General features: G+C 63.5%; 56 protein-coding genes (1 of these 56 cut by a window edge). 23 read left to right on the plus strand and 33 right to left on the minus strand.

Translation table 11 applies throughout. The annotated features are described in order from the left end of the window. Positions 1–144: 144 nt before the first annotated feature. The 6 genes from NCR35_RS16445 to NCR35_RS16470 all read right to left on the minus strand — a co-directional run bounded on the left by NCR35_RS16445 (position 145) and on the right by NCR35_RS16470 (position 4,437). On the minus strand, positions 145–327 hold the full coding sequence (locus NCR35_RS16445) for a hypothetical protein (RefSeq protein ID WP_250535189.1): 183 nt from the start codon (positions 325–327) through the stop codon (positions 145–147). Between the two features lie 68 nt (positions 328–395). Next, positions 396–1,784 carry an FAD-binding oxidoreductase gene (locus tag NCR35_RS16450; protein WP_250535190.1) on the minus strand — a complete coding sequence of 463 codons (1,389 nt, stop codon included), beginning with the start codon at positions 1,782–1,784 and terminating at the stop codon, positions 396–398. Positions 1,785–1,899: 115 nt separating this feature from the next. Beyond that, complete coding sequence (locus tag NCR35_RS16455; protein ID WP_250535191.1) at positions 1,900–2,802, minus strand: anti-sigma factor family protein; 903 nt, start codon at positions 2,800–2,802, stop codon at positions 1,900–1,902. After that, positions 2,799–3,317 carry a sigma-70 family RNA polymerase sigma factor gene (locus NCR35_RS16460; protein ID WP_206469523.1) on the minus strand — a complete coding sequence of 173 codons (519 nt, stop codon included), beginning with the start codon at positions 3,315–3,317 and terminating at the stop codon, positions 2,799–2,801. Before NCR35_RS16460 ends, NCR35_RS16455 begins: the two co-directional genes overlap by 4 nt. A gap of 28 nt (positions 3,318–3,345) precedes the next feature. Continuing rightward, positions 3,346–4,041, minus strand: coding sequence for an anti-sigma factor family protein (locus NCR35_RS16465; RefSeq protein ID WP_250535192.1), 696 nt, complete (start codon positions 4,039–4,041; stop codon positions 3,346–3,348). 84 nt (positions 4,042–4,125) lie between these two features. Continuing rightward, positions 4,126–4,437 carry a DUF4148 domain-containing protein gene (locus NCR35_RS16470; RefSeq protein ID WP_250535193.1) on the minus strand — a complete coding sequence of 104 codons (312 nt, stop codon included), beginning with the start codon at positions 4,435–4,437 and terminating at the stop codon, positions 4,126–4,128. A gap of 179 nt (positions 4,438–4,616) precedes the next feature. Between NCR35_RS16470 and NCR35_RS16475 the strand changes: the two genes are divergently transcribed. Beyond that, positions 4,617–5,672, plus strand: a complete 1,056-nt coding sequence (locus NCR35_RS16475) for a catalase family peroxidase (RefSeq protein WP_250535457.1) — start codon at positions 4,617–4,619, stop codon at positions 5,670–5,672. Then, positions 5,659–6,201 carry a cytochrome b gene (locus NCR35_RS16480; protein ID WP_244849222.1) on the plus strand — a complete coding sequence of 181 codons (543 nt, stop codon included), beginning with the start codon at positions 5,659–5,661 and terminating at the stop codon, positions 6,199–6,201. Before NCR35_RS16475 ends, NCR35_RS16480 begins: the two co-directional genes overlap by 14 nt. A gap of 13 nt (positions 6,202–6,214) precedes the next feature. Here NCR35_RS16480 and NCR35_RS16485 read toward each other — a convergent pair whose 3' ends face one another. The 5 genes from NCR35_RS16485 to xylA form a co-directional block, all read right to left on the minus strand. Beyond that, positions 6,215–7,420, minus strand: coding sequence for a 3-deoxy-D-arabino-heptulosonate 7-phosphate synthase (locus NCR35_RS16485; protein ID WP_350029208.1), 1,206 nt, complete (start codon positions 7,418–7,420; stop codon positions 6,215–6,217). A gap of 265 nt (positions 7,421–7,685) precedes the next feature. Further along, positions 7,686–8,888 carry a sugar ABC transporter permease gene (locus NCR35_RS16490; protein ID WP_250535195.1) on the minus strand — a complete coding sequence of 401 codons (1,203 nt, stop codon included), beginning with the start codon at positions 8,886–8,888 and terminating at the stop codon, positions 7,686–7,688. Continuing rightward, a complete protein-coding gene (gene xylG / locus NCR35_RS16495; protein ID WP_250535196.1) occupies positions 8,885–10,456 on the minus strand; it encodes a D-xylose ABC transporter ATP-binding protein in 1,572 nt (523 codons plus the stop codon). Before xylG ends, NCR35_RS16490 begins: the two co-directional genes overlap by 4 nt. A gap of 62 nt (positions 10,457–10,518) precedes the next feature. Then, a complete protein-coding gene (xylF, locus tag NCR35_RS16500) occupies positions 10,519–11,547 on the minus strand; it encodes a D-xylose ABC transporter substrate-binding protein (protein WP_250535197.1) in 1,029 nt (342 codons plus the stop codon). Between the two features lie 184 nt (positions 11,548–11,731). After that, complete coding sequence (xylA, locus tag NCR35_RS16505) at positions 11,732–13,048, minus strand: xylose isomerase (protein WP_250535198.1); 1,317 nt, start codon at positions 13,046–13,048, stop codon at positions 11,732–11,734. A 244-nt stretch (positions 13,049–13,292) separates the two neighbouring features. Between xylA and NCR35_RS16510 the strand changes: the two genes are divergently transcribed. Next, a complete protein-coding gene (locus tag NCR35_RS16510; protein ID WP_250535199.1) occupies positions 13,293–14,480 on the plus strand; it encodes a XylR family transcriptional regulator in 1,188 nt (395 codons plus the stop codon). 21 nt (positions 14,481–14,501) lie between these two features. Next, on the plus strand, positions 14,502–15,596 hold the full coding sequence (locus NCR35_RS16515; RefSeq protein WP_250535200.1) for an aldose epimerase family protein: 1,095 nt from the start codon (positions 14,502–14,504) through the stop codon (positions 15,594–15,596). Between the two features lie 6 nt (positions 15,597–15,602). On the opposite strand, the gene NCR35_RS16520 is transcribed toward NCR35_RS16515, so the two are convergent. The 4 genes from NCR35_RS16520 to NCR35_RS16535 all read right to left on the minus strand — a co-directional run bounded on the left by NCR35_RS16520 (position 15,603) and on the right by NCR35_RS16535 (position 20,123). Continuing rightward, positions 15,603–17,405 carry an alpha/beta hydrolase gene (locus NCR35_RS16520; RefSeq protein ID WP_250535201.1) on the minus strand — a complete coding sequence of 601 codons (1,803 nt, stop codon included), beginning with the start codon at positions 17,403–17,405 and terminating at the stop codon, positions 15,603–15,605. 193 nt (positions 17,406–17,598) lie between these two features. Next, positions 17,599–18,066, minus strand: a complete 468-nt coding sequence (locus tag NCR35_RS16525; protein ID WP_250535202.1) for a hypothetical protein — start codon at positions 18,064–18,066, stop codon at positions 17,599–17,601. Positions 18,067–18,808: 742 nt separating this feature from the next. Beyond that, entirely contained in the window at positions 18,809–19,138 is a 330-nt protein-coding gene (locus NCR35_RS16530) for a DUF4148 domain-containing protein (RefSeq protein ID WP_250535203.1), read from the minus strand. 91 nt (positions 19,139–19,229) lie between these two features. Continuing rightward, the gene (locus NCR35_RS16535) at positions 19,230–20,123 is read right to left on the minus strand and encodes a ketopantoate reductase family protein (RefSeq protein WP_250535204.1); all 894 of its coding nucleotides are present in this window, start codon (positions 20,121–20,123) and stop codon (positions 19,230–19,232) included. A 264-nt stretch (positions 20,124–20,387) separates the two neighbouring features. On the opposite strand from NCR35_RS16535, the gene NCR35_RS16540 reads away from it, so the two are divergent. Beyond that, a complete protein-coding gene (locus NCR35_RS16540) occupies positions 20,388–21,257 on the plus strand; it encodes a FadR/GntR family transcriptional regulator (RefSeq protein WP_250535205.1) in 870 nt (289 codons plus the stop codon). Positions 21,258–21,369: 112 nt separating this feature from the next. After that, positions 21,370–21,843: a ferritin-like domain-containing protein gene (locus tag NCR35_RS16545; protein WP_244849209.1), complete on the plus strand. Its 474-nt coding sequence runs from the start codon at positions 21,370–21,372 to the stop codon at positions 21,841–21,843. A gap of 51 nt (positions 21,844–21,894) precedes the next feature. Here NCR35_RS16545 and NCR35_RS16550 read toward each other — a convergent pair whose 3' ends face one another. Continuing rightward, a complete protein-coding gene (locus tag NCR35_RS16550) occupies positions 21,895–22,551 on the minus strand; it encodes a peroxiredoxin (RefSeq protein WP_244849208.1) in 657 nt (218 codons plus the stop codon). Positions 22,552–22,879: 328 nt separating this feature from the next. Here NCR35_RS16550 and NCR35_RS16555 point away from each other — a divergent pair, with 328 nt between their 5' ends. Continuing rightward, entirely contained in the window at positions 22,880–24,388 is a 1,509-nt protein-coding gene (locus NCR35_RS16555) for an amino acid permease (RefSeq protein WP_250535206.1), read from the plus strand. On the opposite strand, the gene NCR35_RS16560 is transcribed toward NCR35_RS16555, so the two are convergent. From NCR35_RS16560 to NCR35_RS16570, 3 genes are all read right to left on the minus strand, one after another. Further along, on the minus strand, positions 24,385–26,415 hold the full coding sequence (locus NCR35_RS16560; RefSeq protein ID WP_250535207.1) for an acyl CoA:acetate/3-ketoacid CoA transferase: 2,031 nt from the start codon (positions 26,413–26,415) through the stop codon (positions 24,385–24,387). The genes NCR35_RS16555 and NCR35_RS16560 overlap by 4 nt on opposite strands. Before the next feature lie 87 nt (positions 26,416–26,502). Further along, entirely contained in the window at positions 26,503–27,222 is a 720-nt protein-coding gene (locus tag NCR35_RS16565; RefSeq protein ID WP_250535208.1) for an anti-sigma factor, read from the minus strand. Beyond that, complete coding sequence (locus NCR35_RS16570; protein WP_250535209.1) at positions 27,212–27,847, minus strand: RNA polymerase sigma factor; 636 nt, start codon at positions 27,845–27,847, stop codon at positions 27,212–27,214. The genes NCR35_RS16565 and NCR35_RS16570 overlap by 11 nt, the downstream gene beginning before the upstream one ends. A 267-nt stretch (positions 27,848–28,114) precedes the next feature. On the opposite strand from NCR35_RS16570, the gene NCR35_RS16575 reads away from it, so the two are divergent. Further along, entirely contained in the window at positions 28,115–29,014 is a 900-nt protein-coding gene (locus NCR35_RS16575; RefSeq protein ID WP_250535458.1) for a metallophosphoesterase family protein, read from the plus strand. Next, the gene (locus NCR35_RS16580; RefSeq protein WP_250535210.1) at positions 29,011–29,382 is read left to right on the plus strand and encodes a cupredoxin domain-containing protein; all 372 of its coding nucleotides are present in this window, start codon (positions 29,011–29,013) and stop codon (positions 29,380–29,382) included. The genes NCR35_RS16575 and NCR35_RS16580 overlap by 4 nt, the downstream gene beginning before the upstream one ends. Before the next feature lie 27 nt (positions 29,383–29,409). Here the strand turns inward: NCR35_RS16580 and NCR35_RS16585 are convergent, their stop codons facing one another. Continuing rightward, positions 29,410–30,513 carry a 4-hydroxyphenylpyruvate dioxygenase family protein gene (locus tag NCR35_RS16585; protein ID WP_250535211.1) on the minus strand — a complete coding sequence of 368 codons (1,104 nt, stop codon included), beginning with the start codon at positions 30,511–30,513 and terminating at the stop codon, positions 29,410–29,412. 311 nt (positions 30,514–30,824) lie between these two features. Between NCR35_RS16585 and NCR35_RS16590 the strand changes: the two genes are divergently transcribed. Further along, entirely contained in the window at positions 30,825–31,229 is a 405-nt protein-coding gene (locus NCR35_RS16590) for a formylglycine-generating enzyme family protein (RefSeq protein ID WP_250535459.1), read from the plus strand. A 6-nt stretch (positions 31,230–31,235) separates the two neighbouring features. Here NCR35_RS16590 and NCR35_RS16595 read toward each other — a convergent pair whose 3' ends face one another. Next, positions 31,236–33,113 (minus strand): DUF3857 domain-containing transglutaminase family protein, encoded by a 1,878-nt coding sequence (locus NCR35_RS16595; RefSeq protein ID WP_250535212.1) that lies wholly within the window; start codon positions 33,111–33,113, stop codon positions 31,236–31,238. Positions 33,114–33,264: 151 nt separating this feature from the next. Between NCR35_RS16595 and NCR35_RS16600 the strand changes: the two genes are divergently transcribed. The 3 genes from NCR35_RS16600 to NCR35_RS16610 are packed head-to-tail and all read left to right on the plus strand — an operon-like array spanning position 33,265 to position 36,633. Then, a complete protein-coding gene (locus NCR35_RS16600) occupies positions 33,265–34,410 on the plus strand; it encodes an HPP family protein (RefSeq protein WP_250535213.1) in 1,146 nt (381 codons plus the stop codon). Between the two features lie 7 nt (positions 34,411–34,417). After that, positions 34,418–34,828: a MarR family winged helix-turn-helix transcriptional regulator gene (locus NCR35_RS16605; RefSeq protein WP_250535214.1), complete on the plus strand. Its 411-nt coding sequence runs from the start codon at positions 34,418–34,420 to the stop codon at positions 34,826–34,828. A 29-nt stretch (positions 34,829–34,857) separates the two neighbouring features. After that, positions 34,858–36,633 (plus strand): chloride channel protein, encoded by a 1,776-nt coding sequence (locus NCR35_RS16610; RefSeq protein WP_250535215.1) that lies wholly within the window; start codon positions 34,858–34,860, stop codon positions 36,631–36,633. On the opposite strand, the gene NCR35_RS16615 is transcribed toward NCR35_RS16610, so the two are convergent. Then, complete coding sequence (locus NCR35_RS16615) at positions 36,612–37,877, minus strand: glycosyltransferase family 9 protein (RefSeq protein WP_250535216.1); 1,266 nt, start codon at positions 37,875–37,877, stop codon at positions 36,612–36,614. The genes NCR35_RS16610 and NCR35_RS16615 overlap by 22 nt on opposite strands. 204 nt (positions 37,878–38,081) lie before the next feature. Between NCR35_RS16615 and NCR35_RS16620 the strand changes: the two genes are divergently transcribed. The 7 genes from NCR35_RS16620 (at position 38,082) to acuI (ending at position 42,603) form a co-directional block, all read left to right on the plus strand. Next, entirely contained in the window at positions 38,082–38,651 is a 570-nt protein-coding gene (locus NCR35_RS16620) for a hypothetical protein (RefSeq protein WP_250535217.1), read from the plus strand. Positions 38,652–38,896: 245 nt separating this feature from the next. Then, on the plus strand, positions 38,897–39,256 hold the full coding sequence (locus tag NCR35_RS16625) for a winged helix-turn-helix domain-containing protein (protein WP_175941611.1): 360 nt from the start codon (positions 38,897–38,899) through the stop codon (positions 39,254–39,256). 65 nt (positions 39,257–39,321) lie between these two features. Further along, positions 39,322–40,266 carry an aldo/keto reductase gene (locus tag NCR35_RS16630; RefSeq protein WP_250535218.1) on the plus strand — a complete coding sequence of 315 codons (945 nt, stop codon included), beginning with the start codon at positions 39,322–39,324 and terminating at the stop codon, positions 40,264–40,266. Positions 40,267–40,290: 24 nt separating this feature from the next. Then, positions 40,291–40,713, plus strand: coding sequence for a DUF1810 domain-containing protein (locus NCR35_RS16635; protein ID WP_250535219.1), 423 nt, complete (start codon positions 40,291–40,293; stop codon positions 40,711–40,713). Between the two features lie 58 nt (positions 40,714–40,771). Next, the gene (locus tag NCR35_RS16640) at positions 40,772–40,987 is read left to right on the plus strand and encodes a hypervirulence associated TUDOR domain-containing protein (RefSeq protein ID WP_159833678.1); all 216 of its coding nucleotides are present in this window, start codon (positions 40,772–40,774) and stop codon (positions 40,985–40,987) included. A gap of 116 nt (positions 40,988–41,103) precedes the next feature. Continuing rightward, the gene (locus tag NCR35_RS16645; protein WP_250535220.1) at positions 41,104–41,553 is read left to right on the plus strand and encodes a PRC-barrel domain-containing protein; all 450 of its coding nucleotides are present in this window, start codon (positions 41,104–41,106) and stop codon (positions 41,551–41,553) included. Positions 41,554–41,619: 66 nt separating this feature from the next. Beyond that, the gene (acuI, locus tag NCR35_RS16650) at positions 41,620–42,603 is read left to right on the plus strand and encodes an acrylyl-CoA reductase (NADPH) (RefSeq protein ID WP_250535221.1); all 984 of its coding nucleotides are present in this window, start codon (positions 41,620–41,622) and stop codon (positions 42,601–42,603) included. 314 nt (positions 42,604–42,917) lie between these two features. Here the strand turns inward: acuI and NCR35_RS16655 are convergent, their stop codons facing one another. Further along, complete coding sequence (locus NCR35_RS16655) at positions 42,918–44,597, minus strand: methyl-accepting chemotaxis protein (protein ID WP_250535222.1); 1,680 nt, start codon at positions 44,595–44,597, stop codon at positions 42,918–42,920. 200 nt (positions 44,598–44,797) lie between these two features. Between NCR35_RS16655 and NCR35_RS16660 the strand changes: the two genes are divergently transcribed. Then, positions 44,798–46,063, plus strand: a complete 1,266-nt coding sequence (locus NCR35_RS16660; protein ID WP_250535223.1) for an aminotransferase class V-fold PLP-dependent enzyme — start codon at positions 44,798–44,800, stop codon at positions 46,061–46,063. Between the two features lie 182 nt (positions 46,064–46,245). Here the strand turns inward: NCR35_RS16660 and NCR35_RS16665 are convergent, their stop codons facing one another. Further along, the gene (locus tag NCR35_RS16665; RefSeq protein ID WP_350029212.1) at positions 46,246–47,172 is read right to left on the minus strand and encodes an NAD-dependent protein deacetylase; all 927 of its coding nucleotides are present in this window, start codon (positions 47,170–47,172) and stop codon (positions 46,246–46,248) included. Positions 47,173–47,274: 102 nt separating this feature from the next. Between NCR35_RS16665 and NCR35_RS16670 the strand changes: the two genes are divergently transcribed. Further along, entirely contained in the window at positions 47,275–48,285 is a 1,011-nt protein-coding gene (locus NCR35_RS16670; protein ID WP_250535225.1) for a zinc-binding alcohol dehydrogenase family protein, read from the plus strand. Between the two features lie 550 nt (positions 48,286–48,835). On the opposite strand, the gene NCR35_RS16675 is transcribed toward NCR35_RS16670, so the two are convergent. The 3 genes from NCR35_RS16675 to NCR35_RS16685 form a co-directional block, all read right to left on the minus strand. Continuing rightward, positions 48,836–49,237 carry a GFA family protein gene (locus tag NCR35_RS16675; RefSeq protein ID WP_250535226.1) on the minus strand — a complete coding sequence of 134 codons (402 nt, stop codon included), beginning with the start codon at positions 49,235–49,237 and terminating at the stop codon, positions 48,836–48,838. 65 nt (positions 49,238–49,302) lie between these two features. Further along, a complete protein-coding gene (locus NCR35_RS16680) occupies positions 49,303–49,881 on the minus strand; it encodes a hypothetical protein (protein WP_250535227.1) in 579 nt (192 codons plus the stop codon). A 184-nt stretch (positions 49,882–50,065) separates the two neighbouring features. Further along, positions 50,066–50,695 carry an OmpW/AlkL family protein gene (locus tag NCR35_RS16685; protein WP_250535228.1) on the minus strand — a complete coding sequence of 210 codons (630 nt, stop codon included), beginning with the start codon at positions 50,693–50,695 and terminating at the stop codon, positions 50,066–50,068. Between the two features lie 183 nt (positions 50,696–50,878). Here NCR35_RS16685 and NCR35_RS16690 point away from each other — a divergent pair, with 183 nt between their 5' ends. Then, positions 50,879–51,223, plus strand: a complete 345-nt coding sequence (locus tag NCR35_RS16690; protein WP_250535229.1) for a hypothetical protein — start codon at positions 50,879–50,881, stop codon at positions 51,221–51,223. 24 nt (positions 51,224–51,247) lie between these two features. On the opposite strand, the gene NCR35_RS16695 is transcribed toward NCR35_RS16690, so the two are convergent. The 6 genes from NCR35_RS16695 to NCR35_RS16720 form a co-directional block, all read right to left on the minus strand. Then, positions 51,248–51,754 carry a hypothetical protein gene (locus NCR35_RS16695; protein WP_250535230.1) on the minus strand — a complete coding sequence of 169 codons (507 nt, stop codon included), beginning with the start codon at positions 51,752–51,754 and terminating at the stop codon, positions 51,248–51,250. 113 nt (positions 51,755–51,867) lie between these two features. Next, positions 51,868–52,578, minus strand: a complete 711-nt coding sequence (locus NCR35_RS16700) for an extensin-like domain-containing protein (RefSeq protein ID WP_250535231.1) — start codon at positions 52,576–52,578, stop codon at positions 51,868–51,870. A 30-nt stretch (positions 52,579–52,608) separates the two neighbouring features. After that, on the minus strand, positions 52,609–53,670 hold the full coding sequence (locus NCR35_RS16705; protein ID WP_250535232.1) for an NAD(P)/FAD-dependent oxidoreductase: 1,062 nt from the start codon (positions 53,668–53,670) through the stop codon (positions 52,609–52,611). Between the two features lie 122 nt (positions 53,671–53,792). Next, entirely contained in the window at positions 53,793–54,596 is an 804-nt protein-coding gene (locus NCR35_RS16710; RefSeq protein ID WP_250535233.1) for a c-type cytochrome, read from the minus strand. Continuing rightward, on the minus strand, positions 54,593–56,218 hold the full coding sequence (locus NCR35_RS16715) for a b(o/a)3-type cytochrome-c oxidase subunit 1 (protein WP_250535234.1): 1,626 nt from the start codon (positions 56,216–56,218) through the stop codon (positions 54,593–54,595). The genes NCR35_RS16710 and NCR35_RS16715 overlap by 4 nt, the downstream gene beginning before the upstream one ends. Continuing rightward, positions 56,208–56,287, minus strand: the 3' portion of a protein-coding gene (locus tag NCR35_RS16720) for a cupredoxin domain-containing protein (RefSeq protein ID WP_244850173.1). 487 nt of this gene lie beyond the right edge of the window; the window shows 80 of its 567 coding nt (coding positions 488–567); the start codon falls outside the window, past its right edge — the gene reads right to left on this strand; the stop codon is at positions 56,208–56,210. Before NCR35_RS16720 ends, NCR35_RS16715 begins: the two co-directional genes overlap by 11 nt.

A 56,287-nucleotide genomic window follows, 5' to 3' on the forward strand; every position in this document is an offset into this window, starting at 1 on the left:
AGTCATGGTCAGGATCGCATGCGCGGCCCAGTTCGGCCGCTATTGTCGAGATGATAGTTGACATAACATAAATTAGCGACGTTTTACTAAGCGCCCAAAACAGACTTAGCCGCTTCCCGAAGCATGTTCTGCCAAACGGCCCGCTCATTCCGCTGGCGGCATCGGCTCCGATGCGCCGAGCGGACTTTCTTGCGCCGGCGACGCGCCCGGTCCCGCCGGATTCACATCCGGCGGCGTGCCGAGCGCCGGGCTCGGCTTGCGCTCGGGCGGCGCGACCGGTTCGTTGGACGGATCCGCAGCGGGCGACGTATTGGCATCGGAAGACATGACTTTCTCCGGCTTCGTAAAGGATGAAGCCAACACGCGCATTCGTCGTTCCCGCCGCAGACGAACGCCTATACGACCTTGCCCGGATTCAAAAGCCCGAGCGGATCGAGCGCGCTCTTGATCGCGCGCATCGCGTCGATGTCCGTCTCGCGACGGCTTTGCGAAAGGAACGCTCGCTTCTTGACGCCGATGCCGTGCTCCGCCGATATCGACCCGTTCAACTCGCGCGTGACGTCATAGATGACGCGGTCGATATCGTCATGGTCGTGCTTGCCCATGCCCGGCACGTCCACGACGATATGAATGTTCCCGTCGCCCAGATGCCCGTAAATCATGACGAGCGATTGCGGCCAGTGCTCGCGCAGACGCGCCTCGCAGCGCGCGGCGGCCTCGCCGACTTGCGCGATCGAAAAGCTCACGTCATAGGCAGCGTGGTTCGGTATGAAGCGCTGATACTCGCCGGGCGCATCGCGGATCGCCCAGAACGCGAGTGCATGCGCTTCCGACGACGCAATCGCCGCGTCCGTCACGATGCCTTCTTCCAGCATCGCGCCGAGAAATTCTTCGAACGCTTCGCCGTGGCGCGCCGGATCGGTCCCGACGCTTTCGAGCAAGACATAGAACGGATGCGCTGAACCGAGCGGCGCGCGCAACTGCGGCAAGTTTGCGAGCACCGCGTCGTGATAGCCGGCCCACATGACTTCGAATGCCGACACGCCCGACGCCAGCCTCGCCTGCGAACGCGCGAGCAGCGTGGTCACCGCGTTGAAGTCCGGCAAGCCGCACCATGCAGTTGCCGTTGCAGTGGGCTTCGGTCGCAGACGCAGCACGACGCGCGTGATGACCGCAAGCGTGCCTTCGCTTCCGATCAGCAGATGCCTCAAGTCGTAGCCGCTGTTGTTCTTGATCATCTTGTTGAGATCGCCGACGATGGCACCGCTTGCCAGCACCGCCTCCAGACCGAGCACCTGATCACGCATCATGCCGTACTTGATGACGCGATTGCCGCCCGCGTTCGTCGCGAGATTGCCGCCTATCGAACAACTGCCGCGTGCGCCGAGATCGAGCGGAAAGTAGAAGCCCGCCGCGCTCGCCGCTTCCTGCACGGTCTGCAACGCGGTGCCGGCTTCGACCGTCATCGTGCCGGACACTTCGTCGATCTCGACGATGCGATTCATGCGATGCAGGCTCAGCGCCACTTCGCCGCCGCGCGCATTCGCGCCGCCGACGAGTCCCGTCAATCCGCCTTGCGTGACCACGGGCTGCCGGAAGCGCGAGCAAATGGAAAGCGCCTGTGCCACTTCTTCCGTCGTGCGCGGGCGAATAAGCGCGAGCGGAATCTCGCCCGGCAGTCCGCTCCAGTCCACGACGCGCCGGTCGCCGAATTCATCCGGAAGCGCGACCACTTCCGCGCCGAGCGTCTCGCGCAATGCGCGTATTGCTTCTGTTGCCGTCATGTGCTGCGTGTCTCCGTGTGCGTTGCGGCGCGCTTGATCGAATGCGCGCCTTCGTCACCATATACCGCACCGGGCCGCGACGGCAAGCGCACGAGCGTACGCGCCTTGCATGCGGTCATCGCGCAGCCGCGCCCTGCCCGTTCCTCGCGGTCAATTGTTCGTACACGTCATGCGAAACGGCCAGCAATTGCGGACGCGCGATCGCACCGGACACCGCATAGCCGAAATCGCCATCGACCCAATAGAACACATTGACGGAGCCATCCTGATAGAGCTTGAACGCAGTCACGTCCGTGCTCACCTTGCGATGCGACACGTTGAGCGTGATGCGCTCGCCCTGGGCGTCGTGATACATGAACTGCGCAATCGGGCCTTCGTCGCCGGGCAAGAGCCGTCCGCCCATCAGATTGAACCCCACGCGCGTGAGCACGGGCGCATGCACGTCGGTGCCGAGCCGGTTCGACAGCCACTTGACGAGCTCCTCTTCCTGATCCGCGCCGACCTCGACCGGGCGCGTCACCATCGGCGCATACGTGACATAAGCAATCGCGGATTGCCGCGCGAAGGACTCGTCCTTCGTCAGGCTTGCATGACGAAGCGACGGATTGTCATTGCCGGACGCGAGCATGTCGCGCGCAGGCGGACTCATCATGCCGGCCACGCCGATGCCGATGCCGAGCACGAGCGCCGCCGCCATGCCCGCATACTTCGGCCAGTTCGCCGCAGGACCGCGGCCGGCGTTCACCTTTGCGGCCCGCGTGGCGGTCGCATCCTGCGCATCGGGCGCATCCACCGTGTCCAGCACATGCGTCAAACGCTCCGGCAACGGTTCTTGCAATACGCGATCGAAGCGATCGTGAAGCATGCCGTTTAACGCGAAGTAATCGCTGACGCGGCTTGCGAGCGCAGGATCGGTCTCCAGCAGCCGATCGATCTCTTCGCGCCGTTGTTCGCCGAGCACGCCATCGACATAGCCTTGGATATCCTCTTCGCTGATGGAAGTCGTTTGTTTGTTCATCGCACCACCTTCAGTTGCACGCCTTCCTGCTTGCCCGCCATGAGCGCGCGTAACCTTTCGCGTCCACGCGATAGCCGCGACATCACGGTGCCGAGCGGAATCTCCAGCGCGAGTGCCACTTCCGCATACGACATCTCTTCGAGCCCGACCAGCAGCACCACCTGACGCTGTTCGACCGGCAGCCGTTGCAGCGCGTAATCGAGGTCTCGCATTTCGAGCGATTGCGTGTCGCGGCTTGCCACCGCGAACTGGCTTTCGTCGAGCGGATCGTCGTCGACCGAAACATGAACCGCGCGTGCATCCGCGCGTCGCGTCTGATTCGCGAAGACGTTATGCATGATCGTGAAGAGCCATGCGCGCAGATCGGTGCCCGACTGAAACTTGTCCGTGTGCCTGAGCGCGCGTTCCAGCGTGTCCTGCACGAGATCGTCGGCGAGTTCCTGATTGCGGATCAACGCGCGCGCATAACGACGCAAGCGCGGCAGATGATCCATGAGTTGTTCGCGCACGCTCATCGGCGCACCTCGCGGGGCAATCTTGCGTTCATCGTTCATTCCATTGCATGTTCTGACGAGCCATCGACACTTCGGCGGCACGCATGAGCCCCGGCGTACCGGCGCGAGCTCCGACCACCGTGCGAACGCCCGATGTCGTTATCCATTCGATAAGACGCGCTGTTCCGATTCTATGCGCGTGCCACGTTGGGCGCATGAACGACGGCGGCGCACACGTCGAGAGCAGCACGAGCGGCTGATTGCTGGCGTTACGGTAAGCGAACACCTTCACGGTCGAGAATGCCCCGAGCGTGACGGTCGTCGCATCGACGGCGTGAAATCCCGCCGATGAGAGATCGGGCGCGTCCGCGATGCTCGCGGCGCGAACAGGCACCGTCGCCTGAATCGCCAGGGCGGATACGGCTGCGCGTTCCAGTGCTGCGTCCGGTACGCGCACCGTGGCCCAGATTGCGCCGATCACGAGCAAAAGACAGCCGGCAATGGCTGCGCACAGCCGCAACCGCGCGCCGGTCCGCCGATGACTCGCTTCTCGCGCGCTGCGGTCGTCGCGGAACATCTCGCGCAACTGCGCATTGAGCCGATCATAGAACACGACTCTGCGCGCTTCCTCGGGCCGGCGAGCGAGATAGGCATGCAGCGACGCGGCCCGTTCCGACGCGAGCAGGCCGTCGGCGAAGGCCTGGACGTCGGCTTCGGAAAGGCGGGTGTCGGAATGCGGGTCCACGTTCGTTGCGCTGAGTCGTCTTTATATGGCTAACAACGTTGCGAGGCGTTTATTCCCGCAAGCGTCGACTTTTTTTTGCGGCGATCACGAGCCCGCATAGATATGGCAGAAGCTGTAAGGACCCACGCAGTCGGACGGGCTCATCGACGCGCTCCCCGCGCCCGACGCGGTCTTCATGCCGCCATAAGCGCCGCTCTCCGGCGTCTTCATGCGCGCTGTCTGATTCTGATAGATGGGGCTAACGTCCGGATACGATGCATCGGTCACGAGACGCGAGCCGTTCTGCTCGGCCTGCACGAGTTGCGCGCGCACTTCGTCGCGCGTGAGACCTTGAGCGAATGCGCCGGTCGAGACGACGAGTGCGGCGGAAACGGCGAATACTTTGGCGATGTTCATGTTCGACTCCTTGAGAAGAATTCATTGGGCTTGCATGAAGGCAAACCGTCCACGGAGCCGATCTATTCCAGAAATTTAAATCGACGCGTTGATGGAATAACCGTGCAAGCACGCGTGTTCGCGTCACTGATCCATCGAACAGCGAGCGAAACACCATGAAACAGGCACCCTTCTCACTGATGAGACTCTTGCGGAGTCCAAGGCGACATGCACGCGAACTCGCGAAGCTGGCGGTGATCGGCGGCAGCGTGCTCGCAATCGGCACCGCGTTCGCCTACGTGGCGGGCATCGGCGACACGCACAGGCTGACGTCGACGAAGATCGTCGACACGTTCGAAAGCGTGAGCGGCGTGCATGCGGGATACCGGCGCAATCATGCGAAAGGCGTATGCGTCGAAGGCTGGTTCGACGGCAACGGCAACGCGTCATCGCTCTCCCGTGCCGAAGTGTTCACGCGAGAGCGCACGCCGGTGACAGGCAGGTTCGCGATACCCGGCCCGAATCCGTTCGTCAGCGATTCAGGCAGCCCCGTGCGCAGCCTCGCCCTCGAATTCCGGCTGCGTGATGGCGAACAGTGGCGCACAGCGATGAACAGCACTCCCGTGTTCATCGTGAACAGCGCGCAGGGATTTTATGAGCAACTGGTCGCATCGCGTCCCGATCCGAAGACCGGCAAGCCCGATCCCGCGAAGCTCGCCGCCTTCTTTGCAGCGCATCCTGAAACAAGGCCCTTTCGCGATTGGGTCAAGGCGCACGCGCCGTCATCGAGCTACGCTAATGCCGCGTATTACGGCATCAACGCGTTCCGAGCGACCGACGCTTCGGGCGTTACGCATGCCGTGCGCTGGTCCCTCGTGCCCGAAGCCGACTACGAGGCCGTATCGCAACATGACGCCGCGCGTCACGACTTCCTCGACGAAGAATTGAGAGGACGCCTCGCTCATGGCCCGCAACGGTGGCACCTGATCTTGACCGTCGCGCAACCGGGCGACGTCACGAACGACGCGACCCAAGCATGGCCTGAAGACCGCAAGCATATCGACGCGGGCACGCTCGTGATTACCCGCGAGAGCCCGCAAGCCGACGGCGCTTGCCGCGACATCAACTTCGACCCGACCGTGCTGCCCGCTGGGCTCATGGTCTCGGACGACCCTTTGCTCGCGGCGCGTTCGTCCGCGTATTCCGTTTCGTTCAACCGCAGAACGCATGAGGAGGCGCATCATGAAGCGCACTGACGCGAACCACTTCAGTCCGGCCGCGCGCTGGATTCACTGGCTCATGGCGGTCCTCGTGATCGGCATGCTGTTCATCGGCGTCGGCATGGTCGCGACGCTTTCGTCGTGGCATCAGACCTTGATCGCCATACATCGCCCTCTCGGCATCGTGATTCTCGTGCTCACGGCGCTGCGTCTCGCCGTACGCTTGACGCACCGCACGCCCGCCCTTCCCGACGATATGCCGCGTTGGCAGCAACGCATCGCGCATGGCTCGCACTGGCTCTTCTATGCGTTGCTCTTCGCCATGCCGCTCGTCGGATGGTCGATGCTATCGGCAGGCGGATTTCCGATCGTCATGCTGGGCGGCGTGCATCTGCCGCCGATCGCACCGGTGAACGTGCGTCTTTATGCGTTGCTGAGAAGCGCGCACACGTATCTCGCGCTGCTGCTGTTCGCGACCTTCGTCATGCACTTCGCCGCAGCGCTGTTTCATGGGCTGATTCGTCGCGACGGCGTGCTTTCGAGCATGGCGCGCAGCGGCCGATGACGGACATGCGCGTTCAAACATTGGGCGAGACCTGATCGATTGCAATCAACAAGTCTTCCGTATGGACCATGAGTTCGCGCACTCGTCGCAGCATCGGGTATTGATGCAGCACGCCGCGCCAGCGAGGCGACTCGAGCAGATCTTTCCACACGGGTTCGAGCGTTCGGACATCGGCTGGTCGATGATCTTGCAGCATGCAGGCGAAATCGAGGCTCGCTGGCGCCGACAGCAGCTGCATGCGGCTGCCCGCGCCGAGCACGCGCTGCGCCGTGTCGGCAGGCGCATCGCAGCAGTAAAGAACGGTGCTTTGCAGGCTGGCCTCGTCGGTCGTCAAGCGGTGTAGCGACGAGCCGCGCAGACGCACGGCGCCTTGAGCCGTTTCGAATGCGTACGAGACGTTTTCGTCTGCATGCGCCAGGAGTTCGATACCACGAAGCAGCCGGGAGAGATCGGTCGTCGCCGCATCGACAGAGGCCTTCGATTCGACGAGGAGACAGACATTCCATTCCGGCGCTTCATCGGCATTGTTGGCCCGTTCGAGCAGCACCGCATCCCACTCGCTTTTCGCGCGGTCGGCGCGACCCGGAATGGACGCGGGAACGTGCATGGAGGTCACGACGCGATACGCCGCGCGATCGCCCGCTTCGTCTCCAAGACGGTTTGCAATAGCTTGCAACGCGTGACTGGCGCGCCCTTCGGCCGCTGCGCCGCGCTTCTGCGAAGCGTTACCTTCGGCGGCGGCTTGCGCGCTGCCGGAGCGCGGACCATGCCGGTCCCATAGCGACAGATACGCCTGCACACGCTCATCCCGAAGCAGCGTTTCAAGACGTTGCAGCCGAAGCAAGGAAGGATTCTCGATCAGCCGCGTCAGGGCATCGCGAGACTGGGGTTCGTCGGCGATTTCGGCAATGGCCAGCAAGCGTTGCGCGATATCGGCAAGGCCGAATATATATGGCGACGACGCGCAAGCGTGCAATTGCGCGAAGGCCTCGCGCTGCGCATCCGACGACGCGCGCTGTTTGCCAGGATGAGCGATGGCGTTGACACTGGCGCGAATGGATCGACGATCCTGCTTCGCCTGCGCCGACAGCGACACGTATTCGCGCACTTCCGCCACGCGGTGCCGGAGCAACGTGGCCTTGAAAACAGGGTCGCCGGATTCGTCGTGCAAGGCTTCTTCGATCAGGCGTGCAAGCCCTTCGAGAAAAGCCTGCTTCATCTCTATGGTCGGCGCTTCACCGTGCGAGACCGCGCAGCGTGCCTCTTCGATAACGATTGCAAGCGCCGTGGCGGGCGACGGTATCGATGATCCATTGGACACAGCAGAGAGCGCAGGCAAACGGTATCGGCGCGCCACGACGCGCAATATTTCTCGAAGCAGGAGCGGAGCAGACATGAAGGCACGAGGGACGAAGCGTAGCCTCGTACTTTACCTCGTCGATGCGCGGGCGGCCGCCTGCCGCCCGGCACCTCGCTGCTTGCGCTTATCGACGCGCAGTTCCCGACACGACATCGATCCACACGGCGAGCACGAGGATCGCGCCTTTGACGATCATCTGCCAGTACGAATCGACATCCAGCATCGACATGCCGTTGTCGAGGCTAGCCATCACGAGCGCGCCGATGATCGCGCCATACACGGTGCCGGAGCCGCCACGCATCGACGTTCCGCCGATGAAGCATGCCGCGATGGCGTCGAGCTCGCCCATCGATCCGGCAGAAGGCGAGCCAGCCGCGAGACGCGCCGTATTGACGAGTCCGCCGAACGCGCACATCAAACCCATGAGCGCGAAGATGGCGAGCTTCACGCGGTCGGTGTTGATGCCGGACAGGCGCGTCGCCTCCAGATTGGAGCCGACCGCATAGATGCGCCGGCCGAACACCGTTTGCGTCGCAATGTAGGTGAAGACGCCGAGCAGCGCGAGCAGCACGAGCACGGGCACCGGAATGCCGCCGTAACGGTTGAGCGTCGCGACGAACGCGAAGAGAATCACGCCCGCCGCGATGATCTTCACGGCGTCCTGCCACGGCGCGACAACCGGCAGGCCATAACGCTGACGGCTGCGTCGCTGACGCAAGGTCAACACTGCGAGCAGAGCGAAGAGCGCGATGGCGAGCGTATCGCCGGCCACGCGCGGCAAGTAACCTTGCCCGATGAACACGAGTGAATCCGACACCGGCGCAATGGTCGAACCGCCGGTTATACCCAGCAGAACGCCGCGATAGGCCAGCATGCCGCCGAGTCCCACGATGAACGAGGGCACTCTTCGATACGTGGACCACCAGCCGTTGAAAAGACCAATGGCAACGCCGAGCACCATCACCACCGGCAAGGTGATCGCAATGGGCCAGTGATACGTGACATCGAGAATCGCGGCCACGCCGCCGAGCAGCCCGAGCAGGGAGCCCACGGACAAATCGATTTCGCCGGAGATGATGACGAATACCATGCCGCACGCGAGCATGCCGGTAATCGACATCTGCCGCAAAAGGTTCGAGAGATTGCGCGGCGTGACGAACGCGCCATTGGTCAGAAACGAGAAGAACAGCCAGATGACGGCGACGGCGAGCAGCAGCGCCAACAGTTTATAGCGCGTGAATAGCTGCTTCATGCGCTGGCCGGCGGGCTGCGGCGCGCCCTTCTCGTCCTTGCTGGGCTTCGGCGTAGAAATGAGATCGGGAGTCATGCGAGGCTCGCTGAATCGATTGAGTCGGTTTCCTGCCGCGTTGCGATGGCGGCCGAAAGAATGTCTTCTTGCGTGAGGCCGTCGTTAAGAAAATCGCCTCGTAACTGGCCTTCGCCGATGACGAGCACGCGGTCCGAGACACCGAGCACTTCCGGCAATTCCGACGACACCATGATGATGGATACGCCGCGTTGCGCGAGTTCGAACATCAGCTTGTAGATTTCGTACTTCGCGCCTACGTCGACGCCGCGCGTCGGTTCGTCGAGAATCAGCACATCGGGATTGGTCAACAGCATGCGCGTGAGTACGGCCTTCTGCTGATTGCCGCCGGACAGACTCGCGATGGACAACATCGGATGCGCGGCGCGCACGGAGAGCCGTTTCATCTCGGTGTGGATGGTATCGAGTTCCGCAGCCGTATCGATACGTCCGCCTTTGGCAAAACGCCTGAGCACCGCGAGCGTGATGTTATGCCCGACGCCCAGTTGCGGAACGATGCCATGACGCTTGCGATCTTCGGGCACCATGGCGATGCCCGCGGCGATCGCGTCGCCGGGCGTGCGAATGGCAACGGGCTTGCCTTTCACGATGACCTGCGCAGCACACTGCCCCGCATATGCGCCGAACACGGCCTGCATGAGTTCGGTGCGCCCCGCGCCGACGAGCCCCGCGACGCCGAGAATCTCGCCTTTTCTCAGTGCGAACGACACGTCGTCCACACGTTTGCGGTTCGGATTGTTGATGTCGAAGCATGTCACGTGACGCGCTTCGAACACCACCTCGCCGATCGGCTGTCGGTCTTCCTTCGCCGGGCGCGGAAAGAGATTCGTGATCTCGCGCCCGACCATCATCGCGATGACGCGGTCGGTGCTGACGTTACGCATCGGGTGCGTGGCGACGTGCTTGCCGTCGCGAATGACCGTCACGGTGTCGCAGACGGCTTCGACTTCGTCGAGCTTGTGCGAGATATACACGCACGCGACGCCGCGCCGCTTGAGGTCTCGCACGATATCCAGAAGGATTTGCGTTTCAGACGCGGTAAGCGATGAAGAAGGTTCGTCGAGAATGAGCAGTCTCGCCTTCTTGTTAAGCGCCTTGGCAATCTCGATCAATTGCTGGTGGCCGCCGCCGTAGTTCATCACCGGCTGCGCCACGTTGATGCCCTGTATGTTCAGCTCGCCTAGCAGTTCGCTTGCGCGCTGATACATCGCCGGGTAATTCATGCGCCCGCCGGGCAGCGTGATTTCGTTACCCAGGAAGATGTTCTCGGCCACCGACAGTTGCGGCACCAGCATAAGTTCCTGGTGAATGATGATGATGCCCGCATGCTCGGTGTCGCGAATGCCGGCCGCCCGAAGCGGCTTGCCATCCCAGATGATTTCGCCCTGCCACGTTCCATGCGGATAGACGCCCGACAGCACTTTCATGAGCGTCGATTTGCCTGCGCCGTTTTCACCGCAAAGTCCCACGCATTCGCCTTGATTCACGACGAGGTCGATGCCGTCGAGCGCCTTGACGCCGCCGAACGACTTGGCGATGCCGCGCATCTCCAATAGCGCCTGTGCCATGCTTGGTGTCCTGACTGTGCTGAACGAAGCGGGCATCGCCTAAGGCAATGCCCGCAGGACCATTAATTGCCGGCCAGTTGCGCTTGCGAATAGAAGCCGTCCTTGATGACGACATCGACGTTCGACTTGGTCAGCAATGTCGGCTGCAGCAGTACCGTATCGACCTGCTTCTTGCCGTTGTCGTATTTCGCGTTGAACGCGGGCTTGTTGCCCTTGGCGAGATCGACGGCGAGCTTGGCGGCATCGCCTGCAATGAGTTTCAGAGGCTTGTAGACCGTCATGGTCTGCGTGCCGGCCACGAGGCGCTTGACTGCGGCGAGATCGGCGTCCTGCCCCGACACCGGCACCTTGCCCGCGAGCTTCTGCGCGGCGAGCGCCTGAATGGCGCCGCCCGCCGTGCCGTCGTTGGATGCGACGATCGCATCGATCTTGTTGTTGTTCGCGGTCAATGCATCTTCGGTGATTCGCAGCGCCGTGGATGCGCTCCATTCCGGCACCCACTGCTGCCCCACGATCTTGATATCGCCGCGATCGACAGCGGGCTTGAGCACTTTCATCTGCCCTTCTCGCAGCATCTTCGCGTTGTTGTCGGTGGGCGCCCCACCGAGCAGAAAGTAATTGCCCTTCGGTTGCGCGTTATAGACGCCTTGCGCCTGCAATTCGCCGACCTTTTCGTTGTCGAACGAGATATAGGCATCGATGTCGGCGTCGAGCACCAGGCGGTCATACGACACGACCTTGATGCCCGCCTTGTGCGCCTCCGCCACGACGTTGCCGAGCGTCTTCGAATTGAACGGCACGATCACGATGACATCGACGCCACGCGAAATGAGGTTCTCGATCTGCGAAATCTGACGCGCTTCGCTTGCGTCGGCGGACTGCACCGACACTTTCGCGCCGAGCTTCGTCGCAGCCGCTACGAAATAGTCGCGATCGCGCGACCAGCGTTCGACACGCAGATCGTCGATACAAAAGCCGATCTCGGGCTTGTCCTTGCTTGCGTGCGCGAGCGGCGCCGCCAGTGAAAAGCCTGCGCACATGGCGGCGCAGACGAGCGAACTCAATACCGAACGGCGAATGGATGATTTCATGTCTCACTCCTGTTTTGAATGGCCGCGGGCGTAGTCGTGCGAGAGCGCCCGGCGTTACATACAGTGCGCCGCGAATACGTGTTCGCAGGCGTCGCTATGATTGTTTCGACTCGAAGAGTGGCCGCTATTCGCCCGCGCTGCAATTGCGAAATCGACCGCTCGCGCTAATGTTTTTTATCCTCGATCAACCGTAGATCGCGCGATTGACCCAATTCTCAAGGCGCTCCTGCTGACCGCTTACGTGCCGGGGATCGATTCCACGAGAGATGGCATCGTTCGCCAGTGCGTCGAGTGAATAGCCGCCCGCGAACACCTTGCGCCCGAATTCGGATTCCCAACCGGCATAGCGGTCTGCCTTCAGTTCCGCGAGCCGATCGTTCTCTACAAGCCTCGCTGCGCGTTCGCTCGCGATCGCAATGACGTCGATCGCGCCGATGTGGCCATGCAGCAGATCTTCGGCATCGATACTCTGTCGGCGTACCTTCGAATCGAAATTCATGCCGCCTGTCGTGAAGCCGCCGTTGCGCAGAATCTCGTAAAGCGCGAGCGTGAGTTCTTCCACGCTATTCGGAAATTGATCCGTATCCCAGCCGTTTTGCGGATCGCCGCGATTCGCGTCGACACTGCCGAAGATGCCGAGCGCGAAGGCCGTCGCGATCTCGTGGTGAAACGAATGCCCGGCAAGCGTTGCATGGTTGGCTTCGATGTTCACGCGGAACTCGTCTTGCAGGCCGAATTGCGTGAGAAAGCCATGCACGGTGGCGACGTCGTAATCGTATTGATGCTTGGTCGGCTCTTGCGGCTTCGGCTCGATCAACAGTGCGCCCTTGAAGCCGATCTTGTGCTTGTGTTCGGCGACCATCGCAAGGAAGCGCGCAAGCTGCTCGCGCTCGCGTTTGAGGTCCGTGTTCAGAAGGGTCTCGTAGCCCTCGCGGCCGCCCCACAGCACGTAGTTTTCGCCGCCGAGATCGAGCGTGGCTTGCAGCGCCTCGCGCACTTGCGTGGCGGCGAAGGCGAATACGTCGGGGTTCGGGTTCGTGGCTGCGCCCGCTGCATAACGCGGATTCGAGAACAGGTTCGCCGTGCCCCAGAGCAGCTTCACGCCGCTTGCCTCTTGCTTGCTCGCGAGGTAGTCGCGCATGCGCTCGAAGTTGTCGACGTATTCGCGAATGCTCGCGCCTTCCGGTGCGACGTCGGTATCGTGGAACGTATAGAACGGCGTGCCGAGTTTGCCGAAGAATTCGAACGCGGCGTCGGCTTTCATGCGCGCCATTTCCATCGCATCGCCGCCTTTGTGCCACGGCCGATCGAACGTGCCGGCGCCGAACACATCCACGCCCGGCCACACGAACGAATGCCAGTAACATACGGCAAGCCGCAGGTGATCGGCCATGCGCTTGCCGAGGACCATCTTGTCCGCATCGTAATGACGATAAGCGAACGGATTGTCTGAACCCGCACCCTCGAAACGGGCGCTTGGAAGATGTTCGAGCGAAGGCATCGCGTCTCCTGTTTTCGAATGCGCGCGTTTGAATCGCGCTTTAGAGTGACGCCATGCTGCCAGCCGTGCGCCCCGTGCTTCAATTGCGAAATTCGCCAGCGTGATTAGCGATTCTTGGCAATGGCCGGAGTTGAATGACGCATGCCATTAGAATGAAGCGAGAATGAAGCGAGAATGAAGCGGCTGCATAGTCGGCAGTCACGCTTCACATATGGAAAACCCTTAAGTCCGCTAAGAGATTTTCATGAATCGTCCGCATCGCATTGCGTTGCTCTTCAACGCCAACAAGGTGTACGACCGCGAAATCATCACGGGCATCGGCCAATACCTGTTGTCCACGCGCGTCGCGTGGGACCTCTTTCTGGAAGAGGATTTCAGGGCGCGGCTGACGGGCATAGAACGTTTCGATGGCGACGGCATCATCGCGGATTTCGATGACCCTGCCGTCTGCGACGCGCTCGCCGATTGCCCGCTTCCCGTCGTGGCCGTGGGCGGCTCCTATCACGATGCGGCGTGTTACCCGGCATCGTTGCCCTATATCGCTACGGACAACGCCAAGCTCGTATCGCTTGCCTATACGCATCTCATCAGCGCGGGACTGCAACGCTTCGCCCTGTACAGCCTGCCGGAATCCAGCGAGAACCGCTGGGCTCAGGAGCGCGAACACGCGTTCCAGGCGCTCGTCGAGGCCGACGGATTGGACGCGGAGATACATCGCGGTTTGCCGACGAGCGCCCCGGTATGGAGTCAGGCAAGCGCCGAACTCACATCGTGGCTGCAAAGCCTGCCGAAGCCCGTCGGCATCATTGCCGTCACCGATGCGCGTGCGCGGCATCTGCTGCAAGCGTGCCTGATTTCAGGCATTGCGGTGCCCGAGGAAGTCGCGATCATCGGTATCGACAACGATCCGCTCACGCGATCGCTCACGCGCATCGAGCTTTCGTCGGTAATTCAGGGAACCGAGGAAATGGGACGGACGGCGGCCCACCTGCTGCATCAAATGCTCGGCGGGGCGCGCTTTGCAGGGCGGCGAATACTCGTGCCGCCGGTCGGCATCAACGTGCTCGAATCCACGCGGCATCAACCCGTGGCGAGTCCTTACGTAATGCGTGCGCGCCATTACATTCGCCAATACGGATGCCAGGGCATCAAGACCGACCAGGTTGCGGACTACGTCGGTGTATCGCGTTCATCGCTAGAAGATCACTTTCGGCGCGAGCTCGGCTGCACCGTGCATCAGGAAATCCTCAGCCATAAGCTACAGGTGGCCAAGCAATTGCTTGCGAAACAGGACATACCCAGTGCGGAAGTGGCGATACGCTGTGGCTTTACATCGCTTCAATACATGTACGCCGTCTTCAGGCGCGAGCTCGATTGCACTCCGCGCGAATATCAGGAACGGCTTCAGGCCACGTCTTCGCACACTGCCTGACGCTACGAAGGGCATCGACTTATGAATATCGCCGACACCGAGGGCGTCGCCCGAACGAACGCCGACCGAATCTCCGCCGAGCGCTGGGGCAGCCTGCCAGGCGGCGACAGCGTGCGTCTCTTTACGCTGCGCAACGCGCACGGCATGAGAGTCGCGATCAGCGATCTCGGCGCGACGCTCGTCTCATGGCATGCAGCGGATCGCGCGGGCCGCGTGGCCGACGTTCTGCTCGGACACGACACGCCCGAAGCGTATCTCAAGGGTCGCGCGTTTCTGGGCGGCATCATCGGGCGATGGGCCAACCGCATTCGCGATGCGCGCTTCGTGCTGGACGGCGTGACTTATTCGCTCGACCGCAACGAAGGCTCGCAACATCTTCATGGCGGCGCAGCGGGGTTTCATCGAGCGATATGGAACGCACGCGAGAGCGACGGCGCATTGGTGTTCACTCACGAGTCGCCGGAAGGCGACGCCGGCTTTCCGGGCAACGTCGTAACGACGGTGCGCTATGCGCTCGACGACGATGGCACGCTCACGATTCAGTACGATGCCGTCGCGGATGCACCGACGCCCATCAATCTGACGAATCATGCCTATTTCAACTTGTGCGGTGACGGTTCGCCCGGCGCATGCGACATACGCGGTCACGTCATTGCGATAGACGCCGATAGCTTCTTCGATGTAGACGACGCCATGATTCCCGTCGCTCGCGCAAGCGTGGTTGGCAATGCGTTCGACTTTCGCGCGGGCGCGCCGATCGGCGCGCGACTGGAGTGGCCGGATGCTCGTCTTGCGCGCGCCGGCGGCTTCGACCATTGCTATATCCTGCCGGATACGAACGATGGCGGCGTGCGCAAGGTCGCGGTGCTGTACGACCCTGCGAGCGGAAGAGAATTGACCGTATCGACGGACGCGCCCGGCTTGCAGTTCTATACCGGCAACTATCTGCAAGGCGTGCCTGGCCGCGACGGCAAGCCGTATCGCATTCATGCGGGGCTGTGCCTCGAAACCGGTGCGTTCCCGAACCAGATCAATATGCCGGATGCGTCGCGCGTGGTGCTGAGGCCCGGGGAGCGCTACAGTCAGACCACGCGCTATCGCGTCGGCGTGCGATAGAGTCGCTCAGGAGACAGCGGGCGCGCGCACGCCCAATGTCCCCTCTCGTACCGGCGCGTTCGTTTCTTTGATGACGCTTTCGCACAGCGCGATGACTTGCGCCGCGCTCGCCGGATTGAATAGCGAATGATCGATTTCAGGGAACGTCATCACGCGGACGTTCGGGTATCGCGACAGGCGCACACCCAACTTGCCGCAATGCGCAGCCAGCAGATCCAGCCCCGCGTCATAGCTGCCATAGACCAGCAAGGTCTTGACGCCCTTCGCATCGAGCACGCGGGCGATCGCTTGGGGCGTCGTCGCTTGCTCGACAGACGCAACGGTCGAGCTGTCGAGGCGGAACATGTCCGCGAAGCGCGAACGTATGCGCGTCCCTGCATAACTCACGATGAAGCCGAGCACGCGCAGCAGGTCCTTGTCGCCGCGCAGTATCGCTTTCCATTTCCCCAGCTCGAACATCGACGCTGCGTAGCCCGCCATCGAATTGCGTGTCGATTGACGCATCTCGTCCGCCGACTTGTCCTCGGGCTGTTTGAACGTCGGAATGTTGACGGCGATCACACCTGTAATGGCGGGCTCGGACACGGCCGCCTTGAGTGCGTGATAGGCGCCGGAACAAATGCCGAACGAGAAAATCGACGCGTAGCCGCGTTGCGAGAGCCACCGTGCGGCCGCCGCCGTATCGCGTGTCGCGACCGGATGATAGATGCGGCTATAGGGCGTATCGGTCTGACCCAGGCCGGGTGCAGCGGGACTATCGCCCCGGCCACGCGCATCGAAGCGCAAGGAAGCGATGCCACGTCTTGCGAGATCGCGGGCAATGCGCACGGAGAGCCGACTATCACCGACACGCGAACTCGCGGATGTATTGGCAAGCAGAAATGCGGACCCACGCGACACTGGATGGCGCGGCTCGCACATGATGCCGATGAGACCGTCCTCGCCTATTTTCACGGGCCGCTCAATGACTTCGGGCGTTTCGATGCTCAGGTCTTCGGGCCATTCAGACGGCATCGACGGTTCGTTGCAGCGCTCATGGGTTCCGTCGGCAAGCGACTGCACCGCCTGCGCGAACGCTGCATGCGGCATGACCATGAAGGCCGATTCCTGAATGAACCCGGTCAGGTCGTCGAAGGCTTGAACCTGTACGTCGACATCGAGCGAAGCAAGCGCATCGCGCAACGCGTCTTTCGAACCGACACGTCCATGCATCAACAGGACGCGGGGCGCGGGTGCAACGCCCGACTGTTTGACGCTGGCTGCCAGATCGACGGCTTCGATATCACGCCTGAAGTCTTCAGCATACGTTTGGCCCAAAACATTGAGCGGTCCGTCCTGTGGCTGTGCTTCCCGCAACGGCGCAGCGAGCTTCTCTAGCCAGGTCTTGCGCGTCACACTCAGTTCGCGCATGTACGTGCGCCCGCTCACGACCGGCGCGAGAAGCATGAGCTCGTCCACGGGGCGTCGCAGTGCCGCATGCAACGCGAATGCTGCGCCCACTCGGAAGCCGCAGAGCGCCACGTGTTCGACGCCCGTCTGCTCTTTCAGGAAATCGACGGCGGCGCCGATGTCATCGACTGCCGACTGGAACTGACCCGGCGCGGCATCGTCGCCAATGGAATCGCCAGTGCCGATGTAGTCGAAGCGCAAGACCCAAAGGCCGCGGGCCGCGAGCATGTCCGCAAGCAGACGAAGGCCGCTATAGGTCCACACATACTCATGGCCATAGGTATTGCAAAGCACCACGCCCCGCTTACCCGTTCCTGCATGCAGCCACCCCAATCGCCCACCGAATACGACCGGTTTCATTGTTCTGTCCTCGCTCTGGCGACATACACGAATCCCAAGGGATGCCCCCGCTCCCTTTGCTCGCCTTTTGCCGCGGGATTCGTCGTGCGAGATCCGCAGCGTCGGTGTGCTGGTTGTCGCGATTATATTGAGCAAGTCGACTTCGCAATGTCGCCTTCCGACATTTCGGTTCGATTGAGCTATTGATTGGCGGTTACGGCAGCGCCCTGATCATTGTGACGTGGTAGGCGAAGGCATCGCCCGTGTGCTTGTCCTCGCTTCGCGCGGTCATCGCAGGATTGACGGCTTCCTGTGCAGCGAGGCGCGCATGTGCATAGACGCGGTCGCGCTCTCGGGCGACGAGGGCCTTCTTCGAGGCCACCGTCTGACGATGAAATCTCGGGTCGCCCATCATTGCGACGTATTCGCCGCGGCGGTAGCGCAAGTAACGCTGGAAGAACTCGGCTCCCGGCAAGCCACTGTCGAGCGCGAGAAGCACGCCATAGTCGATGTCCTCAACGTCGCCGAGCGTTTTGACTGCGGACTCCAGCGCGGCGTAACGCTGTGTAAGCGGCACGCTCTTGTCGCACAACGCATGGAAACGCTGATACGTCAGCAATTGCCGATGTGAGGCGCAGCGTCGCAATGCTTTTGCCAGTTTCAGACTGAGTTCGGTTTCCACTGTCCCTCCCGCAATATCACGGATCGCAGGCGCATGACTGCGCACCATCCGCTTAAAGCCGATGGTGACTGTAACGGTCCTGCTTTCAACTGTTAAAGCAAAGAGAAATGCCGGTATTCACAGTCATGTCTTACACGACTGTCACGGCGAATAAGTTCGATTCGCTTGATGCGAAATTAGAGCGTAGTCAATGAGTGCGAGATTTCGTTAGCATTGCGTCAATGTCGGCAAGCGGCTGTCAGTGCGCGACAACCAATAACGATAAATCTTGTGCCACCGGACGAAAGCCTTTGTGGGTTCGGCGCGATTCTGTTTACATGCTAGCAAACATATCGCGCGCAACCAAGAACAGATTGCTGTTTTTGCAGCCCGATGCGTTTCATGAAACTGTCAACTGGTAGTTATTCCTTCTCGCGTAACGCGATGAGCTTTGCCCGTTTACCAATAGGCCAGGCGATAGTTGCCGAAGAAGATTATCTTTATTATTCGCGTTGACTAGCTACCGGCCATTGAACAATGGTTGTGCAAAACCGCATCGATTGCACAGTATCGACGCGGGCAGTCTCAATTGTCGTTTAATGCGTAGGGGACTGAAACGGTCATGAGAAGGTGCAAGCGGACTTGAATGACGAGAGTCACCATGGCGGCGACGGACTGCGCGAAGGCGTCTAGTCAACGCCCCGCTCGCGCCTCACCACCGCGCGCCGCAATCCGCCGTGAGTGACCTGATTGTCGATAAAGCTCAGTGCCCGAAATAGACCGGCTTGTTCGCATCGTTCATCGGTCGCAATTCACGCATGCCCGCCGCGGACGTCCCGTTATTGACGCCACCGTATGCGTTGTTTGCGCCTCCCACTGCACCATTCTGGCGGGAGACGCGGCTTTCTGCCTGCTGGACATCGCTGGGGTAGGTCGTGCGATCCGACACCCCGGGGTTATAGCCTGCGGCTTCTACCTGCCGCAGATCCTGCTGCACCTGACTCCGGTCCAAGGCGGAGCCCGTTTGGGCAAAGCAAAGCGCCGGGGCAGCGAGCACAGCGGCAGCAGCGACTGCTTTAACGATCGACTTCATGACAAACCCTCCAGTTGTTAGACGGCGCCAGCATTTCTGCGCCTGCTCCCAACATTCAGCATCGACCGTTCCTGAGCTGCCTGCCGCCTTTTCACTCCGCCTTGGCTTCGACCAGTTTGACCAGCACGTGGAGCATGCGATTAGCCGGCGTCGGCACCCCCAGGGCTTCGCCGCGCCGAACGATCAAACCGTTCAGGTGATCGATCTCGCTGTGCTTGCCGCGCGCAAGGTCCTGTGCCGTGGACGAATATTGGTTCGGCATGGTCTCTGCAATGCGGCGCACTGCGGCATCCACATCGCCGGGGATCGTCACGCCGTCGGCCTTGGCGACGGCAACGCACTCGTCGACGACATCGCGCATTGCACGAGTGACGCCCTCGCCCTGAACCAGTCGACCATAAGGTACCTGTGCAATGGCCGAAAGCGCGTTGTACGCACAGTTGAGAACGAGCTTCGCCCATAAGGCGCCGCGCACGTTGTCCGATATCTCGGTAGGCACGTTCGCGGCGGCGAGCATATGCGCGACGTCTTCGCTCATGGTCGAAGGTTCGATGACCAGTTCGCCGCGCCCATGGTGGCGAATATGCCCGGGACCTGCCATTTCCGCAGCGACATAGACTACGGCCGCCGCGACTTCGTGCGGCAGCAACTGGCGCAAACGCTCGGCGTTCTCCACGCCGTTTTGCAGCGACAAGACCAGCGAGCGTGCATCCAGATAAGGCGCGAGTGCCTGTGCTGCGCTGTCCGTATCAGTCGACTTGACGCAGAACAACACTAACTGCGCGCCCTTTGCCGCGCTCGCGTCTGTGCTGGCCGACACGCGAACGTGCTCATCGAAAGTCTGCGTATCGAGCCTCAAGCCTTCTCGCTGAATTGCTTCGACGTGCCGGGGCCGGGCAATCAGCGCGACCTCGTGTCCTGCGCGAGCGAGCATGCCGCCGTAATAACAGCCCACTGCGCCCGCGCCCATGACGGCAATCTTCATGTTTGGTTTCTCCTGGTCACTGCATCACGCGAAGTCAGTTCGCTTTGCAACGGGAAAATATCACAACACCGCTAAAGGCCTGCGGCGCGGGCTTGAACCCGCAAACGCTTGCGCTCTGCATGTCGTCGGAAGTTTGTGGGACGACGCACGATAGTCAGTCGAATTACCAATGAACCATATTGTTAAATCATGCCGAGGGGCGATACGCTTGCTGCAGCGGATAGACGGCGCGCTTCCAGACCATGACCGACCGCTACGGGGTATGTGCTGCACGCCTTCCCGGCGAAGAGTGCCGGGAAGGCAGGCAATGTAGGGAGACCAACTTACGGCGCGCCGAGGCGCCGCATAGACAGGAAAAGCGGTAGCGGCCCGGGAACGGGCGACGCGCAGCCGGAGCGTGGGGTGTTTTCACGAGAACAAAAAATGAACCATGGATATGAAGCATCGCTCGTCAAGCGCGTGGTGAACCAACTCGTCGCGGGCATTATTAACGGAGAATACAAAGACAACATTCTGCCGCCTCAGATCCTTCTTTCGCAGAAGCATGGTGTCTCGCGCACCATCATGCGCGAGGCATTGAGCGTTCTCATCTCGCGGCGCATGCTGGATGTACGGCCGAAGACTGGCACCCGTATTCGGCCTGCGCACGAGTGGCTGATCATCGATTCCGAAGTGGCCGAGTGGCGCTTGCGCGCCCTGCCCGATCCCGACTGTCTGCGACGTCTGATCGAATTTCGATCGCTCGTCGATCCACCGGCGGCCGCGCTTGCTGCGGCGCGTGCGAACAGGCATCAGCGCATCGGTATCAACGCAGCATTTCAGCGGCTCGTGCATGCGAGTCCCGAGGAAGCCTCCCAGGCGACCACGGAAGAAGCGTTGCTGAACGCTATTCTCGATGCGAGCGGTGACGAGATTCTGCGTCAGATGGGTAGCGTGGTGCGTGTGGCCATGAGGACCTTCAAAGCCACGTTGCGCAGTCACCCTCAGGGGCTTTTGCGCATGCCCGAGTCGGAGATCAGCGATTACGGCAAAGTGGTCCGCGCCATCGACGCCGGCGATGCGGAAAGCGCGCGAGCAATCATGTCGCACATGCTCGAGCGCACTGCTTCGATCTGGATCGAAGAAGCCGTGTAATCGCGTCTGCCTTTTCCAATGCGAGTGCAGGAATCAATGACTACAATGGGTCAACTGATTCGGTCAATGATTCGGTGTGCCAGCCGCTCGGCATTGAGACTCGGAGGCAGAGATGGCAGAACTCGACAAGGAAGAAGTCGTCGCCGTATTGAACCGGATTCTCGAATCCGAACTCGCCGGCGTCGTGCGTTACACGCACTATTCGTTTCTCGTCTTCGGGTTCGGCCGCATACCGATCGTTTCATGGCTGCGCGCGCAGGCGGATGAATCGTTGATGCACGCGCATCAGGCGGGCGAATGGATCACCACGCTCGGCGCGTATCCATCGCTGGAAATAGGCCCGTTGCTCGACAATCATACGTTCGATATCGCGACGATTCTTCGCGAATCGCTGCAAGCAGAGAAAGTCGCGCTGGACCTTTATCGCGATCTGCTGAGACTCGTGGAAGACCGCTCGGTCGCGCTCGAAGAATATGCGCGGCAGATGATTCAGACCGAGGAACTGCACGCAGGCGAAGTGGACAAGATGCTGCGCCGTCCCGGGGAAGTCGACACGTCGCCGGAAAGACGCACGGGGCATGTCTGAGAACGTGCGCTGCGCGGGACACCGCACAGCGCATGAAGGTCCTGCAACCGCTTACTTCGGCTGCGCGACCGTACGCAGATACGGCTTGAGCGTCTTGAAGCCTTCCGGATACTTTTTCTTGGCGTCTTCGTCGGAAACCGAGGTCGGGATGATGACGTCATCGCCCGGCTTCCAGTTCACCGGCGTGGCGACGGTGTGCTTCGCGTTCAGTTGCAGCGCGTCCAGCAACCTCAGCACTTCGTCGAAATTGCGGCCCGCGCTCATTGGATACGTGAAGGTCGCTTTCATCTTCTTGTCCGGACCGATGATGAACACGGCTCGAATCGTGGCGTTGTCGACGGCCGTGCGCGGACCGCCGCCGCTCGCATTCGGGTGAATCATGTCGTAGAGCTTGGCGACAGTCAGGTCCGCATCGCCGATCATCGGGTAATTGACGGCCGTGCCCTGCGTTTCTTCGATGTCTTTCGCCCACTTGGCATGATTGTCGACCGGGTCGATCGACAAGCCGATGACCTTGGTGTTGCGCTTGTCGAACTCGGGTTTCAACTTCGCCATATAGCCGAGTTCGGTGGTGCAGACGGGCGTGAAGTCCTTCGGATGCGAAAAGAGGATCGCCCAACTGTCGCCGATCCACTCGTGAAAGCGAATCGGGCCTTCGGTGGTTTCTGCGGTGAAATCGGGGGCTTCATCGCCAATGCGGATCGACATATTTGATCTCCACGTCAAGGAATAAGCAGGGAACGTTGCACCTTCGCGCAACGAGTCCCGTTGGTCAAAGCGAAACCGACAAGCCGATTATAGTGCCGCTCTGCGCGCGAGCGGACCGACCGCCACCAATCACCCCGCTGCGCATGCGGTTTTCGGCACGACGAATGCTTTACCGTCCGGGCGTTTCCCGATCCATGCGCCCCGGCATGCGCGGCTTCGTTCTCGTATTCCCCGGGGAAATCTGCTATTACGAAACAGCGGCCTCAGGGCGGCGCGCATCTATCGCCCTGCAAGTGCCTTGCCAGAACCGGAGGTGATCGTGGCCGTCATGCAGAGAAAAACCGTCGCTGCACTGCAAAAGGAAGCGTCGGAAACAGAAGAGGTTCTGCAGGAGCAAGGCGGTCACGCGCTGAAACGTTCGCTTACCGCGCTCGATGTCACCATGCTCGGCATCGGCTGCATCATCGGCGCGGGCATCTTCGTGCTGACCGGACACGCCGCGGCTGCGAATGCAGGCCCTGCCATCGTCATATCGTTCGTGCTGGGCGCAATCGTGTGCGCGCTTGCAGGCCTTTGTTATGCGGAAATGGCCTCGACGGTTCCGGTTTCGGGAAGCGCTTACACCTATGCTTACGCGACGATGGGCGAACTGATTGCATGGCTCATCGGCTGGGACTTGATACTCGAATATGCCGTCGGCGCAACGACGGTGGCGATCGGCTGGTCGGGCTATGTCGTCAGCTTTCTGCATTCACTGCATATCGACATTCCTGCGCAACTTTCACAAGCGCCCTTCGCCTATGACCCCGTCAAGGGATGGAGTCACGCCGGCGCTATCCTCAACGTGCCGGCCATGGTCATCGTCGGGCTCATCACCATCCTGCTGGTGATAGGCATTCGTGAATCGGCGCGGGTGAACAGCTTTATCGTGGTTATCAAAGTACTGATCGTGCTCGCGTTCATCGCGGCAGGTATTGCCTACGTCGATACGAGTCACTGGGTCACCGCAAAGAATCCCACGGGCGCATTCATTCCACCCAATACCGGCGAATCCGGCGTGTACGGCATGAGCGGCGTCCTGCGCGGCGCGGCGGTCGTATTCTTCGCTTATATCGGCTTCGATTCGGTGTCGTGCGTCGCGCAGGAAACGCGCAACCCACGCCGTGACATGCCTATCGGGCTGCTCGGTTCGCTCACCATCTGCACGATTCTGTATGTCCTCGTCTCGTACGTGCTGACGGGCATCGTGTCCTACGACAAGCTCAACGTCTCGGACCCGATCGCAGTCGGCGTCGATGCCATCGGCATGCGCTGGCTCTCGCCCATTGTGAAGCTCGGCGCGATCTTCGGCCTGACATCGGTCATTCTCGTCTTGCTGCTGAGCCAGCCGCGTATTTTCTATTCGATGGCGCGAGACGGTTTACTGCCGCCCTTCGCCTCGAAGATTCATGCGCGCTTCCATACGCCGTACATCACGACGATCATCACCGGCCTGATCGTCATGGTCCTTGCCGGGCTGCTTCCGATCGGTCTCGTGGGCGAACTCGTCAGCATCGGCACGCTGTTCGCATTCGCCGTGGTCTGCGTCGGCGTGCTCGTCTTGCGTATCACGCAACCTGAACTGAAGCGGGCGTTCAAAACGCCCGCCGTGTTCATCGTGGCCCCGTTAGGGGCGATCTCGTCCGTCTTCCTCATGTCCGGCTTGCCTGCCGATACATGGATACGCCTCATCATATGGATGGCGATCGGCATCGTCATTTACTTCACATACGGCATACGCCATAGCCGCTTGCGGGTGGAGAAGCAAACGCCTCCGGCTCAAACAGCAAGAAGCTAAGATTGACGAGGCCGCCGCGTGCCGTGTTCGCGCGCTTCCTGCGGGCTTTCATAGATATAAGGCGCGACGCCCCGGCGTTTCAGCGCATCGCCGAGTTTCATGCGCAGGAAGCTGCTCGTCGTATAACGCGTCACGCCGCCATAGAACCGACTGACTAGCCGCGTGACCATCTCCGAATAAGCGTCGAGCATGCTGGGGCGAATCGAGAAGTTATCGTAATTGACGATAGCGTGCGGCTTGACGCTCACGCCCGCAAGTTGCTTCTCGACTTCCAGGCGAATTGCTTCGACGTCGTGCAGGCTCGCCACCTCATAGCCTTCGAAGTTAATGAAGAAGAGATTCTTGTCGGCGTCGTAGCTGAATCGCTCCGAGAGATCGAGGCCTAGCAGAATCTTGCGCAGACCCATCGGCTCGTCCGTGAAGATGCGCGGATCCATCAGGCTCGGAGGCGACTGAATCACGGGCCGGAAGTCCATCTGAGCCACGATATCGCGCTCGACATCGATGCCGGGCGCCACTTCCTTCAGCGCCAATCCCTCGCTCGTCAGTTCGAACACACAGCGTTCGGTAATGTAAAGCACCGTCTGACCGCGCTCCACGGCATAAGGTCCGCTGAACGTGCGGTGCTCGACGGCATCCACGAATTTGCGGCAATTCCCGTCTCGGCGAATGATGAGCTTGCCGTCTTCGATAACGATATCGAGCTTGCCTGCGTTGAACGTTCCGACGAATACAACCTTCTTGGCCGACTGACTGATGTTGATGAACCCGCCCGCGCCGGCGAGCTTGGGTCCGAACTTACTCACGTTGAGATTGCCTTCGCGGTCTGCTTGCGCAAGCCCGAGGAAGGCGATATCCAGCCCGCCGCCATCGTAGAAATCGAACTGATACGGCTGGTCGATAATGGCCTGCGTGTTCGTCGCCGCGCCGAAATTCAGGCCGCCAGCCGGGATGCCGCCGATCACGCCAGGTTCGGTGGTCATCGTGAAGAGGTCGATCACCTGCTCTTCGTTGGCCACGCTCGCAATGCCTTCGGGCATGCCGATGCCGAGATTCACCACGCTATTGGCCATCAGTTCGAATGCGGCGCGACGCGCGATTACCTTGCGTTCGTTGAGCGGCATGGGCGGCAGTGAACCTGCGGCGACCCGCAATTCGCTGGAAAACGCGGCGCTGTATTGCTCGCCGAAAGTCTGCCAGTGATTCTCCGGGCGCGCGACAACGACGCAATCCACCATGACGCCCGGCACTTTCACTTGCCGCGCGTTGAGCGTGTTCGACTCGGCGAGCCGTTCCACTTGCGCGATGACAATGCCGCCAGAGTTGCGCGCGGCCATTGCAATGGAGAGTGCTTCCAGCGTCAGCGCTTCCTTTTCCATCGTGATGTTGCCGTTCAGATCCGCAGTCGTTCCGCGCACGATCGCGACGTCGATGGGAAAGGCTTTGTAATACAGATAGTCGGTGCCGTCTATCTGCATGAGACGCACGATATCCTCGGTCGTGCGGGCATTGAGTTTTCCTCCGCCGTTCCGTGGATCGACGAAAGTGCCTAGACCGACAGTCGATAACTGGCCCGGACGATGCGCTGCGATATCGCGAAAGAGTTGCGAAATCACGCCTTGCGGCAGGTTATACGCTTCGATGCGGTTCTCGATGGCGAGCTTCTGCAAGCCGGGAACGAGTCCCCAGTGGCCGCCGATGACGCGCTTCACGAGCCCTTCATGCGCGAAATGATTGAGGCCTTTCGCACGCCCATCGCCCTGGCCGGCGGCATAGACGATAGTGAGATCCGCGATCGGCTCGTCTGCTTCAGCGTCGCCTGCTGTCTTGCCTTCGAGAAAGCGCGCTTCGAGCGCCATCGCCACTTCTTCCGCGAAGCCGACGCCCACGAAGCCGCTCGTTGCGATCGTGTCGCCCGATCGGATGAGGCGCACGGCCTCGCGCGCCGACACGATCTTGCCCCGCTCGACAAGCCGTGCCGATGACGTAAAGGCGTGGTGACGAGGCGGGGCGCTGCTGTTGTTCATGGCGTCTCCTTGTCCGTTTCGGGCAAGGTAACACCAAATGAGCGCAGCGCGAAATGCGCGTCATCCAGAAGCGCCGTGCTATGTGCATTAGCGAGGCGCGCCGGCCTCGATCGCCTGTATGAACTGATGCAGCACGGCGCCGGACGCATCGGTCACGGCCCAGAACGTCATGCCGTCCTGATTCCAGCGGGCAAGCGCATAGCCGTCGTCCGAGCGCGTGACGACTGCCTTGGCGTCCTTTTGCGGCGCTGCCGATGCTTTTTCGGGGAACACGTACACGTCGATCGGATGCTTCAGATAGCGATAAACGACCACCGCCACCGGGCGGTGCCCGATGTAATCGAGCCGTCCGCCGACCAGCGCATAGCCGGGTCCTGCCGGGTCGATGACCGGCGGCGCATAGTCGATGCGGCCGTTGAACCACGGTTTTACCGTGTGTTTATCGCTGGATAAAACGTCTATTGGACGATCCGACATGAGCGCCCGCACATGGCTCGATACGATCTCTTGCGCGATCGGCGATTCGGACGGCATGCGGGCCGCGGTCTGAATCCAGAGCACGGCGCCCAGCACGACTGCCGATAACGTCGCGCCCGCGAATGCCCCGCCGAAAAAAGGCCACGGCGCGGAAAAAGGCAGCCGCCATGTGTTGCGCGTGCTAGCCGTTGGCGATTGCCGGCGTGTTTCGCGAGCCGCTTCCTCCCGCACGCGCGCCAGCACTTGCGCTCGCAGGTGCGCCGGCGCGTGGTGATAGAGCGAGCCATCGGTCAACCTCGTTTCGAGCGAGGCAGTTTCGTTATTGTCCATTGCCCGATTCCTCGGAATGACCCGGTTCTGGTCTACGCACGAGCCGCACGTTCGGTCTGTCGCCCTGGGCTGCGCGTACTGCTGCCGCCAGCAATTTCCGGCCGCGCGCAAGTCTCGACATCACGGTTCCTATCGGCACGCCCGTAATGGCGGCCACTTCCTTATAACTCATGTCTTCCAGCTCACGCAGCACCAGCACCTCCCGAAAGACCAGCGGCAGTGACTCCAGCGCGCGATGCACCAGTTGCACTTCGTCCTTGCGCACCGCGAGCGTTTCCGGACTCACGCCGGCATCGTCAGACCATCCCGGCAGTGCCTGATCGCCGGCGATGTCCTCGTCATACGGCGTCGCGTCCGCCAACTGCACGCGACGACGCCACTCCGTGAACCATGTATTACGCACGATGGCGAGCAGCCATCCCCGCGCGTTCGATTCATCACCGTCTTCGAAGCCCGAGAAGAAACGGAACGCGCGCAGATAGGCTTCCTGTACGACGTCATCGGCATCGCTCGGGCTGCCCGAGAGCCAGCGCGCAAGGTTATAGGCGGCATCGAGGTGCGGCATGACCGTCGCTTCGAAGCGCGCATGCGGGGACTCGTCTACCTTCGACCTGCTTGGCCACATTGCGCGGATCTCCCTAAGCCACCGAATTCGAACCTATTGATTGCGCCCACACTCGCTGATACCGCTCGTCTCGCCGATTTATTCCTTCGTATTTCGACCGAGGGCAAAAAACTTCTAGGCGGGAATATCGGAGGTGCTGCACCGGTTCGATGGACGCTGGATACGTCATTTCATCAAGGAGCCGCCGTGCAAACCGAACTCACTCCCTTATCTTTTCAGTCCGAACTCGACGATCACGGAAAACGCCGGCGCACGGCGCTCTCGTGCATGGCGTGGGCCGGTGCGGGCGTGCTCTGGACAATGAGCGGCGGCGTGCCCCGCTCGCAACTAATTTCGTCGGTTCATGCGGCTGAAACCACGCGCTCGTTCAGTTTCGTGCAAATCAGCGATAGTCATATCGGATTCAACAAAGATCCGAATACGGAGCCGACAGGCACGCTTCAGGAAGCCATCTGTCATGTTCGCGCGATGCCGCAGCGGCCCGCATTCATGATTCACACAGGCGATATCACGCACCTTTCCAAGCCCGCCCAATTCGACACTGCCACGCAGATCATCAACGATGCCGGCATGCCGGTGCATTACGTGCCCGGCGAGCATGACGTGCTCGTCGAAAACGGCGATCCGTTTTTTGCGGGCTTCGCGGACCAGTATGGCAAAGGCGGCGCGCGTCACTGGTATAGCTTCGATGAAGGCGGTGTCCATTTCATCGGCCTGACGAATGTCCTCGATCTGAAGGGCGGCGGCCTCGGCTTTCTCGGCGACGCACAACTCGCGTGGCTCAAACAGGACTTGCAGGCAAGAACCAGCAGCACGCCGATTGTCGTCTTCGCGCATATTCCGCTTTGGGCGCTCTACCCGCAATGGGGCTGGGGCACCGACGACAGCGCGCAGGCGCTCGCGCTTCTGAAGCGCTTCGGTTCCGTGACTGTGTTGAACGGACACGTCCATCAGGTCGCGCAAAAAGTGGAAGGCGACATGCGATTCTATTCCGCGATGTCGACTGCTTTTCCTCAACCTGCACCCGGTTCGGCAGCCGGTCCGGGACCCATGAAAGTCGACGCCGAACAGTTGCGGTCCATGCTGGGCCTGCGAGCCGTCACGCACATACCGGGACGCGAACAGTTGGCCATCGTCGATACGTCACTCGAAGGAGCACGCGCATGAATGCATCTTTCGCAGGACGTTGCATGCGTCAGCTTGCGGTCGCGATCGTCGTCAAGGGACTTTTCGGCCTGATGCCCTCGGCTTGCGCCGAAGAGCCAGCGCAAAAAGTCGCAGCGGTGGCCGCGCTGACCATCACCATCGACAACTTCGCGTTCAGCCAGCCGACGCTCACGGTCGCGGCGGGAACGAAGGTGACGTGGGTCAATCGCGACGACATTCTGCATACAGTCGTCGATGAAACGAAGTCGTTCAAATCGGACCCGCTCGATAACGGCGACACCTTCTCGCATGTGTTCGATCGGCCGGGCACGTACACGTACTTCTGCTCGTTGCATCCGCATATGACGGGAACCATCGTCGTGCGGTGATCACAAACAAGCCGAAGGCGCGCGCCGTCAGCGTTGCGCCTTTGCTATCGCATCCAGATTGCCTTCGCCGAAGCCATGATGCCCGCGTCTCTCGACGATCTCGAAGAACATGTCGCCGGGCCGGCGTTCGAGAAACGTTTGGAGAAAGAGTTGCGGCGTGCCGTCCGGAAGTATCTCGCCGTCGACGAGGATGCCGCGTGTACGCAGTTGCTCGATATCGAGGCCATGTCCTGGCAAACGCGCGTCGATCTCGTCGTAATAGCGCGGCGGCGGCGTGAGAAAGCGTACTCCGCGTGCGCGCAGCGCATCGACAGAAGCAAAGATGTCCGACGACGCAAGCGCGATATGCTGCACGCCCTCGCCTTCATGGTCCGGCAGATACTGCTGCATGAGGTCCGTGCGATACGTGCCCTCTTCGTACACGGGAATGCGAATGGAACCGCAGGGCGAAACCGTGACAGCCGAATCTTGCGACACGTGCCAGTCCGGATGAACCTCGTGAATCTCTTCGAAATGCAGCACTTCCCTGTAGAAGTCGAGCCACTCCTGAATGCGCCCCGCGCCGACGGTTTGCGTGAAGTGATCCACTTCGAGCAGTCCCGTACCGCCGAGTTCAGTGGGCGCCTGATCGAGCGGCCGAAAGTCGATGTCGTAGATCGAGGCTTCGCCGCTGTTCTTGCCGGGCCAGTGATCGACGAAATAGATATGCGAATCGCCGATACCCTGAATAGCGGGAATGGCCAGTTCGTTAGGGCCGATCTTCTCGCCCTCGAAGTCCCACGCGCCGTAGTCCACCGCGCGTTCATGAGCGATTTGCGCGTTCACCACGCGAATGCCGATGGCCGCAATGCCGACGCCATGTGTCTCTGCGAAACGCGTGGCGAAGGAATCGGGCTCGGCGTTCAGCAGGAAATTCATGCTGGCCTGACGATAGAGCGTCACTGCCTTGCTGACATGCTGCGCTACCGGCACGAAGCCTAGCCGTTCGAACAGCGCGGCAAGGCCCTGCGGGTCCGGGCTCGAAAACTCCACGAATTCCAGCCCCGCAATGCCGAGCGGGTTGTTCCCGGTTTCGGAATCGGGGATCGCGCCGGCGGCCGTGGAAAGGTCAGCGGATTGCGGCTGGGTCATCGACAATACCTCGAAAATGTACGAGTTGGTTCACGGACGCAAAAAGTACCATGACTGCCCCATCGTACGCCACAACGGACGCGGGCGGTCGTGCCAAGCGTAGGTAGCGGCAGCACGTCGCCCGTGTCAAAGCGAGGCATTGCTCGGCGCAAGCTGCGAGCCTCCGTTGCGCAGCCTTGCTTTTGCGGGCTTGAACGAGGCACGCGATGCTTCAGCTAGCCCGATATGTTGTGGCCGGCCCAGCGCTCTGCGGCCCATTTCGTTGGCTGTGCAGCGTCAGTTAGGGCTGCAAGGGCGGCAAGCCGTATCGTCTGCCGAGCGAAGCGGAATGGGAGTTCGCCGCGCGCGGCGGCACGCAAAGCACGTTCTGGTGGGGCGACCAGATGAAAAGAGGCACGGCCGACTGCAAGGACTGCGGCGAGCCGTATCGCGCGGATGCGCCGGTGCCCGTGGGGTCGTTCGCGCCGAACGGGTATGGCCTCTCCGATATGAACGGCAGCGTGTGGGAATGGGTCGCCGACTGCTGGCATAGCTCATACAAGGGCGCGCCCGTCGATGGCCGCGTGTGGGACGAGCCCTCCTGTTCGGTGCGCGTGATTCGCGGCGGTTCGTGGCGCGAAGGCGGCGACTACATGCAATCGGCCACGCGCTTCAAGTACAGCGCGAGCGTTCGTCAATCGCAAAACGGCTTTCGCGTGGCGCGCGACACGCAGTGACCGCTCTCACTGCGCCGATACCTTGACGATGATTTGCGCCTGCGTATCGCGCTCGATCTTGCGAAGCGCCGGCAACGATGCCTCGAAATCTTCCGGCGAACAGACCTGCTTGCCGAAGCGCGCATCCAGCGTGCGCGATACCTGGATCACATTGCTCGCTTCATCGAACACATAGCGCGAGCGATAGCGAAAAAAGCCGCTCGTCAGTTCCAGATCGTCGGGCACTTCGGCGACTCGCATGGTCTTCGGCAGCGCGATCTGCGATACCTCGTCGTATGCGCCGCCCACGCACAAATACGGCTGCGTGCGTGAGCGCTCCGCGAGCCAGTTGCGCGTCTGCGTGGCGATGCCGCCCGACAGGCTCGTGAGCGCGGGCAAGGCGGTCGTGCCGGTCGGCCAGACGACGTCGTCGAGCGTGCCGCGCAGCGTCGTCGCGAACGGGCCGCTGGTGGCATCGACGTCGGTCGTGGTCAACGCGCCCGCGCCGCGCAAGTTCGTGAAACGCAGTCGGTCCGCGGCGATCTGGTCGCGCCGCTGCGCGCTCGCGAGCCGCAGGTTCATGCGCTCGAGCTCGGCGCTCCATCCCGCGTCCTGCACCCAATATGCGAACGTCGCCTCGCCTTGCGGCGCGACATCGATCTGAAGCCGCGCGGTGCGCGACAACTGCTGCGTCGCGGGCGTGCGAGCGAGCGCGCCGCTATCGACGAGCAGCGTCGGCCGGTCCATATCCGCCAGCGGCAAGAAGCCGAACTCGACGCTCGACGCCGTGCTGTCCGCGAACATCGCGAAGTCCGGAAGGTACGTGATGATGTGATTGATCGCGCCCGCGCCGTAGCCCGGCACCGAAGGCAGCGAGTAGACCGAACCGAGGGCGATCAACGCGGGCTCGTTGCGAATGCCTACCGCGTCGAGCAGCGCGCCGTACAGCGCGACGTGGTCCTTGCAGTCGCCGTATCGGTTCGCGAGCACGTCCGTCACGCGATGCGGCACGGCCGGACTCTGCCCGATGAACATCGCCACGTAGCGAATGTTGCGGCGCACCCAGTCGTAGAGCGTCCGGGCTTTCGCGCGGGCGTCGGCGTCGTTGGCGGTCAGCGCCTCTGCAAGCGCCCGTACGGCTGGATCGCTCGCGCTCGCATCGACGGCGGATAAGCGATAGCTCGCCGCGAAGCTCGCGTAGTCGGGAAACGTGGACACCATCAGCCGGTCGCCGTATTGCGCATAGCCCACGGAGCCGCTCTCGATGCGCGCAATCCGCTCGCGACGGTAATCGAACACGTAGCGCGTGCGGCCGTTTGCGGTGACAGGCGCACGCGCGACATAGCCGCGCGTATCGGCGTAGAGCGGCTTCGTCGCGGGAAGATCGAAAACGAGTTGCTGGTCCAGCACCGGCCGCTGTCCCGGCTCGACGTAATAGCCGAACTGGCCGGGAATGACCGGGCTCGCCTGGCTCTTGCGCGAATGCAGGTGCACCGTCGAGCCGACGCCCACAGCCGGAAAGATCACCGCGCGCAGCTTCGCGTCTTGAAACGTGGGCGCGCCCGCCGAGCGCGGCTCCTGAATATCGCGGATCTGATCGGGCGAGACGTCGTGGCGCGCGCCGTTCGCATCGACGGAATACGCCTCCACGATCTCCACTTTCGACACGCTGCGGTCGTACCACACGTAACGCTGCGCGATCTCGTCGACGCCCGCCGCCGTGTTCGCGCGCAGCACGGTGCGGTCGTCCTCGCTGACCGAGCCGTCGTCCGCGACGACGAACTCGTGGACGTCGCTCACGACGGTGGACGGCTCGTCGGCGTCCGGCGCCGGCGCGGCCCAAGCGCCGATCGCGACCAGGCACAAAGCCAATTCGTACGGGATTCGCATAAAGAACCGGCTCATGTTCGGCTCACGAGGAAACGCGCGTACGTCCATCGTACCCGAGCCGGCGTCGCCGCGACAATTTGTATCACGTTGCGATATAATTTCACGCTTCGCCGCGTTCCCGACGCGCGATTCATTGACCCTCTCACAAGAACTCGTCGCTTAAAACGTGTCGCGCACCGTCCTCTTACGCTGGTTACATGGCTTCCTCCCCGCTCCCGTCACGCTCAGATGGACCGAACGGCTGCGCGCGGGCGCGGGCGCGCTCATCGGCATTGCGCTGACGGGCGGCATCGCGCGCCTGCTCGTCGGCGATACCTCGGCGATTCCGTTTCTGATCGCGCCGATGGGCGCTTCCGCCGTGCTGCTCTTCGCCGTGCCCGCGAGTCCGCTCGCCCAACCGTGGTCGATCATCGGCGGTAATCTCGTGTCGGCGATCGTCGGCGTGACGTGCGCCGCGCTGATCCACGATCCCGTCGATGCCGCCGCGCTCGCCATCGCGCTCGCCATCTGCGGGATGTTCGCGCTGCGCTGCGTGCATCCGCCTTCGGGCGCGGTGGCGCTGACCGCGGTGCTCGGCGGCCCGTCGATCCACGCGCTCGGCTACGGCTTCGTGCTCGCGCCGGTGGCCATCCAGTCGGCGGCGCTGCTGTGCTCGGCCATCGTCTATCACGCGCTGACGGGGCACCGTTATCCGCACGTCGCGCAGGCGTCGCCGAAAGCGCCGGACGGCGCGGCCTTCACGCGCGCCGATCTCGAAGCCGTGCTCGCGCGCCGCAGCGAAATGCTCGACGTCGATCCGGACGATCTCGAAGCGCTGCTGCGCGAAACGCAGTTGCAGGCTTACGCGCGCCGCTTCACCGAATTCCGTTGCGCGGACATCATGTCGCGCGGCGTGGTGTCCGTGACGCCCGACACCACGGTCGACGAGGCGCTCGCGCTGCTCGCCCGGCATCGCGTGAAGGCGCTGCCCGTGATCGACATGACGCGGCGCGTGCGCGGCATCGTCACGCGAGCGGACCTCGCGCCCGCGCACCGGTCCGCGCCGCGCGATGCGTTCGCGCGGGCGGTCGAGCGCATCATGCGCGGCCCGTCGCAAGCGCCGGCGCGCGTCGGCTCGCTGATGACCACCGATGTCTGCACGGTCGACTCGCGCACGCCCATTGCGGAACTCGTGCCGATGTTCGCCGACTTCGGGCACCACCACATTCCGGTGATCGACAACAACGAGCGCCTGCTCGGCATGATCACCGAAACCGATCTGATCTCGGGCCTGTATCGCCAGAGCTTCGCGAGCGAGCGCAAGAGCGCCTGAATAAACGATGAAATCCGCACGCACCCTCACCAAGCCGGACTTCGAGCAGCTTTCCGAATTCCGCTATCAGATGCGCCGCTTCGAGCGTTTTTCCGAGCGCGCCGCGCAAGAAGAAGGCATCACGCCGCTGCAATATCTGCTGCTTCTGCATATCAAAGGCTTTCCGGGCCGCGCGTGGGCGACGGTCGGCGAACTGGCCGAGCGATTGCAGTCGCATCATCACGGCGTCGTGGCGCTCGTCACGCGCTGCGAAGCGCTCGGGCTCGTGCGGCGCGAGCAGAGCGCGGAGGATCGGCGGCAAGTGCAAGTGCATCTCGAAGCGCGCGGCGAGCAGGTGCTCGCGCGCCTCGCGGCGCTGCATCGCGCGGAGCTGAAATCGCTCGACGGCGCGTTCCGCGTCCCGCAAATCGATCTTTGAGTCTCGCGGAGTCTTCTGGAGTGACGGGCATGAATCATCATAAGCGCGACTTTTCCGTGAACGACCGGCTGCTGCGCATCTGCGGGCTCGCGGCGGTCATCGGCGGCATCAGCACGCTCGCGGCGGTCGTGCTGCTCGCGCTCATTCATCTCTTCACGAATCTGTTTTTCTTTCAGACGTTCTCCATCGAGGACCGGTCGCCCGCGCTCAATACGCTGGGGCCGTGGGTCATCGTGATCCCGGTGATCGGCGGGCTGATCGTCGGGCTGATGGCGCGCTTCGGCTCCGAGAAGATTCGCGGCCACGGCATTCCCGAAGCGATCGAAGCGATTCTCTTCGGCAAGAGCCGCATGTCGCCGAAGGTGGCGGTGCTGAAGCCGCTGTCCTCGGGCATCGTGATCGGCAGCGGCGGGCCGTTCGGCGCGGAAGGCCCGATCATCATGACGGGCGGCGCGCTCGGCTCGCTGATCGCGCAGTGCATCGACGTGACGGCCGCCGAGCGCAAGACGCTGCTCGTGGCGGGCGCGGCGGCGGGCATGACCGCCGTGTTCGGCACGCCGGTCGCGGCCGTCCTGCTTGCCGTGGAACTGCTGCTCTTCGAATGGCGGCCGCGCAGTTTTCTGCCCGTGGCGCTCGCATGCGCCGTGGCCGGCTTCGCGCGGGCGTTCGTGTTCGGCACCGGCGCGCTTTTCCCGATGCAGACGCAGCCGCCGCAGATGATCTCGCTGCTGTCGTGCCTCGTCGCGGGGCTGTTGTCGGGCGTGCTCGCGTCGGGATTGTCGGCGGCGCTCTACAAGCTCGAAGATGCGTTCGGCAAGCTCCCGCTGCATTGGATGTGGTGGCCGGCGATCGGCGGCGTCGTGGTCGGCATCGGCGGATATCTGGAGCCGCGCGCGCTGGGCGTCGGCTATGACGTGATCGGCGATCTGCTGCATCAACACCTCGCCATCCAGGTGGCGCTCGCGATTCTGGCCGTGAAGGCGGTGATCTGGGTCGTGGCGCTCGCGTCCGGCACGTCGGGCGGCGTGCTCGCGCCGCTCTTGATGCTCGGCGCGGGCCTCGGCACCGTGCTCGGCGCGGTCCTGCCGGGCCACGACACCGCGCTCTGGCCGCTCATCTGCATGGCCGCGACGCTCGGCGCGACACTCGGCGCGCCGCTCACCGCCATCGTCTTCGCGTTCGGCCTCACGCACGACAGCAATGCGCTCCTGCCGCTGCTGGCGGCCACGCTCGTCGCGCACGGCTTCGCCACCGTGGTGATGCGCCGCTCGATCATGACGGAGAAGATCGCCCGGCGCGGCTATCACATCTATCGCGAATACGGGGTGGATCCGCTTGAGCGTCACCACGTCGACGAAGTGATGACGCTCGACGTGAACACCATCGACGCCGCGACGCCGCTCGCCGACGTCCTCGCGCGGCATTTCGGGCCGCAGCAGGCGCACCGCGCGTATCCGGTGGTGCGCGACGGCGCGCTCGTCGGCATGCTGGATCGCGCGGCATTGGCCGCGCTCGGCGAGGCGTCGCAGGCGGGCGCCGTTACGGTCGGCGACGCGCTCGCGCAGAAGAACGAAGCTGCGCCCGCCGTCGCGCTGCCCGGCGAACCGTGTCGTCTAGCGGCCACGCGCCTCGCCGTGCATGACCTGGAACGCCTGGCGGTCGTGGCGGACAAGCAGTCGATGCGGCTCGTCGGCATCGTCTCGCGCAGCGATCTCGTGAAGCCGGCGCGCGCACATTTCGACGAAGAGCACCGACGCGAACGCTTCCGCGGCTTTCGGCGCGCTCAGGCGTTGCGCAAGCCGTAAGCCTTTTTCGATGGAGCGAAGCGGTTCAGAGCCGCGCGCAGTTCCGCGAGCGGATGCGACCAGTCGCCGAGTTGCGTCTGTCGATAGAGACGCATCGACGGATACCACGGCGTGAAGCGTGCGCAGTCGTACCAGCGGCAATCGCAGGCCTGCGCAAGCAGCACCCACACCGGGCGATTCAGCGCGGCGGCGAGATGCGCCGGACCGCTATCGACCGAAATGATCAGATCGAGCGCCTCGAACGCGCGGGCGGTCGCGCCGAAGGTGTGCAGATACGGCGCCATGTCGACGACGCCGTGCGCCTGCATCAGCGCGCGCTCGGCCTCGCCGGGTTCGCCCACTTGCAGCGAGTAGAAACGGCACGTCGTATCGGCGAGCAGGCTGGCGAGGTCGCCCGGCTGCATCGAACGATACGGCTCGTGGCGCGCACTGCTCGCGCTGCGCCAGATCAGCCCGACTTTCGGGCGCGGGCCGTCCGCGTGCAAGAGCGCGTTCGCCTCGGGCGGCAGGTCCTTGGCAGCATCGAGGCCGATCAGCGCCGACGGATCGGCTTGCGGCGCGTAAGGCGAAGGCTGATAGCGCGCCCACAAATGGAACACGGTGGCGGCGCGGTGGCAGCGTTGCGCTTCCACCGTGCGCGCTTCGACCGTCGGAACCGACAGGCGCACGCCCTCTCTCGGCCGCACGGCGTCGCGCCAGAAGTCGAACATCTCGATGACCACCTCGCGCGCGCCTTCGCGCAACAGAGCATCGACATAGCGCGAGAAGAGCACGAAATCGCCGAAACCGCCTTCCACGAGCAAAAGAATCGACTTGCCGGCGACGGGCTCGTCCATGCCCAGCATCTTCGGCTTGAGCCGCTCGATCCACGGCCTGTCGCCGCAGAACAAGGTGTCGAGGAGCGCTTCCGCGCGCCCGGTGTCGCGATTCGCGCGGTGCAGTTCGTGCGCCTCGTGATAGTTGCCGCGGCTCAACAGAACCATGATCAGCTCTTCGGTAAGCCGGTAACGGAACACGTCCGACATCGGGTAGTGAAGGCCGCGCCTCAGCCACGCTTCCGCTTCGGCGAACAGGCCGAGATAGCTCATGTCGACGCCCATCTGTCCCGCCCACACGCCGCCGGCATCAGGCTGCGACGCGATCTCGCGCAGCATGGCTTGCGCTTCGGGCGCCCGCCCTGCCATGCGCAACGCGCGAACGCTGTCGATGTTGACCGGAAGTTGGGCGTCGGATTGAACGTGCATTTTCTGAAGGAGAGCCAATGACAGCGCACGATGCCAGATCGACTGCTTCTTTCACTGTAATAAAAGGTGCCGACCTGAATGATAGGCACGTTGATGTGAAATTCGATCAATAAAATAACGCTGCTTATTTGCGATTTGCGCGGGTTCAGCCGCGCCGCGAGTCAAAGGCTTCACGCTCGCGCCGCTTTACCGTTACCACGTCTCATGGACTATCTTCGTCAACGCCTTCCGATTATCGCGGGCACGGCCGCGCTCTTTCTCATCACGCTTGTCGCGAATGAATTACTGTTTCCGCATTCCGAGTACGTGCCCGGCGCTAACTGGATTTATCTGCCCGCGGGCATGCGCTTGCTGTGTACGCTGTTGTTCGGGGAAGCCGGCGCAATCGGCATGCTGTGCGCTGCCTGGGTCAGTTGCGTTTTTCTGTATTTCCCGCACGATCCGGTGCGGTCGCTTTTCTACGGGACCATTTCGGCGCTCGCGCCTTATCTCATCTATCTGTTCGCGACCGGCGCGCTCGGATTGCGCACGTCCTTATCGAATCTGACGGCGAAGCGCCTTCTTCTGCTGATCCTGCTGTATTCGATTGCCAGTCCCGCACTGCATCAGATCTGGCTCGCCATGCACGGCGAAGCCGCGGGCGCGGGCAAGCGCTTCGTGGTCATGGTGGTGGGAGATTTGTCCGGCAGTCTGATCGTGATTTATGCAATCAAACTGGCGTTATGGGTGATGGTGACACTCGCGCCGTTGCGGCGGCGGTTGGGCGACTCGTGAACCGGCCGAGGATGACGCCGCCCGGCTTCGATGCCAGGCGGCGCCTATTTCACTGCTTTTCTCATCTCTCTCAGGTTCTCGCGTAGCAATCAGCCATATTCAGCGATTCATTGCCAACTCGATTATTTCGCATCATAGCAGTTGCTTATCAGCTTGATAAGTTTTTTTGTGGCGGAGCGCCGGACGCAGACAAGTATGATTCACTGCACTACGATTTCAAATTCCCTCGGTGCTGGAGCAAGCGCATGACCATGACGAAGAAACCGCTCGTCGACGCTTACTTTCGCTTTCTGAATCTTGCCCAAGCCGTACAGGCGCTGCCGTCCGTGCCGAAGCTCGACGCCGCCGAGGAGCGCCTTCTCGAAGCGCTGACGGCGGCCTGGCATGCGGGCCGCACACTGACGGTCACGGAAACGATGGCGCTGTCGGTCGCCGGCGCGCCCGCCACCGTGCACCGCAAGCTCACGCGCCTCAAACAGCAAGGTCTCGTCACGCTGGATGAAACCGGCGCGGACTTGCGCACGAAATCGGTGGTGCCGACCGCCAAGGCGCTCGCCTACTTCGAAAAGCTCGCCGCGTGTCTGGAGGAAGCGAGAAAGAAGTAGCGCGCGGGTCCACGCCGCGCGGTTTATTCTGTGGCACCTGCACAACGAAAGCGGGAGTCATAGCCATGAAGCCTCGCGACACGCGCCGCCCGCCCGCCCGGCGCGATTTCCTGCGCGCGACTGCGACTGCGGCCGCCGCGCTCGCCCTGCCCGCCGCTCGCGCATTCGCCGCGGACGCGGCCATCGAGCCGATTCACAAGCGCCCGATTCCCTCGACGGGCGAAGCGTTGCCCGTCGTCGGATGCGGCACCTGGCGCACCTTCGATGTCGGCAACGACGCCGCCCGCCGCCGCGAACTCGCCGACGTGCTGCGCGTGCTGTTCGCCGCAGGCGGCTCGGTCATCGATTCGTCGCCGATGTACGGCAGCTCCGAAGCCGTCGCCGGCGCGCTGCTCACCGAACTGCACGCGCGCGACAAGGCGTTCATCGCGACCAAGGTCTGGACCGAGGGCCGCGAGGAAGGCATCGCGCAAATGGAGCAGTCGATGCAGCGCCTTGCCGCGCCCCGCATCGACCTGATGCAGATCCACAATCTCCTCGACTGGCGCACGCAGCTTGCCACCCTGCGCGACTGGAAAGCCGCCGGGCGCGTGCGTTATATCGGCATCACGCACTACACGTCGGGCGCGTTCCCGCAGGTCGAAGCCGTGTTGCGCGCCGAGCGCGTCGACTTCGTGCAGATCAATTACGCCGCCAACGACCGCGACGCCGAAGCGCGCCTGCTGCCGCTCGCGGCAGACCGTGGCGTCGCGGTGATCGTCAATCAGCCGTTCGGCGGCGGGTCGCTGCTGGCCGAACTGCGCGGCAAGCCGCTGCCGCCATTCGCGGCGGAACTGGGCTGCGCGAGCTGGGCACAGCTTCTGCTGAAATTCGTGCTGGGCAATCCGGCGGTCACGTGCGTCATTCCGGGCACGGGCCGCCGCGAGTACATGATCGACAACGTTCACGCGGGCATCGGCGTCTATCCGGATGCGGCGCTGAAACGACGCATCCAGGAAGCCGTCGCGTGACGTTCAACGGGAGAAAGACGATCGATGGGCGATCCGTTCAACCTGCAACGCTTCGTGAGTGCGCAGGAAAGCGTCATCGATGAAGCGCGCGCCGAGCTCTTGGCTGGCCGCAAACGCACGCATTGGATGTGGTTCGTGTTTCCGCAGATCGCCGGGCTCGGGCACAGCCCGATGGCGCAGCGTTACGCGATTCAGTCGCTTGCCGAGGCGCAGGCGTATCTCGCGCATCCGGTGCTGGGCGCGCGGCTCGTCGAGCTGACGCGCATCGTCAATCGCGTCGAGGGGCGCAGCGTCGAGGACATTTTCGGCTATCCGGACCACATGAAATTCCATTCGTCGATGACGCTTTTCGCGCGCGCCGCGCCCGACGAGCCGATCTTCGACGAAACGCTGCGCCGCCATTTCGACGGCCACCCGGACGAAGCGACGCTCATGCGCCTGCGCTGATTTGGGCGACAGGCATGGCCGTTGCAGCTTGCCCATGTCACCTTCAACGGAGCCCGACATGAGCCGATCGCTGAAAGTCCACGACCACGTGAGCTGGAATACGCCGCAGGGCGAAACCACGGGCCGCGTGGTGCGCGTCATTTCCGAGCGCACCACGCTCGACGGTCACACCGTCAACGCGTCCAAAGACGATCCCCACTACGAGGTCGAAAGCGACAAGAGCGGCAAGCGCGCGGTCCACAAAGGCAATGCGCTCAAGCACATATCGCACTGACGGCTAACGGTGGCGACGCGATTCATGCAAAAGCCCCGGTAAACGGTCAAACTGCTACCGCGCTTTCCATTGCGCTTATTCGCAGAACCGTTTGCCAAATCTTTTGAGGAATCGATATGAACTTGAAACTCGTGGCATCGCTCTTCGCTTCGTCGGCCATCGGCCTTGCTTCCACGCTCGTTTCCACCCCTTCGTTCGCGCAGGTCGCGGGCGCGCAGCCGCTCGGCGTGTCCGTCCAGGTCTCCACCGCGATCATCGACGGATGGAGCGTCAAGAAGTCGATTCTGAACAAGCCTGTCGTCAATGACGAAGGCGCGCGCGTCGGCGTGATCCACGACATCATCGTCGCACCTGACCGTTCGGTCTCGTTCGCGATCATCGCGGCCAATCAGTTCCTCGGCGTGTCGCGCCACGACGTGGCGATTCCGATCGAGCAGATCGACGTGAAGAACGGCAAGCTCGTGCTGCCGGGCGCGACCAAGGACGCCATCAAGGCGCTGCCCGAATTCCAGTACTCGAAGGTGAAGGCGACGCCGGCGCCGCGCGCCGAATTCGAACATCACTGACCTGGTGATTGAATGACGCAGCGGCGCGGTGGCCGCTGCATCCCTCCTACGTTCGACGGAACTCCTATGTTCAACGCGCTGCTGCTCGACAAACAGGACGACCGCACGGTTGCGTCCATTGAGTCAATCGACGAGTCGCGTTTGCCGCCGGGCGACGTGCTCGTGCGCATCGAGTATTCGACACTCAATTACAAGGACGCGCTCGCGATCACGGGCAAGGGACCGGTCGTGCGCACCTTTCCGATGGTGCCCGGCATCGACTTCGCGGGCGTCGTCGAGGAGAGCACGCACGCGGATTACAAGCCGGGCGACCTCGTCGTGATGAACGGCTGGGGCGCGGGCGAGACGCACTGGGGCGGCCTCGCGCAGAAGGCGCGCGTGCCGGCCGGGCATCTGATTCCGCTCGCCGCGGGCATCACGACGCGTCAGGCGATGGCCGTGGGCACGGCCGGCTACACGGCGATGCTCTGCGTGCAGGCGCTGGAGCAGCACGGCGTCGCGCCCGGCGACGGCGACGTGCTCGTGACCGGCGCGAACGGCGGCGTCGGCAGCTTCGCGGTCGCGATTCTTGCGAAGCGCGGCTATCGCGTCTTGGCATCGACGGGCCGGCCCGAGGAAGCGGCGCGGCTTCGCGAACTCGGCGCGGCGGATATCGTCGACAGGCAGACGTTGTCCGCGCCGGGCAAGCCGTTGCAGAAAGAGCGGTTCGCGGCGGCGGTGGATTGCGTCGGCAGCCACACGCTCGCCAACGTCTGCGCGAGCTTGCGATACGGCGGCGCGGTCGCCGCGTGCGGGCTCGCGCAGGGCATGGAATTCCCGGCGACGGTCGCGCCGTTCATTCTGCGCGGCGTCGCGCTGCTCGGCGTGGATAGCGTCTACGTGCCGAGGGAGCGGCGCATCGCGGCGTGGAACGCGATTGCTGCGGACGTGCCTGTCGAGACGATGGAGCGCGTCGCGAGCACGATTTCGCTCGCCGATACGCCGGAAAGCGCGGCGAGTTTGCTGCGCGGTGAGGTCAAGGGGCGGGTCATCGTGGATGTGAATGCGTGAGCGCGGCGGGGGTGTCGACGGCGACTTTCGCCGGTTAGTTCCTCCTGACCATCGAGCGTGACTCGCAATCCGTGCTGCCGACGCCCCCCCGCGATCGAAATATCGCTCGCCGACGCGCCGAATGCGCACGAGCGAGCTTCATTCGTCGTTGCAAACGTGGAGCGCGGCGTGGCGTGGACTGCCAACCGCGTCGCGGACCCGCCGACGCGCCTAACGCGCCTGATGTCTGCTTCGCGGCGAGACCGACCGGCGCGCAATCGTCGATGCGAACGCGGAGCGCACCGCACAGCGACTTGCGACGCGTCAATCCGCGTCTAGAACGTGCTCCACCCGCTGCCATCCGCAGCCACGCTCGCCACTTCCTTGCGCACCGGCGCGGGCCGCGTTGCCTTGCGCGCGACGACCGGCGCAGGCGCCGCAACAGCGGAACCGCCCGCCTCCACGCTGAAAAACGCCATCGCCTCGTTCAGCTTGCGCCCCTGCTCCTCGAGCGCATGCGACGCGGCCGCCGCTTCCTCCACGAGCGACGCGTTCTGCTGCGTCACTTCGTCCATTTGCGTGATGGCCTGATTGATCTGCTCGATGCCGCGTCCCTGCTCCCCCGACGCCGCCGCGATTTCCTCCATGATGTCCGTCACGCGCGCGACAGCCTGCGTGACTTCGCTCATCGTCGAGCCGGCTTCCCCCGCGAGCGCCGAGCCGTCGCGCACCTTGTCGACCGACTCCGCGATCAATTCCTTGATCTCCTTCGCCGCCGTCGCCGACCGCTGCGCCAGGCTGCGCACTTCCGTTGCGACCACCGCGAAGCCGCGTCCCTGCTCGCCCGCGCGGGCCGCCTCGACCGCCGCGTTGAGCGCCAGGATATTCGTCTGAAACGCGATGCCCTCGATCATCCCGGTGATCTCCGCGATGCGGGCCGAGCTGTCGCTGATGCCCTGCATCGTCGACACGACGCGGCCGACGACATCATTGCCCTTGCGCGCGACTTCCGACGCATTCGATGCCAGCGAGCTCGCCTGCTGCGCGTTGTCCGCGTTCTGGCGGACCGTGGACGTCAGCTCTTCCATGCTCGCCGCCGTCTCCTGGAGGGAGGCCGCCTGTTCTTCGGTGCGCTGGCTCAGGTCGGTATTGCCCATCGCGAGTTCCTTCGCCGCACTGCCGACTGCCCCGCCGCTTTCGCGCACGAGGCTGACGGTATCGGTCAGGCGTGCGTTCATGTCGGCAAGCGCGCGCAGCAGATCGCCGGTTTCGTCCTTCGTCTCGGCGACGATCCGGCTGCGCAGATCGCCGCGCGCCACGGTCTGCGCGATCCCGACCGCTTCCGCGATTGGCGCGGTAATGGAGCGCGTCACGGCGATGCCCGCGATCACGGCGAACAGCCCGCCGAACACGCACAGCGCGAGCAAAAGGTTGCGCTGCGTCCGATAGTTCGCCTCGAATTCGCGCACCATTTCGTCGCGGCGCACGTTGGTGTAAGTCGCGTAGTCTTCGGTGGCCTTCACGAGGCGCGCGAGCAACGGGCGGCAATCCTCGTCGAGCTTCACGACGGCCTCGTCGTGACGGCCCGCCAGCGCGAGCCCTTCGATGGCGGTCGCGACCGGCCCGTACAGCGCCTCGACGCGCGTCATCTCGCCGACGAGGCTGCGCGCCTTGTCGCTGGCGTCGCTTGCGGAGGCGAGCATGTCCTGCAACTGCTTGAGGCGCGCCTGCACGTCCGCGTGCGCGCGCTCGACGTCGGCTTTCTCCACTTCGACATCAGCGGGCTTCGTGACCAGCACCAGATTGCGCGCTGCGATGGCGCGGCGGTCCACGGCGGCGCGGACCTGCGCGGCCACGTCGGCGCGCGCGTTGATGCCGTGCACGTAATGCGCGAAGCCGTCGGTCGCCGTTGACAGGGCCCGCAGCGACATGCCCGCGACCAGCACGAGCAGCACGGCGAGCAGTCCGAAGCCGGCAATGAGTTTGTTCTTGATGGTGACGTTGCGGAAGTTCACGCTTGGGCTCTCTCAGGTCCGGAAAATCGTTGTATGCATCGCGCTCACGCTCTTGGCTTGCGTCGCGTCGTGCCTCGGCTTTATTACGGCGCGGCGGGCGCTCGTCTGAAGGGCTGGACCGGCGAATCGTCGATGCTCTGTTCATGGAATATCGGCCGCGCGATGGGCGATACTGACGCCTTTTCTCACCCGATCCGCTCATGACCGATCCGCTCGACATCCGTACGCCCGAATTCGACGCCGCCCTGCGCGCGCTGCCGCCCACGCCCGGCTCGTCCGCCGACGTCGCCGCCGACGAGACGTACTGGAACGCCGTGCGCGGGCTCTACCGGCAGACGGATGCGGTCGTCAATCTGGAGAACGGCTACTGGGGCGCGATGGCCGAGCCGGTGAAGTCGGTGTTCCATCATTGGATCGACCGCCTGAATTACGAAACGACGACGCTCGTGCGCCCGCATTGGGGCGCGATCCACGACGGCCTGCGCGAGCGCGTCGCGGCGGCGATGGGCTGCGGCGTGGAGGAAATTGAGCTGACGCGCAACGCGACGGAGGCGCTGCTCGCGCTCATCAGCGGCTATAACCGCCTGTCGCCGGGCGACACGGTGCTTTACAGCGACCTCGACTACCCGTGCGGCAAGGACGCGATGGAATGGCTGCGCGAGCGGCGCGGCGTGACGCCGGTGCGGATCACGATTCCCGAACCGCGCGCGGGCGAAGATTTCCGCCGCGCGGTCATCGAAACCTACGCCGAAGCACTGCGCGCGCATCCGCGAACGCGGCTCGTGCTGCTCTCGCACGTCTGCTTCGCCACCGGCCTCGTGATGCCGGTCGCGGAACTGTCGGCGCTGGCGAAAGAAGCAGGCGCGGACGTGATCGCCGATGCCGCGCATTCATGGGGCGCGCTCGACTTCGACGTGCCGGCGCTCGACGTGCCATTCGCCGCGCTGAATTTGCACAAGTGGATCGGCGCGCCGCTCGGCTGCGGCGCGATCTACATCCGCCGCGGGCACCTGAGCAGCATCGATCCGTATCTCGGCGACCGCACCTGGCCCGCCGACGACATCCGCTCGCGCGTGCATACCGGCTCGCCGAACTTCGCCGCGTGGCTCACCGTGCCGGCCGCGCTGGAGTTGCACGCGCGCATCGGCGCGCACGCGAAGGAAGCGCGTCTGCGAGCGTTGCGCGATTCGTGGGTGAAACCGGCGCGCGCGCTGCCGGGGGTGCGCATCCTGACGCCGGATGATCCGTCGATGGCGGTCGGCATCACCGCTTTCCGGCTCGACGGTCAAAGCGCCCGGACGACGTGCGATGCGCTGCGCGAGCGCTTCGGCATCTTCACCGTGACGCGGCCCGGCCCCGACGCGGGCGACGTCGTGCGCGTGACGCCCGCGCTCTTCTCGCGGATGTCGGATGCGAAGCGGCTCGCCGACGCGCTCGGCGTTTTGTCGCGCGAGGCAAGAAGCTAGGCAAGCTAGGTAGGCGCGGCCTCGCTGATTGTCAGCGCCCCGGACGGAGCACGACGCTTCCACGTTCGCGCGGGTAGCGAAGGTTCGACATCTTCACCGCAACGCGGCCCGCGCTGTTCTAGCAAAGTTCGGCTGCCGAGCGGCAGGCCCAAGCGCTCAGGGTGTTGTCGAATAAGGCAAGCCTAGGCGGGCGCGGCCTCGCTGCCCGCCGATCGCGCGTCGAGCCGCGCGATCAGTTCGCCCAGCGCCTCGGAGCACGGCGCTTCCACCTTCAGCGCGAGCAGCGCATCGGCGCGCGTCTTGCCGATGTTGATCGCCGCGATCGGCTTGCCGCTTTTCGCGGCCCACTCGCAGAAGCGGTAGCCGGAATAGACCATCAGCGACGAGCCGATGACGAGCATCGCGTCCGCGCCGTCGAGCGCGCTCGCCGCGTCCTGCACGGTCTCGCGCGGCACGCCTTCGCCGAAGAAGACCACGTCCGGTTTGAGCAGCCCGCCGCAACGCGTGCAGCCCGGCACGTCGAACGCGCCGAAGTCCAGGTCTTCGATCAGCGCGTCGCCGTCCGGCACGGCGGGCGCCGTGTAGCCCACGAAGTCGGGATTCGCCGCTTCGAGCAGGCGTTGCACGTCGGCCCGCTCGTGCCGCGCGCCGCAGTCCATGCAGCGCACGCGGCCGATGTTCCCGTGCAGTTCGATCACGTCCGGGTTTCCGGCGCGCGTGTGCAGTCCATCGACGTTCTGCGTCACCAGCCGATGCACGCGCGAGCGCGCCGCGAGTGCCCGCACCGCGTGATGCGCCGCGTTGGGCCGCGCGCTCGCCACCACCGGCCAGCCGATCAGACTGCGCGCCCAATAGCGCCGCCGCGCGTAATCGGAGTCGAGAAAGTCTTTGAGGAGAATCGGCGCGCGGCCGGTACGCTGGCCTTCGCGATCGCGATAACAGGGAATGCCGGACTCGGTGCTGATGCCCGCGCCGGAAAGTACGAAGAGCCGCGGATGCCGCTCGACAAAGTCATGAAGTGAAAGCACGTGCTGTCCTTGGTGCGCAAGAAAACGCGCGGTAGTTGCCGGTGCGGTATCTTGAAAATATAAGGCGAAATGCCCACCGATGCACCGGCCTTACCACTTCGTCGATTTCGGAATTGGCTTGACCAAACGGCGGCGCGCCGATAGATTGATGCGCTGCCCCACCTTACTCGAACGAGAGACACGATGCTGACCGTCATCTGCGAAACCCCCGGCACCCTCAAGGCCGAAGAACGCGCGAAGCCGCAGCGCGCCGAGAACGAAGTGCTGCTGCGCGTAAAGCGCGTCGGCGTGTGCGGCACGGACCTGCACATCTTCACCGGGAATCAGCCGTATCTGTCGTATCCGCGCGTGATGGGCCACGAGTTGTCCGGCGTGATCGAGGAAGCCGACGCCGTCAGCGGCCTCAAAGCGGGCGATACCGTCTATGTGATGCCGTATCTGTCGTGCGGCAAGTGCATCGCGTGCCGTCAGGGCAAGACCAACTGCTGCGTGAACATTCAGGTGCTCGGCGTGCATCGCGACGGCGCGTTCACGGAATATCTGAATCTGCCCGCGCAATTCGTCCATAAGGCCGAAGGCGTCACGCTCGATCAGGCGGCGATGGTCGAATTTCTCGCGATCGGCGCGCATGCCGTGCGCCGCGCCGACGTCCAGCCGGGCCAGCGCGTGCTGGTGGTCGGCACCGGACCGATAGGCATGGCGGCGATCACGTTCTCGCGGCTGCGCGGCGCGAACGTCACCGCGCTCGACACGCGCGAAGACCGCCTCGCGTTCTGCAAGCGCGAACTGAAAGTGAACGCCACCGTGCAGATCGGCGAGCGCGACAAGGAGGAGTTGTCGCAACTGACGAACGGCGAGTTCTTCGACGTGGTGTTCGATGCAACCGGCAATTCGCGCGCGATGGAGCGCGGCTTCGAGTTCATCGCGCATGGCGGCAAGTACGTGCTCGTGTCGATCGTGCCGGACCGCATTTCCTTCGCCGATCCCGAGTTTCACAAGCGCGAGGCGACGCTGCTCGCGAGCCGCAATGCGACGCCCGAGGACTTCGAGACGGTGCTCGCCGCGATGCGCCGAGGCGACGTGCCGACGGATGCGCTCAACACGCATCGCATGGCGCTCAACGATGTGCCCGCGCAGTTTTCATCGTTGCTGGACCCGAAGGCGGGCGTCGTGAAGGCGATCGTGGAGTGTTGAGGCGCTGATCTGGCTGACTGCGCACGTAGCGCGGCCGGTCTGCGCGGTTGCGCCCGCGCTGTGCCAGGCGGGCGTCGTCACATCGAACGGGACGCGTTGCTCTGCTGCTAAAAGCAACCGGCCCTACCGGTCGTGCCGCGCCGTTCGTGCTGAGGCGCATGGCGTCGATTTGATTGTGCTGCGGCGCTGCTACTGAGGCAGTTGCCAACGTAACGCGGGCGGCCTTGGCGTTCGTGCCCGCGCATCTTGGTTGCCGCTGAAGCTCAAGGCGGGCGTCGTCACATCGATCTTGAAGTATTGCCCGCTACTGAGGCGGCGCCGTTTGTACCGAAGCGGACAGCGTCAACTCGATCGTGGCCTGCCGAGCTGCTCCTGAGGTCGGCTGCGCACGTAACGCGGCCGGCCTTGGCGTTCGTGCCCGCGCATCTTCGTTGCCGCTGAGTCTCAAGGCGGCCGTCGTCACATCGATCTTGAAGTATTGCCCGCTACTCAGGGCGCGCCGTTTGCGCTGAAACGGACGGCGTCAACTCGCTTGTGGACTGCCTCGCTGCTATTGAGGCCGGCTGCGCACATAACGCGCCCTGCCCTGAGCATCGTGCCACGGCTCGGCGGTATCGCACCAGATCTCATACTCGGGCGGATACAGCCCAATTTCGTCGAAGATGCCGGTCGGCACTTCGATCTCCGGCACGCCATCGAACGCGAGATAGACCGGCGAACCGCACGCCGGACAGTGATGGCGGCGGCCCGTCGCGGAGCTTTCCCACGCGATGGTGTCGCCGAAAACCTCCACCGCGTCGCGCGCGAAGATCGCGTACACGCCGAACGGCGCGCCGTGGATGCGGCGGCACGTCATGCAGTGGCAGAGATTGACCTCTTTCGGCTCCGCGAACACGCGCACCCGAACCGCGCCGCACGCGCAATGTCCTTCGTGAATGAAATGGCGGCTCATGCATCGCTCCCGGCGTTGCCTGCCTCGCCGCAATCTCGCGACGAAGCTTGAGCGCGCTCAGGCGCTCATCGCACGAAGTATCCGCGGTTTTGCATGCACTCGCCGTACGCGCGCCAGTAGCGGACCATCGGCGGCTCGGGCGGCGGAAGCGGCGGCATCTTCATGTCGCCGCTATAGAGCGCATCCGATGCGCCGCTCGCCGTGCCCGGCATCGCCGGAACACCTGCCACGCCTGTGCCTGCGGCGCCGGACGCGGGCTTCGCCGCCGACGCGCCACGCGGCGCCGATGCGCCCGCGACCACTGCCGCCGATGCCCCGGACGCGGCCACGGCGGCCGATGCCCCCGAAGCCGGCGACGCAGCCGATGCCGCGAGCGCGCCCGATGCGGTCGGCGGCAGCGGCGGTTCGACGGCACGCGGCGGGCTTATCGTGCGCGTGTCGGCTGTGCTCTGTTTCGGCGCCGCCTGCGACTCGCGGGCCATGTTGACCTTCGTCGTCTGATTGGCGTACGCATAGCAGGCGGCGTTGTCCACGGCCTGTTGTCCCGCGCTCTGGCTGCGGCCGGGCAAGGTCATCGGCTGCTGCGCGAGTGCGGGGCAAGAGCCGACGAGCAAGGCGATTCCCGCGAGATGTGAAGGTTTCATTGACTGCGTTCCCCGATGCGGTGTTTTTAGTCGTTGCAGTTCGCTCGCCACCGCGTCGCTCGCGCGTATGGCCGCGAGTCTGCGCCGGGCCTGCTGTCAAGGATACCGCGCCCACGCACCGCGCCACGCCAGAAGCACCGGCATCTTCCGCCAAATTCCGCATCGGGCGCGCCCTGCCGCCGCGTCAGAACTTCATGCCGACGCCCACGCCGAGCACCCATGGATCGATCTTCAGCGACCCCAGATCCGCCCCGCCCGCCGACGCGCTCGTGCGCATCCAGATCTTCTTCACGTCCGCGTTGATGAACACGTTCTTCCCGACGTCCACATCCACGCCCGCCTGCAACGCCGGACCGAAGCTGCTGCGCTTGATGGACACGGGCGTATCGCCGGCCTTCAGCTTGTCGTTGTAGAAGTACGTGTAGTTCAGTCCCGCGCCGACGTACGGCCGCACATGGCCTTGATGGTTGAAGTGATATTGCAGCAGGATCGTGGGCGGGAGCACGCCGACGCCGCCCAGTCCGCCGATGTTCGATGTCACCTGATGCCGCGATGTCGCGAGAATCAGCTCGACGCCGATCTCATCGCGGATCATGTAGGTGAAGTCGAGTTCCGGCACGAGCGCGTTGTTCACATCGACGCCGAGCGAGCCGAGCGTTCCGCCCGCCGACACCTGCGGCTGTATGCTGATCGCCCGCAAGCGCACGAGCACGTCGCCCGCGTGAATGCCGGTCATCGTTTCATCACTGGCATATGCCGTCCCTGCAAAGACAGCCGCGCTTGCCAGCAGCATCGCCCGAAGTTTCGTTCTCATTTTTCGCATTCCCGGTTGAAAGCTCGATTGTCCCGGCGAGCGGCGCGCGTCTCTTTGACGGCGAACAACGGATTTCAGCGTGTGCTTATCCCGCGACGCGACACCTTGCGCATCGACAAGGAAAGCGGCCGGGTCCGCTGCTTGCTTTTAACGAAGCAAAGGACAGAACATTGGGAGAACGAGATGAGACCCACTTTTGGGGCAGCCGCTCGGCTGGCGGCGATGCTGGCAGGTGCGACGTTCGCATTCGCGGCGAACGCGCAGAATCCGACGTCGAGGCCGGAGGGACACCCGAGCGGTCAGCAGGACACGCAGCCGAACCAGACGAAACCGAGCCGGCTCGATAAAGACAGCACGCCCGCCTATCGGGAACAGAACGTCACGCCGCCGGCCGTCGCGGCCGAGAACGCGAGCGGCGTGCTGAGAACGCAGCCGGGCAAGACGTCGGCGGGAAAAGCGCCGCCGCCGAAGCGTCCTAACGGCCTTGGCTTCGATACGGACGCGGGCAGCATGGGCAAGAAGCCCTGATCGTTTGCAATACGCGAGCGGCGGTCACGCCGACTTGTTCGGCCACGGCCACGTGAGATAGCGAGACGGCTTTTGCGTCTCGCTGTTTTGCTTCGGCGCGTCCTCGCGGGCCGCATGCGCGGGCGCCGCGCTTTCGGCCGTCTCGGGCAGGCCCTCGCCGAACCACGGCACATCGCCGCGCCTCTCTTCCACATACGCGCGCCATCCGGTCGCATTGTTCTCGAAGAGATCGTGCTTGACGGTGTTCGCGAGCATCGGACGATTCAGCGATTCGTCGAGCAGCGCCTTCGGCCAAAGGAAGAACGCGCCCGATGCGCGCCGGATGAACTCGCGCGGCGTCATGCGCGCGTCGATGAAACCGAGCAGCGTGAAGCCCGCGAGCGCGTCGTTGCCGCGCACCGCGTCGCAAATGCTCGCGTACTCGTCGGCGCATTGGCTCAGGCAAAACACCGTCTCCAGCACATCGCCGAGATGCAACAGCAAGGCGCGTCGTTCGTAGGGTTCCTGTATCGGGGCCGCTTGATTCGTCATGCGCGCTTTCCTTCCGGTAGGAGATGAAATGCGGACGGCGCGCATCGCATGACGCACGCCGCGTTCATTCCGATTCTAGCGAACCTCACGTTGGAATCCGACTCGCGCGTGCATTAGCGGCAGATGCGATACGGGCCCATGTCGACGTGAAAGTGCGTCTTGTGCAGCGCGTTGTAGTCGGGCCCAAGCGTGGTGTCGAACGAACGGCACGCGCCGTCGTGAATGCGGCGCAGAAACGCGGCATCGGGCGACGCGGTGTCCTCCCAGCGCGCGAGCGTGATGCGCCGGCCGTTCGCGAGCACGAAGCCGGTCAGGTCGATGGCGTTGGCGCTCGCATGCTGACTCAGCCCCGCGTCCTTCTGATGATTCACGTTGCGGCACGCGTAGCTGCCGACATGCTCGATGCGCGTCACGCGCTCGCCGAAAATGTCGATGGCGGCGGGCTGAAGATACTGATGCTCGAAGAACGCGAGGCCGAGCGCGAGCGGACAGGTCGCGAGAAACGGCGCGCTGAAGCGCACGTCGTCCGATTGCGTGACGCGCACGACGTTCGTGAGTTCGCAGCCGCCCGGCCCGGACGTGTCCGCCATCGGCCGATACTGAAGGCCCGATTGCGCGAGCGCGGCATCGCACAGTTGCGGGTCGCGGGTCGTGCGCCAGAGCTTGAAATCGGTCAGCGGGCCGCGCGGCGCGCGCACGTCGAGCGGCGCGAACGGATCGTAGCGTTCCGGCACGGCGATGCGTCGCGTGTACACGCCGTACGCGAGCACCAGCGCCGCGACGAACGCAAGCAGCAACAGCCAGCGGATGATTCGCCCGATCACCCTGCTCTCCGCGTTCCGGCGCGCTTGCCGTCAGCCCGCGGGATGCGAGGCGTCCGTTGCACTGGCCTGCACGCGCTCGGCGAGCTTCGCGTCGTAGCTCGAATGGATGTGCGTGCGCTTCTTGTCCGGATACGCGTATGCATAGGCTTTGCGCAACGCGAGCGACGCTTCGTGAAAGCCCGAGAGAATCAGCTTCTGCTTGTTCGGATAGTTCGCGATATCGCCGACCGCGAAAATGCCCGGCCGCGACGATTCGTAGTTCGACGTATCGACTTCGATGCGCCCGCCGCGCACGTCGAGATTCCAGCCGGCAATCGGCCCGAGATCCGCGACCAGTCCATACAGCACGATGAGCTTGTCCGCCGCGATATCCGTCGTGCCTTCGACATGCTTGATGCGCACGCCGCGCAGCGCGCCATCGGGCGCGTCGAGCGAATCGATCATGCCGACGACGAAGTTCATCGCGCCCGCCTCGACCTTCGCCTTCATCGCCGCGACCGAGGCCGCCGCCGCCGAAAAGCCGTTGCGCCGATGCACGAGCGTGAGCTTGCGCGCGACGCCCGAAAGCGCGTTCGCCCAATCCAGCGCGGAATCGCCGCCGCCCGCGATCACGACCTCGCGGTCCTGAAAATCCGCGATGCGCGCGACGCTGTAGAGCACGTCGCGTCCTTCGAGCGCCGCCGCTTCCGGCAATTGCAAACGCTGCGGCACGAACGCGCCGTTGCCCGCCGCGATCAGAATGGCGGCGACATCGAAGGTCATGCCTTGTTCTGTGCGCACCGTCCAGCGTTGATCTTCACGCTGCTCGACGGACTGCACGCGCTGGTCCAGATGAATCGGCACGTCGAACGGGCGAATCTGCGTGAGGAGCCGGTCGACCAGTTCCCGCGCGGTACACGACGGAATCGCGGGGATGTCGTAGATCGGCTTGTCGGGATACAGCTCGATGCATTGGCCGCCGATACGCCCGAGCGCATCCACGATATGACACGAGAGCCCGAGGACGCCCGCCTCGAATGCGGCGAAAAGGCCCACGGGCCCGGCGCCGATGATCAATACATCCGTCTGAATGGTGCTGCCCGATGCGTTCATGTAGTCGTCTTCCGTTGTGCCGGCTGTCCTGCGTTGCCAGCATTCAACGGTCCACGATACAGAAAGCATCCGGGCGCGGCAACGAAGCCCCTGCGCCCAGGGCGGCGATTCCGCGCTGCGGCCTACTGCTTGTTCAACTCGCGCGCGTAGTAGGCGGACGCGGCGTCGATCTCTTCCGGCGTCATGTTGCGCGCGACGTTGCGCATGACTTCGTTGATGTCGTTGGTGCGCGTGCCGTTGGCGAACGCGATCAGTTGCGCCTTCGTGTACGCCGCCGGTAAGCCGTCGATCCACGGACTGCCCGCCTTGTTGTCGATACCGCCGTGACACGCCGCGCACGGCGCGACATTGCGCATCGGCGCGCCGTGGGAGACGATGCCCGGCGCGAGCGAATCGCTGACCTTGCGCTGCGCGGGCGGCCTTGGCAGGCTCGCATAGTAGGCGGCGAGATCGCGCATGTCCTGGTCGCTCAGGTTCACGGCCATCGGCGACATCACGGCATTGGTGCGCGCGCCCGTCTGAAAATCCATCAACTGCTTGTAGATGACCGACGCATACTGCCCCGCGAGGTTGGGCGAATTCGCTTCGCTCATGCCGCGTTCGCCATGACACATCGTGCAGCGCAGGGCGAGCGTCGCGCCGCGCCCGATGGAGTTCGCGCTCGCGTGCGCGAGCATTTGCGGCGTGACTTCGACGGCGGACAGCTTGATTGTCGGCTGGACGGTCGTGTCACCGCTGTACCATGCGCGCGGCACGCCCGCCGCGCTGCAGATGGCGTTCCACACGCCGGTGAACGAGGCATCGCGCTGGGCGGACGGCAGCCACACGAAGCCGATCAGCGCCGATACCGCCGCGATGCCGACCGTACCGATCACGCTCGTCGCGAACCAGCGGTTGCGGAAGGTGAAGAGGCGTTCCTCGCTCATCGCTGCGCTCCGATGGGAACCGCCGGCACGGAGGTATCGGAGCGCGCCACGAGCTGCGCGATCGGATAGCCGTAGTTCACGAGCGTGAGGCCGATCATCAGCGCGAGCCACAGCCCGAAGCTGTTCAGCGCGACCGGAACGGTGCGCGGCTCGTGCACCGCGCGGCTGAAGCGGAATTCTTCGACGCTCACACGCGGCGCGCCGTGCGCCCGTATCAGCACGACGAAGAACAGAATGGCGGACACGACCAGAATGAACCCGCCGATGGTCGAGATCACGACGGAGGCCGCCTGCGCCGCGATTTGCGGATCGCTGTAATCGTAGAAGGCCATGCGCCGCGGCATGCCGAGAATACCGGTGTAGTGCCACGGGAACGTCAGCACGATCATGCCGATGAACCACAGCCACAACTGCCAGCGCATGAGCTTCACGTCACGCAGCGCGCGGCCGGTGAGATGCGGCCACAGGTCATAAGCGATCGCGAAGTACATGATGACGATCGCGCCCGCGAAAATCAGATGGAAGTGGCCCGTGACCCATTGCGTGTTGTGCACGGTCGAATCGAGCTGGTAACTCATGTTGATGAGACCGCCCGCTCCGCCGAAGCCGAGCATCACGAATGAAAACGCGACGGCGAGCATCATCGGGTTGTCCCACGGCAGCGCGCGAATCCAGCCGAGCGCGCCGCGGCCGCCGCGCAGCCGCGCCGCGATCTCCACCGACGCGCAGATGGTGAACACGGTCAGAAGCGTCGGCACGGCAACGAGCGCGGTGAACACCGAATGCATGAACTTGAAGCCCGAGCCCACTTGCGGATCGGCGAACAGATGGTGAATGCCGATCGGCATCGACACCACGAGGAACAGGATGAACGAGATGCGCGCCATCGCGTCGCTATACAGACGCCCGCCGATGGCGCGCGGAATGATCGTGTAATACGCGATGTACGCGGGCATCAGCCAGAAATAGACGATGGCGTGCAGCGTCCACGAGAAGAAGACGCGGGCGAGACCGGCGTCGATGGTGCTCTTCCAGCCGATCGCCACCGGCAGGATCATGAACAGCACTTCGATGGCCGCGCCCACTGCCGTCCAGCCCCACAGATACGCGCCCGCGACGGTCGCGAACATCGGCAGCGGCACGGTCTTGCCGGGGTTGTCGCGCTTCCATGCATGCAGATTCACCGACATCAGCGCGACCCAGATCCACGATCCGACGACCACCAGCACCACGCCGAGATAGTAGAACGCGTTGCCGATCATCGGCGGATAGAAGGTGTAGAGCACGGAGGCGAGGCCCATCGCGACAGGGATCATCGCCATCACGGAGCCGACCGCGACCAGCCAGAAGCCGAGCCACGCCCAGCGCACGCCCACGAGAGCGCGCTTGAGCGCGAGCTCGCTCACCGCGTAGCCGAAGCCCATCGCGATGAGCGTCGGGAACACGTAGCCCATCGCGGAGCCGTGCGCCGTCACGGAGCGATAGTAGATCTCGGGATTTTGCAGCCCGATGAACAGCGGACTGCGCGCGAACATCTGCCATGCGCCGAGCAACAGCGCGACGCCGAAGGCCGCGAACGCAAGCCAGAAGTGCGCGAGGATAAGGCGCTTGCTATTTAACACAGGACAGTCTCCGCGAATTGGCCGGCAGCTTGTCGGCCATCTGCATGAATTCGGCGCGATCGATGACCT

It is taken from the genome of Caballeronia sp. AZ10_KS36 (genome assembly GCF_023631105.1).
In the GTDB taxonomy this organism is placed as follows: Bacteria; Pseudomonadota; Gammaproteobacteria; order Burkholderiales; family Burkholderiaceae; genus Caballeronia.

Coding starts and splice junctions, on each gene's coding strand:
- NCR35_RS16595 (WP_250535212.1), bottom strand. CDS start 33,113: ATGAGCCGGTTCTTTATGCGAATCCCGTACGAATTGGCTTTGTGCCTG.
- NCR35_RS16585 (WP_250535211.1), bottom strand. CDS start 30,513: ATGACCCAGCCGCAATCCGCTGACCTTTCCACGGCCGCCGGCGCGATC.
- NCR35_RS16670 (WP_250535225.1), top strand. CDS start 47,275: ATGCTGACCGTCATCTGCGAAACCCCCGGCACCCTCAAGGCCGAAGAA.
- NCR35_RS16645 (WP_250535220.1), top strand. CDS start 41,104: ATGAACTTGAAACTCGTGGCATCGCTCTTCGCTTCGTCGGCCATCGGC.
- NCR35_RS16470 (WP_250535193.1), bottom strand. CDS start 4,437: ATGAACATCGCCAAAGTATTCGCCGTTTCCGCCGCACTCGTCGTCTCG.
- NCR35_RS16535 (WP_250535204.1), bottom strand. CDS start 20,123: ATGAAGATTGCCGTCATGGGCGCGGGCGCAGTGGGCTGTTATTACGGC.
- NCR35_RS16690 (WP_250535229.1), top strand. CDS start 50,879: ATGAGACCCACTTTTGGGGCAGCCGCTCGGCTGGCGGCGATGCTGGCA.
- NCR35_RS16480 (WP_244849222.1), top strand. CDS start 5,659: ATGAAGCGCACTGACGCGAACCACTTCAGTCCGGCCGCGCGCTGGATT.
- xylG (WP_250535196.1), bottom strand. CDS start 10,456: ATGGCACAGGCGCTATTGGAGATGCGCGGCATCGCCAAGTCGTTCGGC.
- NCR35_RS16675 (WP_250535226.1), bottom strand. CDS start 49,237: ATGAGCCGCCATTTCATTCACGAAGGACATTGCGCGTGCGGCGCGGTT.
- NCR35_RS16710 (WP_250535233.1), bottom strand. CDS start 54,596: ATGAGCGAGGAACGCCTCTTCACCTTCCGCAACCGCTGGTTCGCGACG.
- NCR35_RS16630 (WP_250535218.1), top strand. CDS start 39,322: ATGAAGCCTCGCGACACGCGCCGCCCGCCCGCCCGGCGCGATTTCCTG.
- NCR35_RS16455 (WP_250535191.1), bottom strand. CDS start 2,802: ATGAACAAACAAACGACTTCCATCAGCGAAGAGGATATCCAAGGCTAT.
- NCR35_RS16530 (WP_250535203.1), bottom strand. CDS start 19,138: ATGAAGTCGATCGTTAAAGCAGTCGCTGCTGCCGCTGTGCTCGCTGCC.
- NCR35_RS16580 (WP_250535210.1), top strand. CDS start 29,011: ATGAATGCATCTTTCGCAGGACGTTGCATGCGTCAGCTTGCGGTCGCG.
- NCR35_RS16560 (WP_250535207.1), bottom strand. CDS start 26,415: ATGAACAACAGCAGCGCCCCGCCTCGTCACCACGCCTTTACGTCATCG.
- NCR35_RS16685 (WP_250535228.1), bottom strand. CDS start 50,695: ATGAGAACGAAACTTCGGGCGATGCTGCTGGCAAGCGCGGCTGTCTTT.
- NCR35_RS16550 (WP_244849208.1), bottom strand. CDS start 22,551: ATGTCGATCCGCATTGGCGATGAAGCCCCCGATTTCACCGCAGAAACC.
- NCR35_RS16615 (WP_250535216.1), bottom strand. CDS start 37,877: ATGCACGTTCAATCCGACGCCCAACTTCCGGTCAACATCGACAGCGTT.
- NCR35_RS16490 (WP_250535195.1), bottom strand. CDS start 8,888: ATGACTCCCGATCTCATTTCTACGCCGAAGCCCAGCAAGGACGAGAAG.
- NCR35_RS16565 (WP_250535208.1), bottom strand. CDS start 27,222: ATGGACAATAACGAAACTGCCTCGCTCGAAACGAGGTTGACCGATGGC.
- NCR35_RS16475 (WP_250535457.1), top strand. CDS start 4,617: ATGAGACTCTTGCGGAGTCCAAGGCGACATGCACGCGAACTCGCGAAG.
- NCR35_RS16520 (WP_250535201.1), bottom strand. CDS start 17,405: ATGAAACCGGTCGTATTCGGTGGGCGATTGGGGTGGCTGCATGCAGGA.
- NCR35_RS16515 (WP_250535200.1), top strand. CDS start 14,502: ATGAATATCGCCGACACCGAGGGCGTCGCCCGAACGAACGCCGACCGA.
- NCR35_RS16705 (WP_250535232.1), bottom strand. CDS start 53,670: ATGAACGCATCGGGCAGCACCATTCAGACGGATGTATTGATCATCGGC.
- NCR35_RS16605 (WP_250535214.1), top strand. CDS start 34,418: ATGAAATCCGCACGCACCCTCACCAAGCCGGACTTCGAGCAGCTTTCC.
- xylF (WP_250535197.1), bottom strand. CDS start 11,547: ATGAAATCATCCATTCGCCGTTCGGTATTGAGTTCGCTCGTCTGCGCC.
- NCR35_RS16620 (WP_250535217.1), top strand. CDS start 38,082: ATGGACTATCTTCGTCAACGCCTTCCGATTATCGCGGGCACGGCCGCG.
- NCR35_RS16680 (WP_250535227.1), bottom strand. CDS start 49,881: ATGAAACCTTCACATCTCGCGGGAATCGCCTTGCTCGTCGGCTCTTGC.
- NCR35_RS16445 (WP_250535189.1), bottom strand. CDS start 327: ATGTCTTCCGATGCCAATACGTCGCCCGCTGCGGATCCGTCCAACGAA.
- NCR35_RS16625 (WP_175941611.1), top strand. CDS start 38,897: ATGACCATGACGAAGAAACCGCTCGTCGACGCTTACTTTCGCTTTCTG.
- acuI (WP_250535221.1), top strand. CDS start 41,620: ATGTTCAACGCGCTGCTGCTCGACAAACAGGACGACCGCACGGTTGCG.
- NCR35_RS16635 (WP_250535219.1), top strand. CDS start 40,291: ATGGGCGATCCGTTCAACCTGCAACGCTTCGTGAGTGCGCAGGAAAGC.
- NCR35_RS16460 (WP_206469523.1), bottom strand. CDS start 3,317: ATGAGCGTGCGCGAACAACTCATGGATCATCTGCCGCGCTTGCGTCGT.
- NCR35_RS16555 (WP_250535206.1), top strand. CDS start 22,880: ATGCAGAGAAAAACCGTCGCTGCACTGCAAAAGGAAGCGTCGGAAACA.
- xylA (WP_250535198.1), bottom strand. CDS start 13,048: ATGCCTTCGCTCGAACATCTTCCAAGCGCCCGTTTCGAGGGTGCGGGT.
- NCR35_RS16640 (WP_159833678.1), top strand. CDS start 40,772: ATGAGCCGATCGCTGAAAGTCCACGACCACGTGAGCTGGAATACGCCG.
- NCR35_RS16485 (WP_350029208.1), bottom strand. CDS start 7,420: ATGAAGCAGGCTTTTCTCGAAGGGCTTGCACGCCTGATCGAAGAAGCC.
- NCR35_RS16660 (WP_250535223.1), top strand. CDS start 44,798: ATGACCGATCCGCTCGACATCCGTACGCCCGAATTCGACGCCGCCCTG.
- NCR35_RS16610 (WP_250535215.1), top strand. CDS start 34,858: ATGAATCATCATAAGCGCGACTTTTCCGTGAACGACCGGCTGCTGCGC.
- NCR35_RS16545 (WP_244849209.1), top strand. CDS start 21,370: ATGGCAGAACTCGACAAGGAAGAAGTCGTCGCCGTATTGAACCGGATT.
- NCR35_RS16510 (WP_250535199.1), top strand. CDS start 13,293: ATGAATCGTCCGCATCGCATTGCGTTGCTCTTCAACGCCAACAAGGTG.
- NCR35_RS16570 (WP_250535209.1), bottom strand. CDS start 27,847: ATGTGGCCAAGCAGGTCGAAGGTAGACGAGTCCCCGCATGCGCGCTTC.
- NCR35_RS16450 (WP_250535190.1), bottom strand. CDS start 1,784: ATGACGGCAACAGAAGCAATACGCGCATTGCGCGAGACGCTCGGCGCG.
- NCR35_RS16575 (WP_250535458.1), top strand. CDS start 28,115: ATGGCGTGGGCCGGTGCGGGCGTGCTCTGGACAATGAGCGGCGGCGTG.
- NCR35_RS16695 (WP_250535230.1), bottom strand. CDS start 51,754: ATGACGAATCAAGCGGCCCCGATACAGGAACCCTACGAACGACGCGCC.